The sequence below is a fragment of the Pelosinus sp. IPA-1 genome (assembly GCF_030269905.1).
Lineage (GTDB): Bacteria > Bacillota > Negativicutes > DSM-13327 > DSM-13327 > Pelosinus.
In genome coordinates this window covers 115,343-173,013 of record NZ_BSVC01000007.1, presented here as the reverse complement: position 1 = coordinate 173,013, position 57,671 = coordinate 115,343, and the positions used below count along the sequence as shown (strand labels likewise).

At 38.9% G+C, this 57,671-nt stretch carries 49 protein-coding genes, 1 riboswitch and 1 other annotated feature (1 of these 51 cut by a window edge); of the genes, 16 read left to right on the top strand and 33 right to left on the bottom strand.

Annotation, left to right across the window (positions count from 1 at the left end):
* The 7 genes from QSJ81_RS17855 to sdaAB all read right to left on the bottom strand — a co-directional run.
* Positions 1-765, bottom strand: the 5' portion of a protein-coding gene (locus QSJ81_RS17855) for an NADH-quinone oxidoreductase subunit D-related protein (RefSeq protein WP_285718702.1). The gene continues 741 nt to the left of window position 1, outside the view; only the first 765 of its 1,506 coding nucleotides appear in the window; it begins with the start codon at positions 763-765; the stop codon falls past the left edge of the window.
* 2 nt (positions 766-767) lie between these two features.
* Positions 768-2,237 (bottom strand): hydrogenase 4 subunit F, encoded by a 1,470-nt coding sequence (locus tag QSJ81_RS17850; protein ID WP_285718701.1) that lies wholly within the window; start codon positions 2,235-2,237, stop codon positions 768-770.
* A 4-nt stretch (positions 2,238-2,241) separates the two neighbouring features.
* Positions 2,242-2,868, bottom strand: a complete 627-nt coding sequence (locus QSJ81_RS17845; protein ID WP_285718700.1) for a hydrogenase — start codon at positions 2,866-2,868, stop codon at positions 2,242-2,244.
* A 77-nt stretch (positions 2,869-2,945) separates the two neighbouring features.
* Positions 2,946-3,839: a respiratory chain complex I subunit 1 family protein gene (locus QSJ81_RS17840; RefSeq protein WP_285718699.1), complete on the bottom strand. Its 894-nt coding sequence runs from the start codon at positions 3,837-3,839 to the stop codon at positions 2,946-2,948.
* A gap of 3 nt (positions 3,840-3,842) precedes the next feature.
* Positions 3,843-5,864, bottom strand: coding sequence for a hydrogenase 4 subunit B (hyfB, locus tag QSJ81_RS17835; RefSeq protein WP_285718698.1), 2,022 nt, complete (start codon positions 5,862-5,864; stop codon positions 3,843-3,845).
* 186 nt (positions 5,865-6,050) lie between these two features.
* Positions 6,051-6,932, bottom strand: a complete 882-nt coding sequence (gene sdaAA / locus QSJ81_RS17830; RefSeq protein ID WP_285718697.1) for an L-serine ammonia-lyase, iron-sulfur-dependent, subunit alpha — start codon at positions 6,930-6,932, stop codon at positions 6,051-6,053.
* Between the two features lie 45 nt (positions 6,933-6,977).
* On the bottom strand, positions 6,978-7,640 hold the full coding sequence (gene sdaAB / locus QSJ81_RS17825) for an L-serine ammonia-lyase, iron-sulfur-dependent subunit beta (RefSeq protein WP_285718696.1): 663 nt from the start codon (positions 7,638-7,640) through the stop codon (positions 6,978-6,980).
* A gap of 260 nt (positions 7,641-7,900) precedes the next feature.
* On the opposite strand from sdaAB, the gene QSJ81_RS17820 reads away from it, so the two are divergent.
* The 3 genes from QSJ81_RS17820 (at position 7,901) to QSJ81_RS17810 (ending at position 11,467) form a co-directional block, all read left to right on the top strand.
* On the top strand, positions 7,901-8,560 hold the full coding sequence (locus QSJ81_RS17820) for a response regulator (protein ID WP_285718880.1): 660 nt from the start codon (positions 7,901-7,903) through the stop codon (positions 8,558-8,560).
* A gap of 203 nt (positions 8,561-8,763) precedes the next feature.
* Entirely contained in the window at positions 8,764-10,146 is a 1,383-nt protein-coding gene (locus QSJ81_RS17815; RefSeq protein ID WP_285718695.1) for an FAD-binding oxidoreductase, read from the top strand.
* 1 nt (position 10,147) lies between these two features.
* Positions 10,148-11,467: a (Fe-S)-binding protein gene (locus tag QSJ81_RS17810; RefSeq protein WP_285718694.1), complete on the top strand. Its 1,320-nt coding sequence runs from the start codon at positions 10,148-10,150 to the stop codon at positions 11,465-11,467.
* 123 nt (positions 11,468-11,590) lie between these two features.
* Here QSJ81_RS17810 and QSJ81_RS17805 read toward each other — a convergent pair whose 3' ends face one another.
* The 4 genes from QSJ81_RS17805 to QSJ81_RS17790 form a co-directional block, all read right to left on the bottom strand.
* Complete coding sequence (locus QSJ81_RS17805) at positions 11,591-12,292, bottom strand: TerC family protein (protein WP_285718693.1); 702 nt, start codon at positions 12,290-12,292, stop codon at positions 11,591-11,593.
* Between the two features lie 302 nt (positions 12,293-12,594).
* Complete coding sequence (cooS, locus tag QSJ81_RS17800) at positions 12,595-14,721, bottom strand: anaerobic carbon-monoxide dehydrogenase catalytic subunit (RefSeq protein WP_502929666.1); 2,127 nt, start codon at positions 14,719-14,721, stop codon at positions 12,595-12,597.
* A 212-nt stretch (positions 14,722-14,933) separates the two neighbouring features.
* Positions 14,934-16,607: a ribonuclease J gene (locus QSJ81_RS17795; protein WP_285718691.1), complete on the bottom strand. Its 1,674-nt coding sequence runs from the start codon at positions 16,605-16,607 to the stop codon at positions 14,934-14,936.
* A 182-nt stretch (positions 16,608-16,789) separates the two neighbouring features.
* Positions 16,790-17,881: a sugar diacid recognition domain-containing protein gene (locus tag QSJ81_RS17790; protein WP_285718690.1), complete on the bottom strand. Its 1,092-nt coding sequence runs from the start codon at positions 17,879-17,881 to the stop codon at positions 16,790-16,792.
* Between the two features lie 149 nt (positions 17,882-18,030).
* A riboswitch (Lysine riboswitch) is annotated at positions 18,031-18,205 on the top strand.
* An 82-nt stretch (positions 18,206-18,287) separates the two neighbouring features.
* Here QSJ81_RS17790 and QSJ81_RS17785 point away from each other — a divergent pair.
* From QSJ81_RS17785 to pgaD, 7 genes are all read left to right on the top strand, one after another.
* Complete coding sequence (locus QSJ81_RS17785) at positions 18,288-19,709, top strand: amino acid permease (RefSeq protein ID WP_285718689.1); 1,422 nt, start codon at positions 18,288-18,290, stop codon at positions 19,707-19,709.
* A gap of 227 nt (positions 19,710-19,936) precedes the next feature.
* Positions 19,937-20,893, top strand: a complete 957-nt coding sequence (locus QSJ81_RS17780; protein WP_285718688.1) for a metal-dependent hydrolase — start codon at positions 19,937-19,939, stop codon at positions 20,891-20,893.
* Positions 20,894-21,062: 169 nt separating this feature from the next.
* A complete protein-coding gene (locus tag QSJ81_RS17775) occupies positions 21,063-21,932 on the top strand; it encodes a hypothetical protein (RefSeq protein ID WP_285718687.1) in 870 nt (289 codons plus the stop codon).
* A 12-nt stretch (positions 21,933-21,944) separates the two neighbouring features.
* Positions 21,945-24,239 carry a tetratricopeptide repeat protein gene (locus tag QSJ81_RS17770; protein ID WP_285718686.1) on the top strand — a complete coding sequence of 765 codons (2,295 nt, stop codon included), beginning with the start codon at positions 21,945-21,947 and terminating at the stop codon, positions 24,237-24,239.
* Positions 24,240-24,273: 34 nt separating this feature from the next.
* Positions 24,274-26,124, top strand: a complete 1,851-nt coding sequence (gene pgaB / locus QSJ81_RS17765) for a poly-beta-1,6-N-acetyl-D-glucosamine N-deacetylase PgaB (RefSeq protein WP_285718685.1) — start codon at positions 24,274-24,276, stop codon at positions 26,122-26,124.
* A gap of 31 nt (positions 26,125-26,155) precedes the next feature.
* Positions 26,156-27,400, top strand: coding sequence for a poly-beta-1,6-N-acetyl-D-glucosamine synthase (gene pgaC / locus QSJ81_RS17760; protein ID WP_285718684.1), 1,245 nt, complete (start codon positions 26,156-26,158; stop codon positions 27,398-27,400).
* A gap of 27 nt (positions 27,401-27,427) precedes the next feature.
* Positions 27,428-28,024, top strand: a complete 597-nt coding sequence (gene pgaD / locus QSJ81_RS25745; protein ID WP_352230914.1) for a poly-beta-1,6-N-acetyl-D-glucosamine biosynthesis protein PgaD — start codon at positions 27,428-27,430, stop codon at positions 28,022-28,024.
* A gap of 73 nt (positions 28,025-28,097) precedes the next feature.
* Here pgaD and QSJ81_RS17755 read toward each other — a convergent pair whose 3' ends face one another.
* The gene (locus QSJ81_RS17755) at positions 28,098-28,517 is read right to left on the bottom strand and encodes a bacteriohemerythrin (RefSeq protein ID WP_285718683.1); all 420 of its coding nucleotides are present in this window, start codon (positions 28,515-28,517) and stop codon (positions 28,098-28,100) included.
* Positions 28,518-28,905: 388 nt separating this feature from the next.
* Here QSJ81_RS17755 and QSJ81_RS17750 point away from each other — a divergent pair, with 388 nt between their 5' ends.
* Together QSJ81_RS17750 and QSJ81_RS17745 are read left to right on the top strand one after the other, a co-directional pair.
* A complete protein-coding gene (locus QSJ81_RS17750; RefSeq protein WP_038671713.1) occupies positions 28,906-29,118 on the top strand; it encodes a hypothetical protein in 213 nt (70 codons plus the stop codon).
* A 486-nt stretch (positions 29,119-29,604) separates the two neighbouring features.
* Positions 29,605-29,898 carry a zinc-ribbon domain containing protein gene (locus tag QSJ81_RS17745; protein WP_038671716.1) on the top strand — a complete coding sequence of 98 codons (294 nt, stop codon included), beginning with the start codon at positions 29,605-29,607 and terminating at the stop codon, positions 29,896-29,898.
* 427 nt (positions 29,899-30,325) lie between these two features.
* On the opposite strand, the gene QSJ81_RS17740 is transcribed toward QSJ81_RS17745, so the two are convergent.
* On the bottom strand, positions 30,326-31,537 hold the full coding sequence (locus QSJ81_RS17740; RefSeq protein ID WP_285718682.1) for an MFS transporter: 1,212 nt from the start codon (positions 31,535-31,537) through the stop codon (positions 30,326-30,328).
* Positions 31,538-31,729: 192 nt separating this feature from the next.
* On the opposite strand from QSJ81_RS17740, the gene QSJ81_RS17735 reads away from it, so the two are divergent.
* The gene (locus QSJ81_RS17735) at positions 31,730-32,605 is read left to right on the top strand and encodes a LysR family transcriptional regulator (RefSeq protein ID WP_285718681.1); all 876 of its coding nucleotides are present in this window, start codon (positions 31,730-31,732) and stop codon (positions 32,603-32,605) included.
* Between the two features lie 233 nt (positions 32,606-32,838).
* On the opposite strand, the gene QSJ81_RS17730 is transcribed toward QSJ81_RS17735, so the two are convergent.
* The 9 genes from QSJ81_RS17730 to trpD form a co-directional block, all read right to left on the bottom strand.
* Positions 32,839-33,600 (bottom strand): DUF4931 domain-containing protein, encoded by a 762-nt coding sequence (locus tag QSJ81_RS17730; protein WP_285718680.1) that lies wholly within the window; start codon positions 33,598-33,600, stop codon positions 32,839-32,841.
* 158 nt (positions 33,601-33,758) lie between these two features.
* Positions 33,759-34,634, bottom strand: a complete 876-nt coding sequence (gene pheA / locus QSJ81_RS17725; protein ID WP_285718679.1) for a prephenate dehydratase — start codon at positions 34,632-34,634, stop codon at positions 33,759-33,761.
* Between the two features lie 15 nt (positions 34,635-34,649).
* Positions 34,650-35,228 carry an anthranilate synthase component II gene (locus tag QSJ81_RS17720; protein ID WP_285718678.1) on the bottom strand — a complete coding sequence of 193 codons (579 nt, stop codon included), beginning with the start codon at positions 35,226-35,228 and terminating at the stop codon, positions 34,650-34,652.
* Positions 35,212-36,711, bottom strand: coding sequence for an anthranilate synthase component I (gene trpE / locus QSJ81_RS17715; RefSeq protein ID WP_285718677.1), 1,500 nt, complete (start codon positions 36,709-36,711; stop codon positions 35,212-35,214). The genes QSJ81_RS17720 and trpE overlap by 17 nt, the downstream gene beginning before the upstream one ends.
* The gene (gene trpA, locus QSJ81_RS17710) at positions 36,686-37,507 is read right to left on the bottom strand and encodes a tryptophan synthase subunit alpha (protein ID WP_285718676.1); all 822 of its coding nucleotides are present in this window, start codon (positions 37,505-37,507) and stop codon (positions 36,686-36,688) included. The genes trpE and trpA overlap by 26 nt, the downstream gene beginning before the upstream one ends.
* Complete coding sequence (trpB, locus tag QSJ81_RS17705) at positions 37,504-38,685, bottom strand: tryptophan synthase subunit beta (RefSeq protein ID WP_285718675.1); 1,182 nt, start codon at positions 38,683-38,685, stop codon at positions 37,504-37,506. Before trpB ends, trpA begins: the two co-directional genes overlap by 4 nt.
* A 39-nt stretch (positions 38,686-38,724) precedes the next feature.
* Positions 38,725-39,489 carry an indole-3-glycerol phosphate synthase TrpC gene (trpC, locus tag QSJ81_RS17700; protein ID WP_285718674.1) on the bottom strand — a complete coding sequence of 255 codons (765 nt, stop codon included), beginning with the start codon at positions 39,487-39,489 and terminating at the stop codon, positions 38,725-38,727.
* Positions 39,483-40,109, bottom strand: a complete 627-nt coding sequence (locus tag QSJ81_RS17695; RefSeq protein ID WP_285718673.1) for a phosphoribosylanthranilate isomerase — start codon at positions 40,107-40,109, stop codon at positions 39,483-39,485. The genes trpC and QSJ81_RS17695 overlap by 7 nt, the downstream gene beginning before the upstream one ends.
* Positions 40,106-41,137 (bottom strand): anthranilate phosphoribosyltransferase, encoded by a 1,032-nt coding sequence (gene trpD, locus QSJ81_RS17690; protein WP_285718672.1) that lies wholly within the window; start codon positions 41,135-41,137, stop codon positions 40,106-40,108. Before trpD ends, QSJ81_RS17695 begins: the two co-directional genes overlap by 4 nt.
* 87 nt (positions 41,138-41,224) lie before the next feature.
* Positions 41,225-41,485, bottom strand: a binding site (T-box leader).
* Between the two features lie 497 nt (positions 41,486-41,982).
* On the opposite strand from trpD, the gene aroF reads away from it, so the two are divergent.
* Genes aroF through QSJ81_RS17675 form a run of 3 tightly spaced genes read left to right on the top strand, consistent with a single transcriptional unit; the run spans position 41,983 to position 44,630 of the window.
* Positions 41,983-42,996, top strand: a complete 1,014-nt coding sequence (aroF, locus tag QSJ81_RS17685) for a 3-deoxy-7-phosphoheptulonate synthase (RefSeq protein WP_285718671.1) — start codon at positions 41,983-41,985, stop codon at positions 42,994-42,996.
* A gap of 56 nt (positions 42,997-43,052) precedes the next feature.
* Positions 43,053-44,120, top strand: coding sequence for a chorismate synthase (aroC, locus tag QSJ81_RS17680; protein WP_285718670.1), 1,068 nt, complete (start codon positions 43,053-43,055; stop codon positions 44,118-44,120).
* A gap of 12 nt (positions 44,121-44,132) precedes the next feature.
* On the top strand, positions 44,133-44,630 hold the full coding sequence (locus QSJ81_RS17675; protein WP_285718669.1) for a shikimate kinase: 498 nt from the start codon (positions 44,133-44,135) through the stop codon (positions 44,628-44,630).
* A gap of 63 nt (positions 44,631-44,693) precedes the next feature.
* Here QSJ81_RS17675 and QSJ81_RS17670 read toward each other — a convergent pair whose 3' ends face one another.
* From QSJ81_RS17670 to QSJ81_RS17620, 11 genes are all read right to left on the bottom strand, one after another.
* Positions 44,694-45,704 (bottom strand): TRAP transporter substrate-binding protein, encoded by a 1,011-nt coding sequence (locus QSJ81_RS17670; RefSeq protein WP_285718668.1) that lies wholly within the window; start codon positions 45,702-45,704, stop codon positions 44,694-44,696.
* A gap of 73 nt (positions 45,705-45,777) precedes the next feature.
* On the bottom strand, positions 45,778-47,466 hold the full coding sequence (locus tag QSJ81_RS17665; protein ID WP_285718667.1) for a methyl-accepting chemotaxis protein: 1,689 nt from the start codon (positions 47,464-47,466) through the stop codon (positions 45,778-45,780).
* A 429-nt stretch (positions 47,467-47,895) separates the two neighbouring features.
* The gene (locus tag QSJ81_RS17660; protein ID WP_285718666.1) at positions 47,896-49,197 is read right to left on the bottom strand and encodes an amidohydrolase; all 1,302 of its coding nucleotides are present in this window, start codon (positions 49,195-49,197) and stop codon (positions 47,896-47,898) included.
* A gap of 181 nt (positions 49,198-49,378) precedes the next feature.
* Entirely contained in the window at positions 49,379-50,629 is a 1,251-nt protein-coding gene (locus tag QSJ81_RS17655) for a M20 family metallo-hydrolase (protein ID WP_285718665.1), read from the bottom strand.
* Between the two features lie 186 nt (positions 50,630-50,815).
* Positions 50,816-51,583, bottom strand: coding sequence for a formate/nitrite transporter family protein (locus QSJ81_RS17650; protein WP_285718664.1), 768 nt, complete (start codon positions 51,581-51,583; stop codon positions 50,816-50,818).
* Positions 51,584-51,934: 351 nt separating this feature from the next.
* A complete protein-coding gene (locus QSJ81_RS17645) occupies positions 51,935-52,135 on the bottom strand; it encodes a hypothetical protein (protein WP_285718663.1) in 201 nt (66 codons plus the stop codon).
* A gap of 593 nt (positions 52,136-52,728) precedes the next feature.
* On the bottom strand, positions 52,729-53,619 hold the full coding sequence (locus tag QSJ81_RS17640; RefSeq protein WP_285718662.1) for a LysR family transcriptional regulator: 891 nt from the start codon (positions 53,617-53,619) through the stop codon (positions 52,729-52,731).
* 248 nt (positions 53,620-53,867) lie between these two features.
* Positions 53,868-54,626, bottom strand: a complete 759-nt coding sequence (locus QSJ81_RS17635) for an amino acid ABC transporter ATP-binding protein (protein WP_285718661.1) — start codon at positions 54,624-54,626, stop codon at positions 53,868-53,870.
* Positions 54,627-54,638: 12 nt separating this feature from the next.
* Positions 54,639-55,292, bottom strand: a complete 654-nt coding sequence (locus QSJ81_RS17630; RefSeq protein WP_285718660.1) for an amino acid ABC transporter permease — start codon at positions 55,290-55,292, stop codon at positions 54,639-54,641.
* A 71-nt stretch (positions 55,293-55,363) separates the two neighbouring features.
* On the bottom strand, positions 55,364-56,146 hold the full coding sequence (locus QSJ81_RS17625; RefSeq protein WP_285718659.1) for an amino acid ABC transporter substrate-binding protein: 783 nt from the start codon (positions 56,144-56,146) through the stop codon (positions 55,364-55,366).
* Positions 56,147-56,423: 277 nt separating this feature from the next.
* Positions 56,424-57,458 (bottom strand): threonine aldolase family protein, encoded by a 1,035-nt coding sequence (locus QSJ81_RS17620; protein WP_285718658.1) that lies wholly within the window; start codon positions 57,456-57,458, stop codon positions 56,424-56,426.
* Positions 57,459-57,671 lie beyond the last annotated feature (213 nt).

Here is a 57,671-nt window from a genome sequence, read left to right as displayed (position 1 = left end):
AGCACACAAATTACCAATATCGCCTACATGATTGTACAGACGTTCTAACTCTGCTACTACTACCCTTATTACTTCTGCACGTTCAGGGATTTTTATATTGGCTATAGATTCGATGCTTTGGGCATAGGACAAGGCATGGGATACACTGCAAGCGCCACAGATCCGTTCTGCCGCGAAGGCAGCCATCTCTATAGGCAAGCCTTCTACTGACTTTTCAATGCCTCGATGAGTAAAGAATAATTTTGCATCTAAATGAACAACCTGTTCACCCGATTGGCTAAACCGAAAGTGTCCTGGCTCAATAATACCTGCATGAATGGGTCCTACAGGCACTTCAAACACACCTTCCCCCTCTACTCCCACCATGTCGTACTTTTTATGTGCTTCAGGTACATGAAGATTTGTTGGAAAATCCTTACGCATAGGATAAAGGCCATTTGGCCAATTCTCATGCAATACTAGAGGACGCAGATCCGGATGTCCCATTGGCAGAATACCAAACAAATCATGTATTTCTCTTTCAAACCATGCAGCTGTTGAAAAAAAAAGTGTCAGGGAAGGGAATTCTAGTTTTTCCCCTTGTTTTAATACACCCTTAATTGCCTTAATCTGGCCCGCCCCAATAAAAATACAATAGATAGCAAAGCTTCCATGAATCATACGCTCATCATTGGCAAACATAGCAGTAAGCCCATACTCTCCCGTCCGGCATATGCTTCTTGCTTCTTTTACAAGATTAGAAGCAGCTACTTCTTGATACTCCATATCTATTCTCCCCCCATAATAACAGATGCAGCCTTAATTAATAGGGTATGCAACCAGAATGGAACATATAAACCTGTCACTATCATTAACCCTATAGAAAAGAAAATCGACCAAAGAGCTGGCTTGCCAACCTTTCCAACAGAAATATTGTGCCCTGGGTTACCAAAAACCATTTCTAAGCAGTAATACATCATACCTGCAAAAATACCCGCCAGTAAGAATAATACTCCTGCCCCTAACCAAAACCGTCCATCATTAAAAGACGCCCAAATAATAGTGAATTTACTTATAAAAAGGCTAAAAGGAGGAGTACCTGTAATGGCCAAGATACTTATGATAAATAAGGTTCCTACTAACGGCATAGTGCGAATGAGCCCTCGAATACGCATAATATGTTTTGTTTTGTACTCCTGCGTAATTATCCCAGCTAGGTAAAACAAAGTAGATTTAGCAATCGCATGATTGATCACGTGGAGCAGAGCTCCATAAATTGCCAGAGGAGTAGAAATGCCGATACCGAGTAAAACAATCCCCATATGTTCTACGCTCGAATAGGCCAATAGTCGCTTTATATCATGCTGAACTAAGATAAAGGGAATAGCAATCCCAATGGAAAACAAGGCTAAACCAATTAATAGGTATTGTAAAAATTCATGATTCAAAACAGCTTGCACCACGATTAGGTTACGCACAATAGCATATATTGCACAACTTAAAAGCGCTCCTGATAATAAGCCGCTAATCGGCGATGGGGCTTGGCTGTGGGCATCAGGCAGCCAGGTATGCATTGGCGCTAACCCAGCTTTCGTCCCATATCCAATTAGTATAAAAATAAAGGCCAATTTTGTAATCGTTGGATCAAGCTTAGAGGCAATCGTTTTTAATTCTAACCAACTTAAAGCTTGCACATTTATACCTACCACATTAACCTGGGCGTAATACAAAAGAATGGTCCCAAGTAGTGCCAAACAAATCCCAACCGTACATACCATAACGTACTTCCAGGCTGCTTCTAAAGCCGATTGGTTAAAATAAAAGGCAACTAACAATGCGGATGCCAAGGTTGTAGCTTCCACTGCTACCCACATTAAGCCTAAATTTTCTACAACCAATACACTAATCATGGTAAAAATAAATACATTAAACAATCCATAGTACCGCTGGAGCATTTTAATCGTAATATGACCTTCCACTAATTCCTTTTCCATATAGGATAGGGAAAACACCATGGAAGTAAGCCCTAATGCTGCCACCACAGTTAGTAACACAGCACTTAGAGAATCAACATATAACAGCCCATTCAAAAATGCGCCTTGTGTACTAATACGAAAAACAATAACTGCTAATACGGAACTTGTCATGCTACTACCAACTAGATTTAAACTTTTTATTGTGACTACTTTATTCTGGAACATAGACAGTAATCCCGTTATCAACGGGAAAAACAAGGCCAATAGCAGTAACTCCCCCACAATATCATCCCTTTAATTTTTTTAATCTACTAATATCTGTCGACATACCTGACAACTTGAGTCGGTGTGTCAAAATTACCAGTACCACTACTGCTACTAATACATCAAAAAAAATACCCATTTCGATGATTAAAGGCAATCCTTTTGTGGCCGATAATCCCACCAAATAGATACCATTTTCCATCGTAATCAGTCCTACAATTTGCATAATCGCTTGCCTTCTCGTCATAATGATTAATAAACCAATTAAAGTCATAGCCAAGGCAGTGGCTAATGCATCACGACTATTTGCACCAGGTAAGGCTTGATCAATTAAGCCATAGGCTAACACAATAGCAATACAAGCCGTCACTGAAGAGGAGTTTACGTTTAAAATTGGATGATCCTCCCGCTCATACTGCAGCTTTTCAACAATATTCAACAAAGCATAGGGAATGAGGCCTACCTTTATAACTGCAGTGAGTATTGCAGCAACATACATATGAACTGCCCCTGCTTCTAGCCCATCTATCCCGCAGGCTAAAGCTACCATAAAAGACTGGATTAAAATAATAGTAACCGCTGTTTTTAGTCTAGATACACGGGTTAACAGCAACGATGTAACTAACAATATTATAATTAAAAAATTCACAGGCTCCTCCTTTCTCTTATACGAATAGAAGAATCAAAGAGTCTTAAACGTACGTTATCTCAAAAATAGCTGTTTTTTTATTGCGCTACTAAAGCTAATAGGGATAGTAAACAAGATACAGCTAAAAAATTCGGTACTTTAAATAAACGCATCTTATTTGTACTGATTTCAGCAAAGGCAATCCCTATCGATACTAACAATATTTTTCCTATTAACCCAATAACGCTAGCAGCACCTACTATATTCCATGGTAGAAATAAGATGACAAAAAGTAATATCATAATCATTTGTTTTATCGCTGCCGCCCAATGAATCAAAGCCAGCCTCCGGCCCGAATATTCTAATACCATACCTTCATGAATCATAGTTAATTCTAAATGAGTATCTGGGTTATCAACTGGAATACGTCCTGTTTCTGCAATAAGTACAATAAAAAAAGCAATTGCAGCAAAAATATAAGCCAAGGAAAAAGGATTATTTGCTGCACTACTTGACAATGCACCGAGACTGCTGGAATGGGCTTTGAAAGCTATAGTGCATATAGAAAGTAACATGGCTGGCTCAACCAGCACGGCAATAAACATTTCTCGCGCTCCGCCCATGCCACCAAAAGCACTACCTGCATCTAGTGATGCCAGTACTAAAAAAAACCGCCCCAATGCTAATAGATAGAGTAATGTAAATATATCACCAAAACCCCTGCCGGAAAAAATAAAGAGAGGCACTAAGGAACTAGCTGCCAGTACACCGGCAAAATAAATATAGGGTGCCCCTTTGAAGATCCAAGAAACAGTTGGCGATATTACACTATCTTTCTGAAGTAATTTCGCTATATCAAAGTAGGTCTGTAGAACTTTCGGACCACGTCTATTTTGCAACCTTGCTTTTATTTTTTTTATAATCCCTGCCAGCAAAGGTGCACATACTAAAATCCCCACAGATTGCAGTACACTAAAGAAAAAATCCATCATTTTTCACCACCTTGTACTCCAGATCAACACTACCACTGTTACGAACATAATATAGCCCACATACAACTGGACACTCCCCGTCTGAATGTTCTTCATAAAGGTTGCAGTTTTGATTATTCCTTCATTTATTGGTCGATAAACTAAAGATACAAAAACATATTGTATGCGTACCTGATATGACAATTCACGTCCATAATATTGACTACTGCTTCGATTTACCAAAGTCTCATCGTAAGAATGAACAATATTTTTAAATACCAGTCGTATTGATTTTGAAAAACCAGTAGCTGTATATTCCATACGGGGATTAGGCACAATTCCGCAGGTCCATGTCTCACTACCCGAAATCTTTTCTCGTTCCCAATTGCGATACAATACGTAGGCCAATAAACCTCCACCAGCTAAAATCAAACCAATCAGAGCTGTTGATATTCCCTCTCCTGCCCCTCTCTGTGCTAAAGGAATTTGATACCACACTTGATTACCTAGCATTGTCACATCTAAACTCGAAAAGGTTTGCAATGTTTTATGAAGTAACAGAAGCATGACTTGAGGCCATATCCCTAACAAGATGCATAAAACAGCTAACAATCCCATAGCGATCAACATAGTGGGTGCAGCCTCAACAGCTTCTTCCGCTTTTTTACTACGTGGTTTTGCCAAAAAAGTAATTCCGAAAGTTTGGACAAAACAAGCTGCAGCTAATGCTCCTGTCAAACCTAATAGGGCAATCAATGAAGCGCTACCTACTTTGCCAATAATACCTGTCAAGGCAAGTGGCAAACATAGCAAAGCCTGAAATGTCAGCCACTCACTGACAAAGCCATTTAATGGCGGCAACGCCGAAATAGCCACTGCAGCAACTAGAAAAAATCCTGCAGTATAAGGCATCCTCTTAATTAATCCGCCTAATTGTTCCATATTTTTAGTATGAGCTGATTGCAGCACTGCTCCAGCCCCCATAAAGGCGAGTGACTTAAATAAAGCATGGTTAACAACATGATACAATGCAGCGGTAAAAGCTAATCCAGCTAAAACAGGCTCATAGGAACTGATAAATACCATACCAGCACCCATTCCTAATAAAATAATCCCTATATTTTCAACACTGCTATAGGCCAACAATCTTTTCATGTCATGCTCAATAAAAGCATAAAGCACGCCTAAGACTGCCGTAATGCTGGCAATAACAAGAATAACTACGCCCCACCATACAGGTCCTATACCTAAGAAATCTAGAAAAAAACGGCACATACCATAAATTGCAGTTTTTAGCATAGCTCCAGACATTAATGCAGAAACATGACTAGGTGCCGCTGGATGAGCTCTTGGCAGCCAAATATGTAAAGGGACCATTCCTGCCTTCGTACCAAAACCGATAAGTACACAAATGAATACGATATTTTTCATAAAAGCATTTACTGAGTTGCCACTTAAATGCTCAAAATTCATACTGCCAGCCGCCACAGCTAATAATAAAAATGCCGTAATAATAAAAACCGTGCCAATATGAGTCATTAATATATAAATATAAGCCGACCTTGTATTCACTTTTTTTTCATATTCATGATTGACCAAGAAAAAGGATACTATGCTCATCAATTCCCAAGCAATTATAAAAGCAGCTACATGCTGGACTGTTAATACTAATACAATGGATAATAAAAATGCATTGTACAAACCTGCCATCAGCGGCAACCGGCACTCTTCATATTCACGACTATACCCGTAGGCATATAAGCTCGTAGCTACTCCAACCACTCCAACAACGAATAGAAAAAATGCTGACAAACCATCCACCTTGATTATCATTTCGCCAAAGGGCAGCAACACAGGCAAAGTAAATTTAAATTCCCCCTGAACAAAAACAAAAATTGCACATAGTATAGCCATGGCACACCCCATGAGCGCTATACTATGTGCAATATAATTTGTGTATTTCACATTCCTTCTAGTGAAAAAAGCCGACAATATGCCTGTGCTAAACAATAACAGCATTATAAGATACAAATCTCCTGCAATCATTAGCTCACCACCTTATCATACTAAGCTATAATAAGTATAGTATAACATAAAAAATGATTAAAGAAGTTAGAATAATCTGTATAATATATTTTTTTACGAAATAAGAAATTATAACAACTTTCTTATCTCATTATGAGTCTTTTGCTAATGCTTTTATGCAAGTAGACTTTGCTTTCCCTCCAGCTGCTACTTAGCAAACAGCTTCTCAGCCCACGCTAAGCCTGTCGGTGATACAGCCAATCCGCCTTGCGCCGTTTCTTTTAATGAACAAGACATACTATTACCAACTGACGCCATCGCATCAATCACTTCATCCACGGGTATTACACTCTCGACACCTGCTAATGCCATTTCAGCAGCTACCATTGCTTGCGCTGCCGCACCTGCATTGCGCTTTACACAAGGTACTTCCACTAAACCTGCTACAGGGTCACAGACCAATCCCAACATATTTTTTAACGTCATGGCCACTGCTTGCCCAACTTGATTCGGAGTACCACCATATAATTCTACCGCGGCACCAGCCGCCATAGCCGCTGCCGATCCACACTCAGCTTGACAGCCCCCCTCTGCTCCTGATAAAGAAGCTCGTGAAGCAATTACCATACCAATCGCTCCTGCTACAACTAAAGCCTTGGCAAGCTCTGCCATACTAAAATTTCGGGCTTCAGCCAAAGAAAAGAGCACCGCGGGCAAAGTACCACTAGCACCAGCAGTTGGTACGGCAACAATACGCCCCATGGAAGCATTTGCCTCTCCTACAGCCAAAGCGATCATAATGGCCTTAGACATCGCACTACCTACAATACTCTTATCCGCAAATGCCTCGCGATAAGATTCTATCTTTTTTCCATTACCGCCAACCAAGCCTCCCATAGATTTTACCCCTGTCAACCCCATCTCGATGGATTGTTGCATAACCTGTAACATTTCTTCCATACGCCCCATCAATACTGCTTCTTCTATTTCTAACTGTTTAACTTGAGCTGCTATGCAAAAATCACCGAAACTCTGATGATCTTGTGTTGCTAATTTAATCCATTCCTGCAAGGATAATTTCTCTTCCACTTTATTTCACCTCTACCATTTTAAAATTTATTACATCTACAGTTATTATACCAATTGGATGCGTCGCACCGATTGAATATGAGGTAATTTGCCAATCCCTTCATAAGTCCTATCATCAATGGGTTGATCTGTTTCCACAATCATCGCTGCCAAACCACCCTTTTCTTTCCGGAACACCTTCATCTGCGCAACATTTACACCTTGCGTAGATAAAATACTGGTCACTATAGCAATGGCACCAGGGCGATCGTAGTGCATTGTTAAAATAGTAGGGAAATCTCCACTAAATTCTACGGGAAAATCGTCTATACTCGTAATAACAACACGCCCCCCGCCAATTGACTTTCCTGTCACTACACACTGGTTCCCTCTAACACCCGTTAACCAAAATCGAACGGAATTGGGATGAGCAAAGTCACCTAACTGAATGGTTTTAAAAGAAATGGCAATACCTGCATCCTTTGCAACCTCAAATGATTTTGGAATACGTTCATCATCTGTCGCCCATCCTTGCAGTCCAGCTACCAAAGCCACGTCAGTACCGTGACCTCGATAGGTTTGGGCAAAGGAACCGTGTAAGCCAATCACAGCCTCTTTTACATCTTCCCCTAAAATTGATAATGCCAAATTCCCTAAACGAACTGCACCTGCAGTATGAGAACTAGAGGGGCCAATCATAACTGGACCTATTACATCAAAAATATTCATATTATATCTGTCTCCTTTAAGATGCCATCTATAATTATAAAACCACGAAATTCCATAGAAATTTACCTATTATTATAGTAGCATGTTTCCTCTCAGTGGACAATAACTCAAAACGTTTATATTTCCATTATATGCTATAATTTTATTCTTTTAATCGTTGGAAACAGAGCAATTACAATAAGTTAATAGGTTTACTCCGATATATATATATGTTACAGTATTAGAAAAACTTTCTACTCTGATAATAAGGAGGGAGTGTTATTATAAATAAGATCCGTATTATCTTAGCCGATGATCATGCCGTTTTACGTTCAGGACTAAAAGCACTACTAAATAGTTCTTCCCAATTTGAAGTGGTCGGAGAAGCAGAAAATGGTCTTGAAGCAATTGAATTAGTAGAAACTCTTATTCCTGATGTGTTAATTCTTGACTTATCTATGCCCGACATGAATGGTATTGACTGTATAAAAGAAATTAGATCTCGTGGTCTAACTTGTCCCATTCTTGTGCTAACCATGTATGATGATGAAGAATATATCAAAGAAGTCATGCGTTCAGGAGCTAATAGTTATGTATTAAAAAAATCCGCAGACACAGAATTGATGGAGAGTATCATTAAGATTCACAAGGGCAAACGTTACTTAAGTGAAAATCTCTCCCAATCCTTACTGAATAGCCTGCTTTATGATGACGAGACTGCACCTGATAATCAAAGTCCTTACCGGGTTTTGAGTGTACGAGAACGGGAAGTACTTCGCTATTTAGCTCATGGCCATACCAACAGCGAAATTGCTGATATGCTTACTCTTAGCCCCAAGACTATCGATACCTATCGTTCTCGTATTATGAACAAGCTAAATATCCATAAAAAATCGGACCTAGTTAATTATGCCATTCAATATAAGCTAATCACCATTTAACTTATACACCGTTGTAGGACTGCATCCTACAACGGTGTAAGGGACAACCCTACACCGCTTTACTGTATCTGCCTTATTTACATTTTTCTATATTTGAGTGAAAATAAAAATAGTCTATATTTTTTGTATATGCTGAAAATATAGATATATTTTTCTATTTCAGTCCAAACTTTTCAAAGTAAAAGATAAAGGGGTTAAAAAAAATGGAAAAACACCACATCAATGCGTTAAAAGAGATTGTTGGAGAAGAAAATGTATTGACAAGCGCCGAGGACTTATACTGTTATTCCTATGATGCAACGCCTGGTCATTCTCATATGCCTGATGCCGTTGTATCACCAGCTAATACTATGGAAACTTCACAAATTTTGAAACTGGCGAATGACAATTGCATTCCAGTTTACACACGAGGATCAGGCACCAATCTTAGTGCCGGTTGTGTTCCTACGAAAGGCGGCATTGTCTTACTAATGACTCGCCTAAACAAAATTCTTGAAGTTGACTTAGAAAATCTAGTAGCAGTAGCCGAACCTGGTGTTATTGTGGCCGACTTAAATAAAGAAATCGCAACTCTTGGACTTATTTATCCACCAGACCCGGGTACTGTAGCAACTGCGACTTTAGGTGGCACTGTTGCGGAAAATGCTGGTGGCCTTAGAGGTCTCAAGTATGGCGTTTCCAAACATTATATTATGGGCCTAGAAGTTGTCTTAGCAAACGGTGATATCATGAATACTGGCGGTAAAAATGTAAAAGATGTGTCTGGTTATGATATGACTAAACTCTTTACTGGATCAGAAGGTACTTTATGTGTTATCACCAAAATTATTACAAAACTTGTTCCTGCCCCGGAAGCAAAAAAAGCTATGATGGCGATATTCAAAGACTTGGATAACGCAGGTAAAGCAGTTTCTGCTATCATTGCAGCTAAAATTATTCCAGCCACGTTAGAAATTATGGATAATGCTACAATACGCACGGTAGAAGATTATGCAAAAGTAGGCCTGCCATTAGATGCACAAGCTGTGCTTTTAATTGAAGTTGACGGCAATCCTATCGTTGTTGAAAAAGAAGCAGAAAAAGTTATGGAAGCATTAAAAGCAAACCATGCTGATTTTGTTCAAATCGCGAAAGATGATGCAGAAAGAGACAAATTGTGGGCTGCTCGCCGCGCTGCTCTGCCTGCACTAGCAAAACTTCGCCCTACTACTTATGTAGAAGATGCTACTGTACCTCGTAACAAAGTACCTGATTTCCTTCGTGCTGTAAGTAGCATTGCAAAAGCGAATAACGTAACCATTGGTACTTTCGGCCATGCAGGTGATGGCAATATGCATCCTACCATCGTATGCGATATTCGTCAGCCAGAAGAAATGAAACGTGTATACAAAGCTATGGATGAAATGTTTTCGGCTGCCATAGAACTTGGCGGCACCTTAAGTGGCGAACACGGCATTGGTCTTGGCAAACTTCCGTGGATGGAACAACAACATGGTCCTGTAACAATGAACGCCATGAAATCCATCAAACGCGCACTTGATCCTAACTTGATCCTAAACCCAGGAAAACTAGTGGGAGAGTGTTAATATGACTGATAAAATTACTGCAAAGGATATTAATGAACAAGACAAAACCTTGTTAGCAGACCTTCAGGATGCTCTTGCCAATTGTATGAAATGCGGCAACTGTATGGAAGTCTGCCCTGTATATAAAGAAGTAGGAAAAGAAGCAGCCGTGGCTCGCGGGAAACTTTCCTTAATGGAAGGGGTACTTAAAGGTGCCATTCCACTGTCTGCCGCTTTTGATACTGCTATGTCGAAATGTGTTTCTTGCAAAGCCTGTACAGCGAAATGCCCATGTGGTGTACCCGCTGACGAGCTTATCCTTCGCGGACGTCAAGCCGCTGTGAAAGCAAGAGGCTTACACCCTATTAAGAAGAAAGTATTCGCCTTACTAAAAAATAGACAGTTATTTGATTTTTCTCTACGGATGGCTGGTATTTTTGGACCTCTAAATTTCAAAAAACTCCCTGGCAAAATGGCATCGTTAGCTCGTTTCCCTATGCCTGGGATGGACTACAAAAGGGTAACAGCCCCTTTTGCTTCCACACCTCTTAGAAACCAGTACCCTGAAGTAATCAAAGTGGACAAACCTAAAATGAGAGTGGGCTTCTTTACGGGCTGCACCATCAACTATATGTATACAGATGTTGGACAATCCGTTCTTAATGTATTAAAAGAAAACAATATCGAAGTGACGATGCCGAGCCTTCAGCATTGCTGCGGTACACCTGTCTATATGTCAGGGGACGTAGACTCTGCCAAGATATTAGCAAAACACAATATTGAAGTATTTGATGAGTACAACTTTGACTATATTGTATCTGCTTGCGGTTCCTGTACAGAAGCTTTCCGTATCGAATTTCCTCATCTCTTTCACGATGAGCCAAGGATGAAGGAAATGACGGAAAGATTAGCTAAAAAAACCTATGAAATTAGTGAGTTTCTTATCGATGTGGTCAAAATTGATAAATCAAAACTCGGTCCAGTAAATACTACTGTGACATTACACGATCCATGCCACATGGCGAGAGGCATTAAGGTAACAAAACAACCTCGTGAGGTTTTAAAATCCATACCTGGATTAAAATTTGTAGAAATGAAACAGCCTGATCGTTGCTGTGGTTCAGGTGGTTCTTTCAGCCTCGGTAATTATGAACTGTCCCGTAAAATCAATGATAAAAAAATTGCGGATATTGCATCCACCAATGCTGATCTTGTTGCTACTAGTTGTGGAACTTGCCGCATGCATTTGATGGATGGCTTACACCAAAACAAGCTGGATAAAAATGCTTTACACGTCATTCAATTATTAGATCAGTCTTATCAGGCAGGTCACAAAAAGTAAGGTATAATCGCAAACTAATAAAGACCCTTTACCATATGGTAAAGGGTCTTTATTAATTTATGTTACTCGCCTTTTCGTTTTCGCTAACAACATACTAGCATCCTTCATGCTAGCGTGTGCTCTTTATTTGTCTGAAGTTGGCACTAGGGCTTGTCCCCTTTTCATTAAATAACCAAACGTGACTACACCCGTTGTTAATAGCATTTTTATCCATAATTTATACTGACTAATGTATACGCTCACTGATCGATCGCTTACGATCATTTCAGCAGCAGCATATGCTAGAATACCAGCGCCAATATAAATAATAACAGGAAATCTATCCATTAATTTTACTAATATTTGTGCACCAGAAACAACAATCGGTATACTTGTCGCTAGCCCAACTACAATGAGAGAATATTTATTATCGGGTACTGTTTGGGCAATGGCTGCAAGGGCTAATACATTGTCTAAGCTCATGATTAAATCAGCAAATAGAATGGTTTTAATAGCAGCTCGCAGGGAGGTCGCTTCAGTACTAGTATCAGGATTATCCTTTTTATTTAGTAAATTAATCGCAATCCACAACAGCGCTATACCACCTAAAAATTGCAGGAAAGGTACATCTAAGAGTGAAGCTGCAATAAAAGTAAGGATGACCCGGAGAACGACTGCGCCGAAACTCCCCCAAAGGATTGCTTTTATTCGCTGCTTTGCGGGGAGATTCTTACTTGCCATGGCAATAATAACAGCATTATCCCCACTAAGAATAAGGTTTAAAAACAGGATGCTTCCTAAGGCAACAAACCACTCTGGACCCACTATAGAAAATAAATCATGCATTATAAAGACCTCCTCCAAAATTACATCAAAAATAGACCTCGTCTCCTAGGAGACAAGGTCTTGCATCAATAATATTATTGACAGTACAGCCGGGGGATATACCCGTGATGACGACATGTACTATAAAGCTACTCCCCTTGTTGGAAATAAGAAATATTTTATTTTCTTGTTTATTATACCATAAAAGAACAGCTTGGCAAATGTCGTTTTTTTAAGTAAGACAAATACAAGGATTTTCCCTGTGGTAAGAGCCTAGTTATTTTTACCCTAAATCGCAAAACAGCAACATACTGTATTTTCACCTATATTCCAAGCTCTTTACGTTTCTTTTCAATATGATCTACATAAATTTGAATTGTTTTCTCTGCACTTGTTTCCACTGTTAATTTGCCTAAACCTAATGTTTCCGTAGTTTCTGTTAGTGTTTTTACAACTAAATCACTACCTGTTACAGAAGGAACGGGGGCGACATGTACTAACCATCCAAGGGCAATTGCAGTACAAGCATCAGCAACAGCCTTTTGCTCCAAATATTCTGGGGCACCGATAACAATTGGCAACATGTTTGTATCTACATCTAAAGTATCCGCAATCTCCATAGCCGTCTGCGTCATCTTTCCAATGTCCACACATGCACCATAAGAAAGAACCGGAGGAATTCCCAGTGATTTACAAACCGCTTTTAAACCGGCTCCAGCCTCATCTGCTGCTTTTGGGTCAGCCAGTCCAGTATATTGCATAACCGAAGAAGTACACCCTCCTGATAACACAAGAATATCTTTCTCAATCAATCCTTTTGTAATCTTAAAGATATTACTACCACCTTGACCATAACGAGCCGTAGTACAACCAACTATCGTTGCAATACCACGAATCTTCCCTTCTACAATTGCATCAATAAGAGGTTTCCAAGAGCCGCCTAACGCTGCTTTAACTGATTCTGTACTAAAGCCAATCATGCAATCTGACACATGTGGTGGAATGTAGACTTCTCTATTCTCTGCCTTACGTTTTGCATAAGCTGCAATGGCCATATCCAGAATTTTTTCTGCTTGTTTGCGCATTTCTTCAGGTTTAAATTCTACGACTTCTGTATCAGGCATACGGATGACTTCGTGAGTGCTTACCATGGTAGTACCAAAGCGTTTCGCATAAAGGGGCAAGGTCGGAATGGTACAGTTATAATCAAACATGAATAAATCTACAGCACCTGTGGCTAGTAAATATTCCTCTGACAACCATTCTCCTTCTTGGCCAGCATAAGCAGACATTTTTCCAGTATCTTCATAATTTAATAATTGTTGCCCTTCACAAACATGTCCTAATACCTGAAGACCTGTTGCGCCAGCCTTTTTTGCCTTTTCTTGCCACTCAGGAGAAGAGGCAAGTTCAATAACAATATGAGCTGCAAGTGGCATATGACCATTTGTAATAATATTAACCTTTTCCTTATTTAACAAACCCATATTTTGTTTTGCTGTTCTTATCTTTTGTGTACCCATTAATATTTCTTGTAATATATCTAATGCAAATAAACCTTGGTATTCATTGGCAATCCCTAAGCGTACCGAGGTTAATAGAAAATCGACCGGATCAGCATTTAAGTTTGTCATACATTTTGTTTGTGCAAACGCAACCTCACTAAAGCCGCCACCAGGGAATAACTTTAATTTACGCCACAGCTCTTGACGTTTAGGAGGAGCAAATACTTTAGTCATTGCTGACTCTTCCCAATAAGGCCGGCTAATATCTTCCAGAACCCAGTTTGCGAAATTTACAGCCACTTTTTTTACATCTTCATGACTATCTAATCCGGCCATTTCAGCATATTTGAGTAATTTATCTTTATCACGAATTTTTAAACCACTATCTGGATTTTCTGCTGCTGCCTTTAAAGTACGGGCCACCTGCTGGGCATGAAAAATATTAGCGGAAGTTCCAATCGTCACATGACGATATACAAAATTTCTTGATACCATTACATCCGCATCCACGCCACAAGCTCCCCGTGGTACTTTGGCATTTATACGACAAGGACCATTGGCGCATAACTGACATGACAATCCTTGTACACAAAAAGTACAACGAATCTTTTCCTGTTGATCAAATCGATCAAATACATTTGTAAGCCCTTGCGCATGAACATGTTGGTACATTTCACGCATAGCTGGATCTACAATAACATTAAGAGGAAATCCCTCTTTCCCTTGATCCGTACCCTGAATATGTTTACGCTGCCATTTATGTACCTCTTCCATAGAAGGAGATTTCTCAATATCATAGTATTTTTTTGCGTTTTGATGCACGTCAAAATGTCGATTTGGATCATTTGTACCACTGGCATCACCTTTTCCTGAAACAGATTCCACGTCACCTCGACTGGTTTGATCTGTACTTTTAATTAATGTCTCATTTCCTTGATCTGACAACTGCATTACCTCCTTTTATTATAGCTTTTGCTATTTTTTTAGAGGCTATTCATCTATATACCAAATTTCACTATAGCCAAAATTGTAGCTATGAGAAAATGAAGAAATATTATTTAAAATACTATACTCTAAAAAGAAAAGAAGCCTGCCTAAAGGCAAACCTCTTCTCTTACTTATAGATATAACGTAATCTAATTATATAATCGAAGGTTCTAAACCTCCATAATAATAGGTAAAATCATTGGACTACGGCGAGTCTTCTCATAAACAAATTTACTTAAGGCATCTCGAACATTACCTTTGATTGCAGCCCATTCAGTTACTTTATTTGCCTCACAATTAGCAAGGACCTGCTTTACTTTTTGTTTCGCTTCAACCATTAAGTGTCCAGATTCTCTAACATAGACAAAACCACGGGAAACTAAATCGGGACCCGCTACAACTGAGCCACTGGCCTTATCTATAGTGATAACTACAATGAGAACTCCATCTTGAGACAATTTGCTGCGATCACGCATAACAATATTTCCTACGTCACCTACTCCTAAACCATCAACAAAAACCTTACCTGACGTGACTTTCCCTGATACCTTCCCACTAACAACACCAGCTTCTTTGGAAAACTCAAAGACCTGTCCGTTACTACCTATAAAAATATTTTCCTTTGCAACGCCCAATTCTTGAGCTATCTTTCCATGGCTTATTAACATCCGATACTCGCCATGTACGGGAATAAAGTATTGAGGACGAACCAAGGTTAACATTAATTTTAATTCTTCCTGGCTGGCATGCCCTGAAACGTGAATACCAGCAGAACGTTCATGTATCACTTCTGCTCCTAATCGTAATAAGGCATCAATCGTCTTTGATACGGATTTCTCATTACCTGGAATCGGTGTCGCAGAAATAATAACAGTATCACTAGGACTAATCTCAATTTTTCGGTGATCGTTCATTGCCATTCTCGTTAAGGCAGACATAGGTTCCCCTTGGCTACCAGTCGATAAAATCAATATTTGGTTTCCTGGATAGTTTTTAATCTCATCAATGTCAATTATGACACCTTCGGGAACCGTTAAATACCCAAGTTCTGTAGCAATATTTACAACGTTAATCATACTGCGTCCGATAATTGCCACCTTGCGGCCATATTTACAAGCAGAGGTAATCGCCTGCTGTACACGTAATACGTTGGATGCAAAGGTAGCTAAAAGAATTCGCCCCTTCGCATTGTAAAATGCTTCATCCAAAGCAATGCCGACCTGTCTTTCTGATTTCGTAAAACCCGGTCGTTCCGCATTCGTGCTGTCAGACATCAAGACGAGTACACCTTCGTCACCTAATTCGGCGAATTTATGAATATCCATTGCTTTACCATCAACTGGTGTATAATCAATTTTAAAATCACCCGTATGGACAATTGTCCCAACCGGAGTCTTGAAATACATTCCTACGGCATCAGGGATGGAATGACATACGCGAATGAACCCTACTTGAATTGTACCAAATGATATTTGATCGCCTGGGTTCACTGGAACCAGCTTGTAGTTTGCCACGCCATTTTCTTTTAATCGGCACTCGGCTAACCCTAATGCAAGGCGCGTACCATAGACGGGTACGTCAATTTGCTTTAATAGATAAGATAAAGAACCAATATGGTCTTCGTGGCCATGAGTAATAACAACCGCCCTTATCTTATCCTGATTTTCAAGAAGATAGGAGATATCAGGTATAACTAAGTCAATCCCTAACATATCATCTTCTGGAAATGCTAAACCAGAATCAAGAATGATAATATCATCTTCGTAACGAATTACGGTCATATTCTTGCCGATTTCGCCTAACCCACCAAGTGGAATAATGGCTAATTTATTTTGTTTTTCCAAGAAAAATACCTCCAATATTTGAGTTTGTACATTTAAGTTTTTTTCACCAATAGACGTTCCGTAAACCAACCGTTCCCGTTTTAGATTGGTTTCATCCAAATGTTCATAAATGAAAATACCCGCTCAAAACCCATTACTTTCTATTGTACTTCAAGTTGCTTCAATATACAAGTTTTGGCGTGTTAAACAATACTTTTATCACAATTTTTGCCCGTTAATGGGATTTCCACAAAAATTTTTGTGCCTTGACCTAAGGCTGATTTAATAATAAATTTTCCTTCCACCAAAGCAACACGTTCTCTCATTCCATAAATCCCCAAACAAGTATGACTATGGGAATTTCTAACGATTTCTGTATCAAAACCTACACCGTCATCATCAACCAACAAAATAAGTTTATCCTGTTTCTTATTTAAGGATACCCAAACCTGTTTTGCTTTTCCATGTTTGACTATATTCGTTAATGCTTCCTGTAAAATACGATATAATGTGATTTCTACTTCAGGAGAAAATCGTTCTCTTGATAAGTTATTAAAATCAACATACATAGATATTCCATATTGCTTAGTATAGTTTTCTATATATTTTTTAGCCGCAGCCACTAACCCTAAGTCATCTAATAATACAGGGCGTAATTCAACTGCCATATGATGCACCGCTTCTAAGGTCGTAACCGCAAGGTCACGCATTTCTAGTATCTTTTCTTGCTCCTCTCTACTTTGCACTTGCTCTGCGAGGACACGTAGACCAACAATGATGGACGTTAAGGACTGGCTTGTTTCATCATGGAGCTCCCGTGATATCCTTTTACGCTCATCTTCTTGTATTGTAATTATTTTATTTAAAAATATGGACTGAAGTTCTTCTTTTTCTGTTAATGCCCCTACTAACCTTTCCTGCCTAGCATTTGATTGAAGATTGGCTTCTACGAAACGTGCAGCTAACCTAGCATAAGGCTCAGCAGTTTTCTGATCACCAGTTACGCCAATTAAGCCAATACATTGCTCCTCAAACATAATAGGAACATTAAAGCCATTGCGGGTACCAGGCATATCTATTTCATCTTCTTCACTAACATAAAACTCCTTCACAACTCCATTCTGCAGCATCTTTGCCCCGGCTTCATGAATTTGTCCAATGCGTTCTCTACTAAAAGACGCAATAATTACTCCATGTTCATCAAGTATATTTACATTCTTATTTAATTCAACAGCTACAGTATCTACTAAAGACTGCGCAAATTTCGCATCTAATCGTCTATGCTCATTTTCCACTTGGAAACCTCCAAAAATATTCTTGCGTATCTTATTTCTTCAGACACTTTGCATAATCCTATATTTTTAAAAATTTCAATAAATATATTTTAATTATTGATTGACAAGTAATCCTAGTTTTAATAAAATAAGCAAAGAATTGAATAGGTTGTGATTATAGAGGTGCAAGTATTATGAGTAAGTATAGTGAGCCGGAAGCAATGAGCTATACAGAAAGGAATAGTTGCCGAAACAAAAAAATTCCTACTTTTTTTGTTGGGCTTGTATTGAATAAATGCAAGACTGTCACCAAAAGCTTCTTTTGGGTGGAGTGCTATCTCACACAAGCGGTAATTTATCTTTGTATAAATTTTTTGGTTGTGAGATAGCTCACAACCATTTTATTTTGTAAATTAGGAGGTAAATTATGTCAATTCCTACGGTAAATCTGAAAGACTTATGTCCAGAAAAAGTAGGCCTCAAGCGTGACATGAAATCACGCCACCTTATGATGATTTCTATCGGTGGTACCATTGGTACTGGACTCTTTCTAGGATCAGGCCAAACTCTTAGTCAAGCAGGTCCTCTTGGTGCTGTTCTTGCCTACCTAACAGGCGGTTTTATCATGTATATGGTTCTCTTATGCTTAGGTGAACTAACGGCAGCCATGCCTGTTTCTGGCTCGTTTCAAAGCTATGCCTCTCGTTTCATATCCCCTGGAGCTGGTTTCACCACCGGCTGGTTATACTGGATAAATTGGGCAATTTGTATTGCTGCTGACTTTACCGCTGCAGGCATTATTATGAATAATTGGTTTCCACAGCTGGCAATCTGGATGTGGTGTGGAATCTTTGCTGTGATGTTAGCCTTATTAAACATCATCTCGGTAAAAGCCTATGGTGAAGCAGAATTCTGGTTTGCTGGTATCAAAGTAACTGCAATTTTAGCTTTTATTGTCGCTGGTGCAGGTCTGTTGTTTGGTTTCTCGAGTCATTCTCTCCCTATTGTTGGGCTCTCCAATTTTAACACTGGCTCTGGTCTTTTTCCAAATGGCTTTGAAGCAGTACTTTTAACTATGATCGCTGTAGTATACTCTTTCCAAGGTGCTGAGCTTGTAGGGATTGCTGCAGGTGAATGCGAAGACCCAAGTAAAAATGTCCCTCGCGTTATTAAAGGGATTACTTTCCGCATTATTATATTTTATGTGTTAGCCATGGTTGTACTCGCAGGTATTATTCCGTGGCAAGAAGCCAGTGTCTTAGAAAGTCCTTTTGCGCATGTATTTGGTATGTTAGGATTCCCTTTAGCAAAAGATATTATGAGTTTTGTTGTTATGACCTCCGCCTTATCTGCAGGTAATTCCGCTTTATATGCCTGCTCTCGTCTCCTCTGGTCTATGTCCAAAGAAGGATTAGCCCCTAATTTTCTAGGCAAATTAAACTCTCGTGGTGTTCCTATCAATGGTGTTTATTTGACTCTAGTATTAGCTTGCATGTCTTTACTTACCAGTGAGTATGCTGCCGATACCGTATATTTGTGGCTTATGTCTAGTACAGGGCTTACAGGTTGTCTAATTTGGGTTATTATTGCTTGGTGCCAGATAAACTTCCGTAGAGAATTTGCTCGCCTAGGTGGTAAATTGGAACAACTCAAATTTCGCACACCGTTCTACCCTTTTGTACCTGCACTTGCTTTGGTATTAAACATTGGTGTTATTTTCAGTTTATATTTCGATGAATCACAACGTATTGTTCTTTACACTGGTATTCCTGTACTGCTTGCTATCTATTTATATTATGTAATATTTTTAGATAAAAAAATCACAGGATCGAAAGCCCAAAGTCTGTAAATATAAGAAAAGACTAAGGCTTGTGCCAAGTCCTTGGACGCAGGCAGAAACCTTAGTCGTTCTTACTTGGAATCAAGAAATTGTTATACTTTCTGATTCCGTAAAAAATGGTGGCCTCTTAAAATGAGGCCACTATTTTTTATTTACAGGCAAAACTTACTATAAAACACATACCTCTTACTTATGTTATAATGTTATGTAAATTTAAATAGGTAGGAGGCATCATTATGGATTCCTTATCCCATGCACTAATTGGCATGGCTGTTGCTGGTTTATCTGGACATCCTTTATCCTTACATGATCCTATTTATCTCGCGACGGTTATTGGCGCGCAAGCACCTGATTTTGATATTATCGCTCAAGTCAAAGGAAATTTTTCTTACCTTAGACAGCATCGTTCTTTTTCTCATTCCATCCCTGGTTTATGCATGTGGGCAGCTATGATTAGCGTAAGTCTTTATGTTTTTATGCCGGAAACCAATCTTTTTTCCTTATTTGGCTGGGCCTTTGCTGGTTGTTTGTCACACAGTATCATTGATTATTTTAATACTCATGGCGTGGCAATTTTATGGCCTTTTCGTAAGGAACGCAAAAGTTTACAACTTTTAAATGTATTTGACCCTATACTCCTATTGCTCATGACGAGTATCTATACCTTACCCATCACTATGTTTACCTTATCTTGTCTTACTTTTTTTACCATTGTGTCATATATTAGCCTTCGCATACTCCTCCGCAAAAAGGCAAGAAGGCAAATACATGAGATATTTTCCAATGAAGATATTGTACAACTCTCAATTATGCCTTCCTTACAGCGTATATTATTTTGGGATTTTGTCTTAGAAACAAAACAATCTTATACAGTTGGACAACTAGGAGCCATTTATCCCGTATTAGAAACCAATGCCAACTTAACAAAACAAAAAGCTGTTTCCCCTTTTACCTTGCAAGCCCAAAAAACAATACTTGGTGATTTTTTCACTACCTTTACCCCCTTTATTTATTTTGAAGAGGAAAAAAGCCTTCATTCCAGCTGTGTAAATATTTATGACCTTCGTTATATCGCAAATAAAGAATTTCTACACCGAGGGACGATCATTTTTGATAGTAATCAGCTTCCAACAGCGTCTTATCTTTATTCCTATGGAAACACAATGAAAATTCCATGTAACCAGCTAAGTTAACACAAACAGAAAAGAATTCTCCTGAGGATTTTTTTCTGTTTCTTTTTTTCTAAAATATTTGAATTCATCTAGCACTGGCCCTTACAACATTTACCTCTTCTTTTCGGAAAGGGCTTTCAGAATTTTTGGCGAATCTCTCTAACATTATGTAAACAAGAGAGGTTTTTCTATGTCTAAATGGATACAAGCTTTTTTATCGCTTACGTTAACATTTGTAACCACTACAACCTTTGCATCCTCTGACTCTTTCTCAATTGGAACCTGGCATACTTCTGGATTACAAAGCTGGCAGACTACATTTCCCTTACATACAAAGGTAATTGATGGTGCCTCCGAATTGAATTACCCGCACGAAGACAACTATCTCGTAGCAAATTTTGGCAAGAAACTAGCAAAAAACCAATCTCTACAGCTTGAAGTTGGCATGACGACCAGTCCTACTACCAAGCTTGGCACTGATTCCGACTGGGACTATTCAAAAAATAATAATTTATGGTATTTTGGCACTTTTGACACACAAAATAAAGGTCTTTTTGTTACAGCCGACTGGAAAAAAAGTCTTACAAAACGCACTGATTTCTTAGCTGGGTATCAGTATAATCGAAACCTTTACTCTATGAAAAATGGCTTTTACTCAATAGAAGATTATTCAAACGTAAATGTCCCCCTCGTCAGTTTAAATTCAAGCTATCTTATGATTTATCAAGGTCCACATTTCGGAGTACAGCATACAATTCCCTTAACGAGTACAACTGCACTTATTGGCTCTTTCCTATATTCCCCCTTACTGCTAGCCCAAGGTCAAGGTTGGTGGAATCTACGTGATTTGTCATTTGCTCATACTGGTACGGCAAGAATGTTCGATACAAAAATTGGTTTACAATTTGCTATAAACTCGGCCTCAGTATTTTCTTTAGGTTATTGGTATCAAAATTTTAGCCTTTATAACGGACGAGAAAATACAAACCCAGACATTATATGGAATAAGGCGGTTAATGTTCAAAAGGGCTATTATATGACTGGAACTAGGTCGTTTTAGAGGAGCTTTTCTATGGATATTCCTAAATACACACTCGCCTTCGCTATTACAGCATTACTTAGCACCAATTATTTTATTCCTTTTGCCTGGGCTAACGATATACACCTGCCGGCCTTACAAAGCGCCTATGAACAAAACCCTGCTAATGAGCAAGCGGCTTACAACTATGCCTTAGCCCTGGCCCGCAATGAGCAATTCTCTTTGTCATTGAACCTATTTAAACAGCTGTCTGATAGCAGTACGAATCCGAATATACTCTATGACTATGCCACCGTGTTAGCATGGTCCGGAGATAACATGGGTGCAATCTCACTATATGAAGACCAAATACTTCACCGTGAAATCATACCCATCTATGTTAAAAAAAATATAGCTGGTGCCTACTACAAGTTGGCTAAATTCAAAGAAGCATACCAACTCTATCATGAAGTTGGTGCTACTGGGGATCGTCAGGCTAGACGCTGGGAAGCGGAAACCTTGATGCACATGAATGATATTGCCTTAGGAAATAACGTCTACGATCAGCTTTTATTGGAAGATCCAAATGATATTGAAACTTATGTCAGCCGAGGGTCAATGTTGATTTTAGCTGGGGACCCAGTAACCGCTGCCATTGATGTAACGAGAGCACTCCAGTTAATACCTGCTGGTCAGGGAGGTAACCCAGAGCGTCAATTACGCAATGAGATGTCTATTGCTTTTATACAACATGGTGATTACAGCAGGGGTATCCTGCTACTACAACCAACAATAATCGATGGTTCTGCTAGTATTAAAATGCAATCAAATTATATTTATGCCCTACGATTAAACAATGATTATAAGCTAGCAATTCAGGAAGCAACCAAACTTTGGACAGACCTCAGCCTAGTACCAGATTTCGGTTTGCAAGCTCTAGCCGATTCCTATCTTCGCTCAGCACAACCGCAAAAAGCGCTATCAATATACGATGTAATTCTTCAGCGAGGCAATGAGAGAACCAATTTAAAGTCTGTAAAATTAAGTTTAGCTTATGCCTATGTAAAATCTGGCAACCGAAGCAAAGGGTTGTCTCTCTATGATGAAATACTCTCTGCCTATCCTGACTTGGCCTATATAGTAGCCGAAGACGCTGCTTCTTTTATAAGAAGTAACGAATTTCTCACAGGTAAAATGTTATATAAAAAACTAATTGCTATTTTCCCAAATGATGTATTGTATCGAAAACAATTCGCTTATGCTTTATCCGAAAAGTATATGCCCCGAGAGTCCTATGAGCAATATAATGCCTTAAGTACATTGAAAGATGGTAAGCTTGCTGGATTATCAGGTATCGTTAGTACAGCTCTAGCAGTAGGCGATTATAGAGCAGCAGATACAGCACTTGACTCTCTAGAAGAAAGCTATTCCTATAGTCCTCTTACAGAGCAAGCAAGTAAACGGTATGAGGCTCGCCCCAAAGGCAGTATTGAATATAATTACCAGGTAGAAAGTGATTCTAAAAACAACGACACAATAATAGCGGAACTTACAGCCAAGCTCTATATAAGGGGACAGTTTTCTCTATTAGCAGAGTCTAATAGGAATATCATGAACAACGGAGTAAACTCTGCTACTTTACAAACTAAATCTTTTGGTCTCAAATACCAAGACACCAGGCAAGATGCTACCTTTTGGCTAGACAATTATCATTTTACTAACCTATTTACCGGTTATCGCTTCTTTGCCAATCACTATTTTAACGACAATTCTGTAGTAGGGTTAAAAATAGAACGAACTCCCGTAAAAGATCTAAAATCACTACTGTTGCCTATTATGTTTACCAATTATCAAGTAAACTTCCATCGCCAATTAGATCTTAAAGATCAGTATAACGTTGTTTTCGCCTCTTCCAATTACAGTGACAGCAATGATTCGAAAACCTATGGAGTAAATTTTGAACATACTATGTTTTCAAATGAGGAAAAAACGCTAACCTGGTTTACATCTTTTGACCGAATGAATTACAAATACCAGGAAATAAACGGCCAACCTTTGACCTATGAGCCTCCGACTGTTCGAGAAGCCTATGTTATAGGATTTAAAGAGCACTGGGCCCTCGAAAAGAACTCTTGGGATGCAAATCTTAGAGCTGTTTGGGATCGAGATCGTCCTGAAGTATTTGCCTTTTCACCGAGCGTTGGTATAGAGTATAGCCACCAATTTTCGCCGAACAAAGTACTCGTTGCAGGACTTGAGTATGGCTTTCATAATACCTTATCTACAAATATAAACAATCTAGGCCTTGGGTATAAACAATCTTACCTTTATTACCGAGTGAATTGGTAATTCACTGCCCCCCCGTCTAGAAAGGAGAACAGATATGGTTCCTAATATCTTGCTTACCACAGCTTTATCCTTACTGCTTTTTCTATCCTTTATAAGCCCAGTGATTGCAGCAGAGGAAAAGGGTGTTATGATTCTTTGTTATCATGATGTTGTGGAACACCCCTACAACACCTTTACGATTACTCCCAATACATTAAAAGAACACTTTGAATTTCTCAAAAAGAATGGCTATCATCCTATATCATTAGATCAATACATTGAGGCCTCTACCCAGGGTACCCCTTTACCCGATAAGCCTCTTTTGCTTACGTTTGATGATGGTTATCTATCATTTTACACCAAGGTATATCCACTACTTAAAGAATATAATTACCCTGCAGTCTCAGCCATTGTCACCTCTTGGGCAGACTATGCTCCACCGGATGTAGGAAAGGTAGTCACATGGGAACAAATCCGGGAAATGGAAAAGTCAGGATTGGTTTCTTTTGCTTCTCATTCTCACCAATCTCATCGCTCCGTCACGACGAACCCCCAAGGTGATAGCGGAAAGATGGCGGAATCCTTGCAATATATTCACGGACAATATGAATCCATTGCTATCTATCGCCAACGAATACAAAGTGATTTAAAGCAAAGCCAGGCCGTCTTTGAAAAGGAACTCGGACACAAGGCAAAAGCGATTGCTTGGCCTTATGGCAGTTACACAAAATCTGCAATTGACATTGCCCAGAAAGAAGGTTTCACCTTGTTTTTAGGGCTAGATGGTGATTTTAACGCTTTAACTCCCTCCAGCATGGCAAATGCCCGCCGAGGAATTATAGAAACAAATTTGACAGGAGACAAATTTGCTAATTTTCTAAAATCAGGTACTCATACATCTAAGCAAATGAAGGCTGCGCAACTTGACATTGATCTTATTTATGATCCACTAAATGCTAGCCAAACGGAAAACAATCTTGCCCTAGCAATTGAATCTTTGCGTGCTGCCGAAATAAATACAATCTTCTTACAAGCATTTAGTGATATAAATGGGAATGGAAACATCGAAAGTGTTTATTTTTATACGAAAGAAGCTCCTGTTCGCGCTGACATTTTCAGTCATATCGCTGCAAAACTCCGTAAAGAAGGATTTACAGTTTATGCTTGGATGCCTACCTTGGCCTGCCAATGGCTGTTAAAAGATCGACCAGAAGATACAGTTATTTCCTACTCTGAGAAAGGGCAGGGTTGGTACAATCGAGCAACACCATTTAGTCCAGAGGTACAAACACATTTAGAAGCACTATTTAGCGACCTAGCAGCTTATAGTTACATTGACGGTATCTTATTTCAAGATGATTTATATCTTAACGACTATGAGGATTTTTCACCAGCAGCAAAGAAATCCTTTTATAATGCTACAGGTCTAGCATTAACTCCTGAAATCTTACAAGACAGTGGCACCCAAGCCCAATGGACACAAATCAAAACAAAGGCTTTAACAGATTTAACTAAAAAACTGATCCTAGCGATGAAGCAGTATCGCCCTTATCTAGCAACAGCACGTAACTTATACCCTACCATTATAACTGAGCCTCAATCTGAATTTTGGTTGGCCCAAAATTATGATCAATACCTCACCACTTACGATTACACCATTGTGATGGCTTACCCCTATATGGAAAAGCAGTATGATAAGCCCTTTGTCTGGTTGGGCCAACTTGCAGATACAGCTTTAAAAAATAAAGTCAATGCCTCTAAAGTAGTCTTTAAGTTACAAACCTACGACTGGAATAAAAAACAATGGCTTAATATCAGAGAATTACAACAGCAAGTTGCTACTTTAAAAAGCAAACATGCCATTCATTTTGCTTTTTACCCTGAAAATATATTTTCATCTCCATAATCCACCCTACCCAATGAAAAAGGAGCTTCTTATGCTTACTAGCACAATATTTACTTTTTTTATAAACTTTCTTTTCTACTACCCTTTCGCTATGAGCATACTTTGGACATTGGGTGCATTGTTCTTTTATTTTCGGCGTGAACATAACAAAAGCCGTGAAGCACCCATATTTGATCAATATCCTTTTGTATCTGTTCTTATTCCTACCCACAATGAAGAAATCTCAATTTCTAGTACGATTCTTAGTATCTTATCATCGAATTACCCAAATTTTGAGGTGATTGTCGTAGATGATGGCAGTATTGATAAAACACCTGCTATATTGGAAGAAATGGTAGACCGTTACCCCAAACTGCGCTTCCTACGGCTACAAGAAAATAAAGGAAAACCCACTGCACTACGTTATGGAACCTTAGCAAGTCGTGGAGATATTATTCTTACCATCGATGCAGATGCCCATCTTGATGCTGATGCAATCCATTGGATGGTTGGTCACTTTTTAAGCGGTCCTAGGGTCGGCGCGGTTACAGGAAACCCTAGAGTACGAAACCGCACTACCTTACTAGCGAAAATTCAAGTAGGTGAATACTCTTCTATTATTGGTATGATTAAACGAACTCAGCGAATCTTAGGCAAGGTATTAACTGTCTCAGGTGTCATCGTTGCTTTTCGTAAGCAAGCCCTCTTGGATGTAGATCTTTGGGACATTGATATGATTACTGATGATATCAATATTACTTGGAAGCTAGAAAAACGTTTTTGGGATATTCGCTATGAACCGAATGCCCTGTGTTGGATTTTAGTGCCAGAAAGTTTATCAGGTCTATGGAAGCAACGCGTTCGCTGGGCCCAAGGAGGCGGTGAAGTCATAAGGCGTCATATTAACATTTGGAAAGATTGGCGCCAGCGCCGTATGTGGCCTGTATATCTTGAATATGTAACATCAGTCATGTGGTCCTACACCTATGTTACTTTTCTGTCCCTATGGATTCTAAGCTTTCTATTTCCATTTATGAATCTTCATGCTATGAGTTTACTTCCTGGTTGGAAGGGATCTCTATTAGTTTTGATCTCAGTTATACAATTTAGTGTGGCACTTTATATCGATAAACGTTATGAAAAAGGTCTTTTTAAATATGTATTTTGGGTAATATGGTATCCTTGGGTTTACTGGATACTTACTGCATTCGCAACAGTCAAGGCTACACCGACTGCCCTTTTTCGTAAAATGGGGGCCCCTGCAACATGGGTGAGCCCAGATCGAGGTTTATCCTAAAATATTTTTTGAGGAGCTAAGGCCAGTATTGCTAGCATCTTCGGGGGTGATAAAATAGGTAATCACTTACTAATCAATAAACCACAACTAAAGAGTTTCTTACTACGTATCTTAGAAACTTTTTTTTCCGCATTATTTTGGATATTCTTTCTTTATTTTTTTTATCCATTACTAATTGCTACTTTTCCCATATTCATGGACCATTGGCTTATCTTAGACTTTTCTCCCTATTCATCGCCCAAATCCACTCTAGAAATGATGCTGTATACCTTTATCTTTGCTCTACTTATTCTTATCTCATTAATAAGCTGGTCATCATGGAACTATTTGTGTTATGGCGGCTTAGACCGTCGCAAACCCCCTGCTACGATTCCGAGCTCCACATTAGCCCTAGCTTTTAATGTACCAGTAGAAACTATTATCAATGCCCATGACGCCAAATATGCGTTGATTGCACCAACGCAGTTTAGTTTTACCCTTACCCTGCTAAAAAGATTGTCATCAACCTCTCCCTGTTTATACTTGGAAAGAGTAAGTCCCTTGCCCTGGAAGAAGCTAACTGATGCTTCACTTAAAACAAAAACAATCTATTTCCCTACACTTCACAGAAAGCTGATAGAATAGAAAAAACTACCTTATGTTTATCACGTAAGATAGTTTTTTTCTATTGCTATTCAAATTTTCCTTCGACAGTTTTTTAGTTTATGCCGTTATCATTAAAGAACTTTCCATAACTTTTATCGCGAACCATAATATGTTTCGTAATCCACTCTTTAAGAAACATAAAGGTAGGAAAAGACAGAGCGACTACTCCTTCATTGTGCTGTTCTAAAAATTTATTTACTTCTTGTATATAATACTCATGTTCCTTTTTATGTTCTACATATTGAGGAAAATTAAACTTTATCATTAATTCTTCTTCTGCTGTAAAATGATATTTCACATATTCTAACAATTCCACTAATGTCTGATGTGTTAAAGCCCTCTCCTCTTCCAAGTCTTCACACTCAAATACTTGCTTATAAACCCCATTAAATAAGTCAATTAATTTCTTATGGTCATTGTCAAATTCTTGCACATTTGTAGAATATGCTTCATCCCATTTAAAAAATGCCATCTTTATTCCTCCTTTCCACCATGCTTTCTTTCTCTCTCTCATTCGCCTGAAAATCCTTAGTTCCCTGCTTGACCACTTTATTTTATGCCTAAAATTTTAATGATACATCTAGTTATATCATTAGAAATAATACAGTATTATTTTAGTAATAACCACATGTAATTCAACCGTTGCTATTTGACGTAAAAAAAGCAAGCCTGATAATTCCCTATTATCCTAATTTATTAAAGCAACAATAGGGCAATACGGCTTTCTAGTTTGATTTTATAATAAAAGACTCTTTTACTTAAATCGTTTCGGCTAAGTATTATATGAAGAAAAGTTTTTGAAGACTTTTCATATATCTTTTGGACATAATAAAAGTAAGATCTAAAGAAGGAGGTGCTATATGACTAAGAGACATATTAAAGAATGGTCAGAAATTAACCAAATCGTCCCAAAACTACCCGATGATAAACGGCAAATTTTGTACCAAGAATTGAAACGTTCCGGACAAGTTGAAAACCCCATTAATTATACCGAAACGCATCTCGAGGGCGGTGATGCAGACGATGAATACAGACGAACAGACAGACAGACAGGCAAGCCAGATCTAGAGTAAGCTTTGGGTTAAGAACGCTTTAGAAGTAAAAAGGGAACAGCCAGTAACGCACTGCCAATACGTTGCTGGCTTTTTTCTGTAGCAGATCCAATACTACTGACGCACTTTTGAAATGCTTAAGATTTAGTTCTAAGGAAAATAAAGAATATCTTTGATTGAGTAGCACTTATTTGCTATCTTAAGTCGTTGGGCAGGAGTTTTATTAAGCCGTCATGAAAATCCTTGATTAAGAAACTTTTACTCAGAAATGTAGAGAAACCTTTTCTCCATGATACATTAAAATAAAACCTTTTTACAAAAAAATAATTTTTTTCAATTTTTAAAAAGAAATCTCTTTACTTTTTTCCTAATTTGGCGTATAGTTTAGAAGCACTCAAATAGATCGATTGGGGCTGACATCCGTCCTTGTTAAAGGTTACTTTAATAAGAGACAATGAAATTCTCATTACCTATTTTAGTAACAGATTTTAGGAGGCTATACAAAACATGACTCAAGACAAAACTTTAACTTGCCGCGATTGCGCAGACCAATTCGTATTCTCAGCTTCAGAACAAGATTTCTTCGCTGAAAAAGGTTTCACCAACGAACCAGGACGTTGCCCTTCATGTAGAGCAGCTCACAAACAAAGAAATGGTAACGGTGGCCGTAACAGCAACTACCAACAACGCGAAATGCATGACGCTACTTGCGCTTCATGTGGTGTTGAAACACAAGTTCCTTTCCGTCCAAGCGGCGACCGTCCTGTATATTGCAGAGATTGCTTTAGCCAGAACCGCTAGGATGTCAGAAAGTCCCTGTCTTATGACAGGGGCTTTTTTTATTTATCCACTCTTCCTTGCCAATTTATTTTAATAGCGTTCTCCTTTCTTCCACTATAAAAAATCTCTTTACTCCCTTTCCATTTCGCATTAAAATAAACGTAATTAAATTAAATTTCTAAATAGGATGGAGGTCACTTATGGCTGGATGTAACGAACAAAACTGCACCTGTCCAAAAACAGATTGCGAACGGCACGGTAAATGTTGTCAATGTATAAATTTTCATCGTGAAAAAGAGAATCTTGTCTATTGCTTACGGAAAATTGCCAACAAGAACTAGTATCCTTTTAAGGAGCAATGTAGAAAGACCTTACCTAAATTGGTAAGGTCTTTTCCATTATTCGAACCACGTCATTATTTTTGTTAATAATATTAGTCAATGCCACTCTACACCCGGATTAGTTCTTCTTTATAACGTGCTTCTTTAACCAAAAGAAAGGCGGCAATCAGTAAGGCAAGCATAAGAGATATGCCAATTAAAAGTACTACCCCTTCCCATCCATACCAGCTGAGAAATTGCCCTCCCATTGTTCCAATTAGACTCGCGCCTACGTAGTAAAAAAGTAGATATAAAGAAGCAGCCTGCGCTTTATCAGAATGAGCACACTTCCCTACCCAGCTGCTAGCCACCGAGTGACTGCCAAAGAAACCATACGTAAAAATGGCAACGCCTATAATTTTTATATACAAATTAGCATGTAAGGTAATCAGACAACCTAGCAGCATAATACCTACAGACAAACATAAAATTTTAGAACTGCCACTATTGTCAGCAAGTTTTCCCATATAGGTGGAGCTAAAGGTACCAATTAGATATACTCCAAAAATACAACCAACAACAGTCTGACTTAAGTTATAAGGCGGAGACATTAATGAATAACCAATATAATTGTACAAGGTAACAAAGCTTCCCATAATTAAAAAGCCCGTCATATAGAGCAGAAATAACTCTGTATTTTTTAACTTTCTAGCCAAAGCAGGAACTACTTCTTTTATTGCTATGGTTTTAGGTGAAAAATTACATGAATCTGGTAAGCTAGCCCAGAACCATATGCTGACTAAAAGGCTGATCAGACCAATACCGACCAGGGCGATATGCCATGAAAAATAATCTGTCAAAGTACTGACAATAATACGTCCAGTTAAACCACCAACAGAATTGCCACTAATATAGATCCCCATAACCAAACCTGCAATACTTGGATCAAACTCCTCATTTATATAAGCCATTGCAATCGCAGGATATCCCGCCAGCATAATCCCCTGCAAAGCCCGCAAGGCTAATAATATTTCAAAGTTCTGACAGAAAGAAATAATGACAGCTAACACGGAAGAACTCAGCAAAGCTATACCCATTACTATTTTTCGCCCTCTTGCATCCGATAACCATGACATAGCTAACATAAACAATGCTAACAACCCTGTAACAAAGGATATAGAGAGACTCGCATAAGAAGGTGCTACTTTAAACTCTTGTGAAAAAACAGGAATCAAGGGCTGTGTACAATAAAGCAAAGCAAAGGTAACAAAACTACCTAAAAATAATGCGGATATTCCCCGCCAATACAAAGGATCACCCTTTTTTATATTTCCCCTCATAACATCCAATCCTTCTTCTTTTCTTTAACTTTCCTCTTCATTCTAAACTTGGATGAATCATATGTCCAATGCATCATTTTTATATAATCAATGTTATATGATTATATATCATCAGTTTGACATTTTAACTTCTCCTCGTTATGATTTAACAAAAGAGTTCTGATTATATAGCAGGAAAAGGTGGTTTGTTTCATGGAATGGCATCAACTTGAATACTTTAAGCTAGTGGCGGAGTTACAGCATGTTACTCATGCCGCTGAACAACTATCTATTTCTCAACCAGCCCTTAGCCGTTCCATTGCTAAATTAGAGGAAGAACTGGGCTTTCCCTTATTTGAACGCCGTGGAAAAAACGTTGTACTTAATCGTTATGGAGAAATCTTTCTCCAGTATGTTGAAAAGTCGATGCAGGAAATTACCGCAGGAAAACAAGCCATTCATGATTTAATTCATCCCGATCACGGCAGCGTATCCTTATCCTTTCTCCATTCCCTAGGATCAAATCTTGTGCCAGGTTTATTAAGTAAATTCCGCCTAACATGCCCTAATATACAATTTAAGCTTTATCAAAATACTACTACCCTCTTATTGGACCAACTGGAAAGTGGTGAAATTGATTTATGCCTCTGCTCTCCTGTAGCAACAAGAGAGCACGTGGAATGGGAACCTCTCTTTGCTGAAGAGTTATTTGTTGTTATCCCTCATGGTCATTCCCTAGATAAGCGTGACTCTATTGAACTTAAAGAAATTGCGGCGGAACCCATTATTACCTTCAAAAAAGATTATGGCCTCCGCATTCTAACAGATCAATTCTTTAAAGAGGCAAAAATCGATCCATATATCACCTTTGAAGGGGAAGAAATTATGACAGTTGCTGGACTAGTCGAAGCCAAACTTGGTGTTGCTTTAATTCCACATGTATTTGGCTTAGATAAAGCGAAGATTTCTTTCTTACCTATCTCTAAGCCCTTATGCCAGCGCACTATTGGTATCGCTTGGATAAAAGAACGTTATCTGTCTCCTGCTGCTCAAAAATTCAGGAATTTTGTCATTCAGTCATTCCAATAAAAATACTTTGCGTCCTTTTAGTCTACAGATCAAGCGACGGGTCCATGTTATTATAAGCGTAAGTCAAGTAACACGGTGAAGCGTTAATAATATGGACTCGAAGCGACCTATAAACAACAAAACTTATACTTTCTAGTACTAAAAACAATAAGACTTCTTCCCTTTACGGAAGAAGTCTTATTATTTTTGTGATACCTTAATGATTGTAAACTTCGGCATTATGAGAAGCAATATCAAAAATATAGTTTCTGTATCTCTTCTATAACTTCCTCCCCACGGCTTGACACCTGTGGAATAGAATAGCCGATAAAAATAGGGGAAGTAACAAGCCGTGGCATAATCTTGGCAGAAATTTGCCCCTCCAACTGGTAGAAAAATATATTATAACTATTACATCTTTTATGAAAATGGTTTAATAAATAGTGAGCAATGATTTGTACATAGTCAGCCATTTGATTCAACGCTTTTTCATCGTACAGTCTTACATTAAATTCACAAAACCCGACTCTTGGCTGTTTTGCTAGGTTTAACTCTGCACCACGACTTCTATGAATAACAGTTCCTTCTAAACTATTCGCCGTTATCCTTGTGGTATAATCTATATTTTTCAAACCAACAATTTGCATATGAGGATGCCTTATCGTGCCACCTGAACAGGGACCATGATTTTTATAAAAAAGCACAGAAGAAAATTCTTTGCTTTGTATCATTTCTTGCCATTTTTCCACGCTAAAATGAAATAAACGGTATAGATGTTCCTTTGAATACAGTGATAATTCAGAATGGCAATCCTCTGTTTCAATAATTAGAGTTTGAAAGGTATCCCTTAATACTGGGTATTTATTTTTTAATAAAAGGATGGGGCCATCTTCTGCGATCACACCCTCTAACTTTTCCCTACAGCAAAATGGACACTTCACTTCCGTATTTACAATATTCTCTGGTTTAAAACTACCAATCGTAGAGTCAAAAATTAAATGATTCGTTTCCGCCATACTATATCTCCCCTATAATCTTGAAATGATTCTTACCTATATAATAACCATTTCAAGATTATAGATAAATCTCCTTTAATAAATAAAAAAAACGCTTACGCGTTTTTTTCGAAATCGAAAGCATATAATTTCAACATAGCCCCAGTCTTGACTGATAACTAAAGAGTATTATCCTGCAAGGTACAAAGAGGATAAGAGCCAAAACTTTTAAACCATAAACTTTTTGTTTTTACTGCTTCTACAGCACTACGAACATTACTTTCTTCCATGCTGCCATCTAAATCGAAGAAAAAAATATAACTGCCGAGACCCGTACGTGCAGGTCTTGACTCTATTCTTGTAAGATTTACATCTCTCTTGGCAAATTCCTGAAGAATTTCACATAAACTACCTGGACGTGTACCATCAATTTGGCAAACCAAGGAAGTTTTATATTTACCTTGAGAAGAAGGATTAGCGGGGTGATTTCCTAATACAATAAACCGAGTACAATTCGTAGAACTATCCTGAATATCCCTAGACATAACCTGCAAATCATAAATACCAGCAGCACCGAGACTGCCAACTGCTGCATAATTTTCTAAACCGCTAGCAACTAAAGTGGCAGCATCTGCAGTACTGTTCATCGTCCGTAGCTCAGCTTCAGGATACAATTTTCTCAAATTCCGCCGACACTGGGCTAAAGCTTGGGGATGAGAGACGATCACCTTAATTGAATCCGTCTTTTCTTTAACTAACAGATTGTGCCTTACTGGCCAAATCACTTCCTTGATAATATACAATGTAGTTTCGTGGGCTAAGATATCTAAGGTGACATTCACTGAACCTTCTAGAGAATTCTCTACCGGCACAATACATTCCGCTACTTCTTTGGATTCTACTGCCTTAATCGCCATATCAATACTTGAGTAGGTTTTAAAATCTACTCGAGTATCTTGGTATAGGCAGAATGCCACTTCCTCGCTATAGGTGCCATGTGGCCCAAGATAACCTACTATTTTTTCTTTATAGGGCCTACTCCTAGTGAGAGTCATCCTTAGTACCTCCTATTACGTATAAGTAGTGCTATTTTGCAAAAAATTATTAAATAATTTCATGCCTTCAGGCGTTAATACAGACTCAGGATGAAATTGCACCCCCTCTACTGTATATTCCCGGTGCTTAAGCCCCATAATCAAACCATCTTCTGTTCGAGACGTTACTTCCAAACAAGCGGGCACACTTTCTGCCTCTACTAGTAGAGAGTGATAACGACCTGCAACAAAGGGCTGGGGTAGGCCTTGATAAATTCCAGTTCCACTATGGTGTACAAAGGATACCTTACCATGTACAGGCTTTGGCGCACGCACAACCCGCCCGCCAAATACTTCGGCAATTGACTGATGCCCAAGACAAATACCTAAAATAGGTACTTGCCCAGCAAATTTTGCAATTACTTCTTTGCTGATTCCTGCATCATCAGGAGTCCCAGGGCCTGGTGAAATAATAATAGCCGAATAATTTTTTGCGGCAATTTCCTCTACCGTGGTTTGATCATTGCGAACAACTTCTACGACATACCCTAAACTAGCAATGTATTGATACACATTATACGTAAAGGAATCATAATTATCAATAATTAAAATCATAATTCTCATCCTCCCCGATAACCTTAAATAGCACTTTCGCCTTATTTATAATTTCTTGGTATTCCATTTCAGGTACAGAATCAGCAACAATTCCAGCTCCCGTTTGAATTCCTACCTGTTCTCCATCAATCACCATGGTACGTATGGTTATGCAAGTATCCATATTTTTTCTAAAATCGAAATATCCTACAGCTCCCCCATAAGGTCCACGAGGTGCTTGCTCCAATTCATGTATAATCTCCATGGCCCGCACTTTAGGCGCACCACTTAGCGTTCCCGCTGGGAAACAAGCAGACAATACATCAATGGGCGAATATTTCGGATCAAGTACACCAGATACTTCAGAAACCAAATGCATCACATGAGAGAAGTATTCTACCTCCATCATGCGACGAACCTTTACTGTACCTGGCACACTCACTCGACCAACATCATTACGGCCTAAATCGACTAGCATACAGTGCTCCGCTCTTTCCTTTTCATCAGCTAACAATTCGGCTGCTAGAACTTCGTCCTCCTCCGAATTTTTACCTCTGGGTCTCGTGCCTGCTATCGGACAAGTAAAAATATCCCCCCCTTCTAATTTAACAAGGGTTTCGGGAGAAGCACCCACGATCTGACGATGACCTACATTAATATAAAACATATAAGGAGATGGATTAACTTGGCGTAAGCGTCGATACAAGGCAAAAGGTGTCTTAGTCAGTTTTTTATAAAAGGGCTTAGATAACACGACTTGAAATATATCTCCTGCTGCGATATATTCCTTCGCCTTCTTTACCATCTCTATATAATTCTCTTTGATAGAAGATTCATCGTCTTCAAATTTTGTTTTCATCCCTGATTCTTCTGTCCTACTACCTAAATTACCGGGTAGTACCACTGGTTGCTGCAACTTATCCATTAAATGTTTAAGCTGTTGTATCGCTTTTTCATATATCTTTTCGATGTCTTCCTGCAAATTTACACTCGCCAAATAAAGCAGCTTCGCAGAATGGGTCAAATGATCCAATACAACTATGACACGGCAAAACATAAACTCTCCTAACACTTCTTCATCATTAATCGTTAGCCCCCTAATACGTTCCCATGTCCCCACGGTTTCATAATTAAAGTACCCTACAGCACCGCCACTAAATGGTGGTAGGCCAGCGATATCAGGAAAGGAAAATCGTTCTAAGACTTGTTTTAGCGCAATGAGGGGCGGTTCATCAATGAGTTGCGTCTCTTCTTCCATGGTAACCTGTGATTGCTTGCTTTTCCCGGTAACTGTGACAAAAGGTTGTGCGCCAATAAAAGAATATCTACCAAAAGCTTTACTCGTATCAGCGCTTTCTAAAATAAAGCCAGGATCATTACCAGTAATTTTAGAATAAATGGAAACAGGAGTCTCTAGATCAGCAGAAATATCGATATAAACAGGAATCAAATTATGCTCTTTTGCCAAATGGCAAAAGTCACTTTGACTTGGAACTATCTTCACAATAGCCACTCTCCTCATCTAACCTTTTACGAATAGAGCGAACTAAGGTGCGAACCCCTGTAACACCTTCCGTGGTAAGTTTCTCTAGTATAGCACTACCAACAATCACTGCATCTGCGTACTGAGCAGCCCCAGCAGCCCCTTCTGGAGACCCAATACCAAAACCAATTGCCATGGGAATCTCCGTAGCCTGGCGAGCCGTAGCTATAACAGAGCCTATTTGACTATAATCAATATTTCGTACTCCAGTAACACCTGTATTAGAAACACAGTACAAGAAACCCTGCGCTTTCTGACTAATGTTATGAATTCGATTTGTTGTCGAGGTGGGGGCAATGAGCTGAATTAGAGAAACACCTTCCTTATTGCAAATATTCTCTAATAGAGGGGATTCTTCAATAGGTAGATCAGGTACAATTAGACCATTGATTCCTGCTTCAGCAAAAGCAGCAATAAACTTCTCCATCCCATAACCTATTATGCTATTTACATAGGTCATCACTACTAACGGTATCGCCGACTGTTTCCGTATTTCTTTTATTAATTGTATGGATTTTATTGTTGTAGCACCAGCTTTTAAAGCCAAGGTCGCTGCCTTTTGAATGACAGGGCCATCAGCAATAGGATCAGAAAAAGGAATACCAATTTCAACAACATCAGCGCCCTCTTTCTCCATTGCAAGAACTGCCTCTAATGTTGCCCTATAATCAGGATAACCAGCCGTTATATATACAATAAGCCCCTTTTTCCCAGAAGCCTTTAATCCTTGTAACTTCTCCTCCAAGTTCACCATCATAATCCCCCCATTACTTTTACTGCCATATCCACATCTTTATCACCACGACCAGAAAGGCAAACGATAACCGCCTCATCAGACTCTGTCTTAGGCATAATTTCTTCTAAGTAAGCCAAAGCATGGGAACTTTCAAGAGCAGGAATTATCCCCTCTACACGAGCTAAACGTTGAAAAGCTCCCAATGCTTCGTCATCAGTCACCGCTTTGTACTCTACAATCCCACTATCTTTAAAAAAGGAATGTTCTGGGCCCACTCCTGGATAATCAAGGCCTGCAGAAATGGAGTAAGGTTCTATAATTTGACCATCCTCATCTTGTAATAAATAACTAAAGGCTCCATGAAGTACACCTGGCCGCCCCTTTGTTAAGGATGCTGCATGTTCCGTTGTACTAACGCCTTTCCCTGCTGCTTCCACACCAATCTTAATGACTTCTTTATCATTACGAAAAGCATAAAATATCCCCATCGCATTACTGCCGCCACCTACGCAGGCTACCATATATTTTAGCTTTCCTATGGCTTGGTTTTTCATTTCTTCTTTCACTTCTTCGCCGATCACTTTTTGAAAATCCCGGACAATCATGGGATAAGGATGAGGCCCAACCACAGAACCAATAATGTAATGAGTATCCTCTACATTAGTAACCCAGTAACGAATGGCTTCGCTTGTGGCATCTTTTAACGTGCCCGTTCCACTAGTTACAGGTACTACTTCTGTACCTAAAAGACGCATACGAAAAACATTAAGGGCTTGCCTTTCAATATCTTCTTTTCCCATATAGACCCGGCATTCTAAGCCAAAAAGTGCAGCAACCGTAGCACAAGCTACTCCATGTTGACCAGCACCCGTCTCAGCAACAATTTTCTTTTTTCCCATCCGCCGAGCGAGTATAGCCTGCCCGATGGCATTATTGATTTTATGAGCGCCAGTATGAAGTAAATCTTCTCGTTTTAAATAAATTTTTCCCCGTCCATAATGTTCTGTCAAATTTTTGGCAAAATACAATTTCGTAGGACGACCAGCATATTCCCTTAGATAAAAACTCAACTCTGCCTTAAAAGAGTCCTCATCTTTTAATTTCCCATAACTCTCTTCTAATTGAAGCAAGGCTGGCATCACCGTCTCAGGCACAAATCGTCCTCCAAAATCTCCAAATCGTCCGTTTTTATCAGGCATGTAGAATTCCTCCTTGTTTTATATCCGTCATTTATCACGTTATTTTCGTAAAGCCATTTCTTGGGTCATACCACTAATGTCCTGCGCTCGAACCAATCCTTCCCCAACGAGTATTCCTTTGACTCCTGCCTGCTCTAGCCTTCTTGCATCTTCTCCTGTTTTAATGCCGCTTTCACTAATTAACAATACGTCGCTAGAACAATGAGGCAATAAGGAAAATGTATTGCTAATATCTGTCTTAAAGGTCTTCAAATCCCGATTATTAATTCCCACTAAGTTAGCCGAAGTTTTTTGTACTCGAAGAAGTTCTTCCAAGGTGTGAACTTCTACTAAACAATCTAGCCCTATTTCCTTGGCAACCCCTAAGTATTCTTCTATTTCTGCATCCGTTAACACAGCGGCAATCAACAAAATGGCATCTGCTCCTACCAGCCTAGACTCATACACCTGATAAACATCAATAATAAAATCTTTACGTAATATAGGTAAACTCGTAACGGCCCTTACCGCTGCTATATTTTCTAACTCTCCATTAAAGTGCAAATCGGTGTGAACAGAAAGAGCCGTTGCTCCATTTGCCGTATATAATTCTGCTAATTGAGTTTCTGTATAGTTAGTGCATAGTTGGCCTTTCACAGGAGAGGCTAGCTTACATTCTGCAATTAATGCCCAGGGAGCTTCTCTAATGGCCTTATAGAAAGAAAAGCAGCCTTTTTCTATACTATCTCGAAAACTAGACAGGGGCTGTTGCTCCTTGCGCCCTTCTACCTCAAGACGTTTTTTCATCACAATCTGATTCAGCATGTTACATTCCCTCTTTCTGCCTTACGAGCGGCAATAATAAACTGTTGGATTTTATCAAGATCCTTATTACCATTTGTTTCCACCCCTCCTGAAACATCAATCCCTTTAGGAGTCATTGTCTGAATTGCTAATGCAATATTCTCAGGCGTAAGACCGCCAGCTACCATTACCGGAAGTGTAACTTGACGGGAAAGACTCTTCATAGACTGCCAATCAAAGGTTTTTCCTGTTCCACCATATTGACCGGGCGAAAAACTATCTAATAACATCCAACTAACAGGATATTCCTTACACCTTTCAATAACAAACTCGGGACCTACTCGAAAAGCCTTTATAATAGGACGACCAACTAACCGGCAATACTCAGGGCTCTCTTCCCCATGAAGTTGGACAAAATCCAATTTACAACACTGAGCAATTTCTTGTACCTCTTGCAGAGATTTATTAACAAAGACGCCAACCTTACCAATGCCTTTTACTTGCTGCCCAATCTTTATCGCCTCTTTTACTGGGATCTGACGCTTACTCTCAGCAAATACAAAACCCAGTAAATCAGCCCCTGCTTCCTTAGCTGCCTGGGCTACCGCAATAGAGGTAATGCCACAAATCTTGATGATCATATTTTGCTTTCCTTATACCCTTGACTGAAATTTTTCAGTTCCTGCATTTTAGCTAAGGCAGCACCGCTGTCAATACTCTTGGCGGCAATTAGGATACCTTCCTTTATGTTTTCAGCCTTGCCTGCAACAACAAAGGCAGCTCCTGCATTTAGTAATACAATATCGCGTTTCGGACCGGATAAATTTCCTCGGAAAATATCCGAAATAATGCTAGCATTGTCTTCCGGCGTTCCGCCACGATATGCGTCTAAACCACTACCACTAAAGCCAAACTCAGTAGGATCAATCATATAAGTTCGGGTCGTTTTTCCGTTGACTTCTGTCACCTGGGTGGGTGCCGTTGTTGAAATCTCATCTAAACCATCCAAACCATGTACTACCATCGCTCTCTTTACTCCTAACATCCCTAAGGCTTCTGCCAGCTTATGAGTTAAAGAACGTTCATACACACCAATTAATTGATAGTTAGCTCCAGCAGGATTGGTTAAGGGTCCTAGCATATTGAATACAGTACGAAACCCTAACTCTTTACGGGGTTTGGCAGCATACTTCATAGCCTTATGAAAAGAAGGAGCATATAAAAAGCCCAATTTAATGGCAGCTACCGACTGGATTATACCTTCTGTGGGTAAGTCCACACGAACACCTAAAGCCGTCAGTACATCGGCACTACCACAAGAACTAGATAATCCATGGTTACCATGTTTGGCAACAACAACACCGCTACCTGCCAAGACAAAGGCTACCGCTGTGGATACATTAAAGGTGCCTGTTTTGTCACCTCCCGTGCCACAGGTATCAATCATATCTTTACTACCACATTCTATTTTCAAGGAATGGCTACGCATGGTTTCAGCAAAACCAGTAATCTCTTCAATGGTTTCTCCTTTCATCCGTAATGCCGTAATAAAAGCACCAATTTGTGCCTCACTCCCTTGCCCGGACATAATCATATCCATAGACTGCTGTGCACCTTGACGTGATAAATTTTCACCCGCGATCACCTGTGCTAAAAACTCCTTAAACATAGCCATTCCTCCTTACAAATTAACCTAATACCAGCACCCTAGATAACCCAAATGTTAAAAATGAATATAAAAAAACCACTCCGACCCGAAAGGGGCGAAATGGTTCGCGATACCACCCTAATTTGGAAAGCAAAGCTTTCCCTCTATTCAGGTACGGGATAGAAATCCGATACCCTAGCCCCATAACGGTGGCAACCGGTTCATCCTACTAACACAACGTGTTCGCATGAACAGCTCACAGGTCCATTCCATAACTTCTTTGGGCCGGTCATCACACCTCCAGTTTCCTGGTCACCGACTCGCTGATCCAAAGTTTGATTATCTACTCATCCTGATCATCGCTAATTACAAATTCTATTTACGCACATTCTATTCAAAATTTCCATCCTTGTCAAGAGTTTTTTCTCAATTTGTTCTCCCTTATTGCACAAGTGTTTCTTTCTTCTAACTTATATGTAACATTTATTAATTTTATATTAAAAATAAAACTATTACTTGACACTTTTAAATCTTTTGATATAATGAGAAACAGTTACTGGAAGTTCAGTAACTCAACTAAGCTTTATCGGAGGATGTTCTCATGACACTTCACATGCATAAAGAAATTGAACAACAATATTTTTACTTTTTTGGTTGGAGCTACTTTTTTAGCTTCGACTTTTTCGCTTGGAAAAAAGTAAATGTATGGTTTTTCAATGAGTATTTAGATGCGAATGTCAGGATGACATATACTGGATAATTACAATCCACTCCCTAGCATCTCTACAAGACTCATGTGAGTCTTATTTTTTTTACCTAGAATCAAATTATTCATGATAAAATAAAAAATTAGGAGGCTTTTACTTATGTTTATCGTATTACATCCTTCTGTAACAGCAGAACAAATCAATGAATTGAAAGCAGAATTAGAAAAAGGTGGTTGCAGTGCTTGGCCTACTTATGGAGAATTTCAGACCATTATCGGTGTTGTGGGCAGCACTCACAAACTTGATAAAGATAAGCTAGCTAGTAAAAACTATGTAGAGAAGGTATTATCCGTGCAAGAACCTTATAAAAAAGCCAATCGGCTCTTTCATCCAGAAAACAGTGTCTTTTCCGTTGGAAACCAAACCGTTGGTGGGAATAAATTAACCATCATTGCAGGCCCCTGCTCTGTCGAGAACGAAAACCAAATTGTTACGGTAGCCAATCAAGTAAAAGCAGCTGGTGCCGGCTTCTTGCGTGGTGGTGCCTACAAACCAAGAACATCACCTTATAGTTTCCAGGGTTTAAAAGAAGAGGGACTTGAATTACTCAAAATCGCCAGAAAAGAAACAGGGCTGCCAATCGTATCGGAAATGATGTCAGTTGCAACCTTGGACAAGTTTGTGGAAGATGTTGACATCATACAAATTGGTGCTCGTAACATGCAAAATTTTGATCTTTTAAAGGCGGTAGGTCAAACGAATAAACCGATCTTATTAAAACGAGGATTAAGTGCAACAATTGAAGAATTACTTATGTCAGCAGAGTATATAATGGCAGAAGGCAATGAAAATGTTATTTTATGCGAAAGAGGCATTCGTACCTTTGAAACTTACACACGCAATACTCTTGACTTGAGTGCCGTACTCGCGATAAAAAAACTAAGTCATCTTCCTGTCATCGTGGATCCTAGTCATGCCGCCGGAAAATGGTGGATGGTAGAAGCCCTCTCCAAAGCATCCATTGCAGTTGGTGCTGATGGACTCATTATTGAAGTACACAATGACCCTGCTAATGCTAGCTGCGATGGTCCACAATCCATTACACCGGAGCGCTTTTCCGCCTTGATGGATACCTTAGGCCAGCTTGCAAAAATTGAAAACCGGGCTATTTAATTTTCGCGGTAAAATTCCTCGCAATCGGAGAATTCTTCACTTCAGGAGGTTAACAAATGAGTGGCTCATGGGGTAAAAAAGTTCATTATACTATTTTTGGCGAAAGCCACGGAAAAGGGATTGGCATTACCATTGACGGACTGCCCCCTGGCCTAGAAATTGACTTGCAAGAAGTAACAAGAGAATTAGAACGCCGTGCACCTGGACGAAATCCGTTGTCAACAGCACGTAAGGAAACAGATGCCTTTACCATTTGGAGTGGTTTTTTAAATGGTAAAACCACTGGGAGCCCGCTATGCGCCATTATTGAAAATCGGGATCAGAAGTCCACAGACTATGATTCCCTCGCCTTTACATTTCGTCCTGGCCATGCCGATTATTCTGGTTCCGTAAAGTACAAAGGATACAATGACTTAAGAGGCGGAGGGCATTTTTCTGGCCGCCTCACGGCTCCTCTAGTCTTTGCCGGTGCCATTGCCAAACAGCTCCTTAGGCAGAAAGACATTTTTATCGGTGCCCATATACAGTGCATCGCTTCCACAGCGGAAGCTAACTTTGATGCCGTCACGGTTGACAAGGAAACACTTAACCAATTAGGTTATCAAGCCTTTCCTGTCCTTGACCCCTTGTTAGGTGAAGCAATGCAAGAATGTATTCTTGCTGCTAAATCTCGAGGCGACTCTGTCGGCGGCATCATTGAAGCAGCCGCTATTCACTTACCTGCTGGGCTGGGAGAACCTTTTTTTGACTCTTTAGAAAGTACACTGGCACATCTATTATTCTCTATCCCTGCCGTTAAGGGCGTGGAATTTGGCGCAGGTTTTGCTTTTGCTCAATTAAATGGCAGTCAGGCAAATGATGCCATGTATAACCAAAACAATAACATCATAACTTCTACCAATCACAATGGCGGTATCCTTGGCGGAATTACTAGTGGCATGCCCCTTATTTTCCGTGTAGCAATTAAACCAACTCCTTCTATCGCTCTTGAGCAACATACCATAAACAGCAAAGGGGAAAACGTCTCCATCTCCGTCGGCGGACGTCATGACCCTTGTATTGTACCCCGTGCTGTGCCAGTAGTAGAAGCCGTTACTGCAATGGCCCTATGGGATGTCTTATAGCAGGAGGTCGCAATGAAGAATATTGTACTCATTGGCATGCCCGGATCTGGTAAATCCTCGATTGGCGCTATGGTAAGCGAGAAGCTAAAAACTACCTTTCTTGATATCGACCACTATATTGAAGCAAAAGAACAAAAAAAAATTCCTGAACTTTTCCTATCAGGAGAAGCTTACTTTCGTCAAATAGAAAGTAACGCAGTCAAGGAACTCTATCGTGAAAACTCTCTAGTTATTGCCACTGGTGGCGGTATCGTTACTCGTCCAGAAAACATGGAACTTCTGAGAGAAACAGGTATTATATTTTATATTGAACGCCCCCTTCCAATGATATTAGCATCTTCTGATCTTACCACTCGTCCCTTGTTAGCCAAGGATAATAATAAAATATATACACTTCACCAAGAACGTAAACACCTGTATGAAACCTATTGTCATTTTTGCATTCCAAATCACGGAATTCTAGAAAATGCTGCCGAACAAATAATAGCTATTATGAAAGAGTCTCAATAATTTTAATGAAATATTAGTATAAAAAAGATAAGGCATCACGGCTCTTCCGTGATGCCTTATCTCTTATTTCGTATCTTGAATTTCTTTTATCAAATCTTTATATTCAGGATATTTAGCATAAAGTGGAGCAACTGCTTGCTTAAATAATTCTTTATTAGGAGTAATAATATTGACGCCTTGCTCTTTTAGCTTATCCATGGACTGCTTTGTAAATTCACTCCATAGTTGTTTCTGATACACTGTAGAATCTTTGGTAGCTTGCTGAATCAACTCTTGATCTTGTGGCGAAAGAGAATCCCAAGTTTTCTTACTAATGATAATTGTTTCAGGAACAGCTACATGCTCCGTAATGGTATAGTACTTCGCTAATTCATAATGCTTAGTAGAGTAAAAGCTTGGTGGACTATTTTCTGCCGCATCGAGCGCTCCTGTCTGAAATCCTGGATACACATCTAAAAATGGAGTCGTGAGAGGTTCTCCACCCATAGCGGTAATCATTTCTTTTTGTATTTTAACATCTAGTACTCTTGTCTTCTGCCCTAATAAATCCTGAGGGGATTGGATTGGTTTTTTGGAATAAAAGCTACGTGCACCAGAATCATAGTAACCCAACCCCACAAAACCGTCTTTTTCTAGGCCTTTTAGTAGTTTTTTTCCTATCGGACCATCAAGTACTTTCCACTCATGATCCGCATCGCGAAAAAGAAAAGGTGTCATAAATACATTAAGTTCTGGAGAATAACCCACTAATGAAGAAACGCTTATTCGCCCAATATCTAACGTTCCCGCCTGTGTAGCATCAAGAATATCCTTTCCATCCCCTAAGATAGCACTGCTGTACACTGTCATCTTAATATGTCCATTGCTTCTTTCTTCTAATAATTTTGCCATGTACCTTAACCCTTTAGTTGTGGGATAGTCCTCTGGCTGATTATCTGTAGCTTTTAGTAAAATAACTGATTTTTCTTTGGACACTGTAGTTGCATTTTTCGCATAAAGGCTGAAACCTGCACCAATTATGAATATGATCGCAAATACTATTCCGGCTATTTTATAATATCCTAGTTTTTTCATAATATCGCAGTTAACCGTTCAGCTAAGGAACAATTAACCTACCCCCTTTTTTACTTCAAATAAATGACATACACTATAACTTAAACTGGCTCACTGTTTTTCGCAATTTTTCGGCTAAATTTGTTAAATCAATGCTAGCAGAAGCAATTTCCTCCATTGTTGCCGATTGCTCCTCAGAGGTACTAGAAATCGTCTGGATATTTGTAGAGGTATTATGAGTGATTTCTCTTATATTCGTTACAGAATCAACCATTGTACCACTTGCTACGTTCAATGTATCCGCTGCGGTGCTAATGGACTGAATTTGGCTATTTAAGCCCTCAACTAACATAACTATATTTTTAAATTGGTCCCCTGTATTGGAAATTACAGCAGTTCCTTTATGTACTTCTTGGGTTCCTTGATCCATTATCGTTATTGCATTTAACGTTTCCTTCTGAATATCTTGAATGATTAAAGCGATTTCTTCAGAAGCGCGATGAGATTGCTCTGCTAATTTTCGTACTTCATCAGCAACAACAGCAAAGCCACGCCCAGATTCTCCCGCTCTAGCAGCTTCAATCGCTGCATTAAGAGCTAACAAATTAGTTTGATCAGCGATTTGCCGAATTACACTAATAATTTCCCCAATTCGCGTGGAACTCTGATTTAGTTGTTCGATATTCTGAGCCGATTTTGTTACTACATCATTTATCATTGCCATTTGATTAACGGCTCCTAAAACGGCACTTCCACCTTCTTTTGCAACCTGTGCCGTTTGTGCTGAGTTTGAAGACACAGCCATTACACTATCTACTATATTACCAATTGTCACAGACATCTCTTGGGTTACTTTCGTAGTATGCTGCACACCTTCTTCTTGTTTAAAAGTATCTCCCGCAACATTACTAGCGATTTCAGCAGTATAGGTAACGGACCTAGCAGTTTCCTCGGTACTCGCATTCAGTTGTTGACTTGCTGCTGAAACTTGCTCAGTTGCCATAGCTACCTGCTGAATCAAGTTTCTAAGTTTGCTCACCATTACATTGAAAGAGCCAATTAAATCTCCAATCTCATCATTATATTGGTATTTTACAGATTTTGGTGCTAAATTTCCCTCTGCTATTTCTTCGGCAATTTTAGCTACATTCCCAAATACACTACCAATTTTCTTTCCTAAAATAGTCGCAGAGAATATGAGTATCAAAAAGATACTTATATCAAGCAGCGCAATAATTCTTTGCATTGTAGCAATGGATTCATTTGTTTCATTTACTTTTTCACTAATTTCTTGATTAGTGAAAACTATAAAGTCATCCATGATTTTTACCACTGCATCTGCTCTTTGCCCTGTTGAATCCATGTATTTAATCGTATCTTGAATTCCTACTTTATCCCGAACTTTCAGCCCTTGTTCTAATGTTTGATTATAGGTCTTAACAGCCATTTTTAAGACGGCAACTTCCTTTACTGCTTGAGGAGAAGTCATCTTTTTCTCTAATCTTTCTAGGGTATCTGCCGTCTTTTGTTTGGAATTTTGGTATAATTGAGCATAGTTTTGGTTTCCAGTAAGTATGTACCCTCTAATTTGCGTGTTTTGATACCATAGCTCTGTATTTACATCCTTAACATCTTGGATTTCAGGCGTTACTTCAGTAATAAGATAACTATACTTGTCCTTGGTTTGGTTAATTTGATAGAAGGTATAAATATTAATGCTAACAAATAATGATAATAAAATAATAGCCGCTAAAATAATCTTCCTGCCGATGGTAATTCGCATAGACCGAGCCTTTTGAAAGTAAAGAATATTCTCACTTTCAAAAAACTATTTCACCTACCTTTCTAATCTTTTTTACAAATGAATGGTAAATTTGAATCATACCATTTACTTATTTCTTACTTTTTTAATTAAATTAAGTTTAACATATTGTTAACAAAATTGTAACTAATAAAAGCAAAAAATTACTAAAAATCCCAGACGTTGCTTATATAAAGTCGATATTTAGATCACTGCCACCGCCCTTTACCAGCACGCTTTCCGTAAGGAACAATTCCACTATGCAAATTATAACATTTTTCGTCATAGTTCCCCGTTTTTTTTAACTATTCAATTCAATTTTTATAAAAAATAAAAAATGCCTTATTGTAACGTAAAACACATTACAATAGGGCATCCAACATTTACTTTCTAAAAAATTTTAATAAGTTATTACTTCAAGAGCTCCGCAGCCATCTCTCCTAATAATGCCGTAGATGAAACAAGGGCTTCTTCATTAAAGTCAAAGCGAGAATCATGATGCCCTGCCATTAATTCCGTTCCTACAATTAAGTAAGTTGCCTGTCCGCCTTTTTGCTGGACGCGTTCCATGAAGTAAGTACAATCCTCGCTGCCTCCAAGGTTGACAGAAGGTATGACTTCATCGAATAAACCACTATTTACGGCTACTTGCTGAAGTCTAGCTACCAATTCCGGATTACTTTCACATCCAACAGCGCCGCCCATTTCTGTAAGTTCTACTGTGACATCATACATAGCAGCTGCAGCTTTTAGAATTCGTACCGCTTCTTTATACATATATTCGTTAATTTCACTACTAGTACCCCTAGTTTCTAATTTCAAGACTGCATTCGCTGGCACTACATTTCGGCCTGTTCCAGCCTGTATAAATCCTACATTAATCCGCGATGCTCCTTTACTATGGCGTGAAATAGCATGAAGGTTCAAAGCCGCCGCCGACACAGCAAGTAACGCGTTACGCCCCACTTCTGGTGCGGCACCTGCATGAGCAGGAACACCAGTGAAAACTGCGTCTATCTTCGTAGTTGCTAAGAATCCCTCAGTATGACAAGTCACGGAATTGCTCTTTTTTAAAGCAAAACCTAAATGCATACCAATTAGATAATCTACATCATCTACCACACCACGAGTTACCATCGCTTTCGCTCCCCGAACCCCTTCCTCTGCTGGCTGGAATATGAGCTTTACTGTTCCTTTTAATACATTTTTTAAGCCAACCAATACTTCAGCTAGAGCTAAGCCTACTGCTGTATGGCCATCATGACCACAAGCATGCATAGCTCCTTTATTGACAGAAGAAAAACCTTCTTTATAAGGCCTATGTCCCTCTACTTCAGCCTCTACCACATCATTGGCATCCATGTCAAAACGAAAAGCTACTGTAGGACCGGGCTGAGAAAAATGCATAATACCAACCACCCCAGTCTTACCGCCTCTCATTTTTGCTAACCATGCTGGATTAGCCCCTTGTTCTAAAGCTCTTTTTTCCTGTTCTGCCAATTCTTTTGTTGATGGCACCCCCATCATTGCTTCTTGATTAATAACTTCTTCCCCAGTAAGTACTTGATAACCAAGGCCCGTTAAGGCATCTGCTACAATGGAAGCCGTCCGAAACTCAGTCCATGCAACTTCCGCATAATTGTGAAAGTCTCTGCGACGAGTGATAATTTTTTCGCTCTGCGTCTTAGCTAATTCCAAAATCTTTGAATTCATTTCCAATCTCCTTTATCTTTACTAAATCACTATTATCCTTTCCATTAACCAAACATAGCGGTTATTAAAGTGAGAACCATATTTCAGTTTTGAAATGAACACTAATACACTTAACGTGTTTTAGTCCACTCTTCCGTGGCTGCAATAATAGAATAAATGCTAGCTGACATAAAAAAATTCTTTATTTTTTCCAAGAAAATCCTTTTCTAGTAATTTTCCGGATTGCGGATAATAGTATTTCTGTTCCAGCTACCACATCATCTATACTAGCAAATTCCGCAGGATTATGACTGATTCCTTCTTTGCATGGTATAAATACAATACCTGTAGGAGCAAAAGACGCTAAGTGCATAGCATCATGTCCCGCACCACTCGGCATCAACATGCTTTGATAGGGGAGTTCGCTACATACCTCCTGTAACACTGCTGTCATTTCTTTTGATAACTGTACAGGCACTTCATCGGTAATGGTAATAATCTCAATACCTACATTTCTCTGTTTCTTCATTCTATCCATCGCCGCTAAAAGCTCACTCACTACCCACTGCTTGCTATCTAGAGAAATACTGCGTATATCAATTCCTAGCTCTACTCTTCCTGGAATTACATTGATTGCGCCTGGATCTGCCTTAATAACTCCTGTTGTCCCCACCACGCCTTGGTTTCCAACCGAGCTTGCCAACTGTTCCACCTGTAAAATAACTTCGGCGGCAGCCGTTAATGCATCTTGCCGCATATGCATTGGAGTGGCTCCTGAATGGTCTGCCTGCCCCGTAATAATTACCTTTAAACGGGTAGGTGCTGCTATGCCAGTAACAATTCCAATTTGTTTTCTCGTTGTCTCTAACACTTTCCCTTGCTCAATATGTAACTCCAAAAATGCCTTAATCGGGTCCCCATACTGGGCTTTGTTAATGTTCTCTGGCACAAGCCCTCTTTGCCTAATTGCTTGACTTAAGGAAATGCCATCCTTATCCTTATATTGCTCTAACTTTTCAAAAGAGAGCTTACCACAAAAGGCTTTGCTGCCCAAGGTAGCAACCCCAAAACGACTCGATTCCTCCGCCATAAACACAACGACTTCAATTGGATGATCATTTATTTCCTGTGTATCCTCTAAACATTGCAATGCTTCTATTGCCCCTAGTACACCAACAACTCCATCATAATTCCCCCCATTAGGGACACTATCAATATGAGAACCTAACATTACTACGGGCTCATTAGGACATACACCATTTCTTCGGCCAATAAGATTACCAAACCCATCAACTCGAACTGTAAGTCCCGCTTGCTTCATAAGTTCTATGATTACTTCACGTGCTTCCCAATCTTTGTCACTAAAGGCCAGTCGTGTAATGCCCCCTCCTTCCTGATTTCCTATCATTGCTAGGCGTTGAAAATTTTGTTCTAGTCGCTTATAACTAACCATGCAATCATCTCACTTTTTCAAATTTTAGTACCATGCAACCCCTATACAAAGTAAAAATAAACACCTAGGTCTATAGACCTAGGCGCCATTGCCACTGTTGAAAACTTCCATTTAAGTGTAAACCTTTTATTTCACAATGTCAATATAATACCTTTTATTGTAAAAAGTGACAAAGTATTCGCAAATTTATTCTTGCTGTGATATATACCAATATGGTAAGCCAACAAAAAGTGCACCACCAATAAAGTTCCCGATGGTTACAAAACTAATGTTATACAAAAATCCTGTTACAGTAATGCCTTCCAGAGTAGGCATGATAAGTACCGTAGATAATAAAGTCATATTCGCTACACTATGCTCAAATCCCGTTGTAATAAAGGCAAATAAGCACCAAAAAACCATAATCAGCTTTCCCGTCTCCTCCTTCATTTTGAAAGAGCACCAAATTGCAAGGCAGACCAGTATATTACACAATATTCCTCTTACGAACAGTTCACTCCATGGTAATGTCACCTTGGTATGAGCAACCTTAGCCATAAAAATAGCTGTACTTCCTTGCGCAAGCCCTGATAAAACAAATAAGTAGGATATTAAAACCGAGCCTAATAAATTACCGATAAAACTAATAAGGTATATATTCATTGACTCACGGATTGTCACTTTCTTTTCCATGTTGCCAATTGTCATAACCATATTATTACCTGTAAAAAGCTCAGATCCTGCCATAATGACTAGGCTTAAGGCAATACCAAAAGAAATTCCCATAATAATTCGTACTGCCGAAGAATCAGCCTGGGATAATAAACCACCGATACTAAAAATAAGCAAAATGCCAAACCCTACGTACATTCCTGCAAGAACTGCTGAAAGTAAATACTTCAAAGGACTTTTTTTGAGAAACTTACTCTTTCCCTGAGCAGCAGTTGAAAGTTTGTTAATCTCTTCGTAGTACATATAAACCTCCAAAACCTAATGACTATTCTAAGTAGCTAACATCATCTTATCTCATAAAAATAATATGGTCTGTGATTAATATCACCAAGTTGTGCCGCCATCCAGAAAAACAAGTCAATAGCGCTCACATAAGAACTTAGAGATAACCATCATAATTAAAAAGCTACTGGAACATTCCAGTAGCTTTTAAAAAGAGCCCGTAATGATCTACGCTACAGCCAATACCGATCATTACATACCTATACGCAATCTTTCGACTACCCACAAGCATTACACAACCGATACTGACCTTTGCTCGACTGCCACAGATACCTACCGAACCGGTCGCAATCTCCCGACAACGGCCGACCCCTATACTTCAGCACCCATGACAGTCTTAGCTCGACCGTTACACATCCCTTTTGACCATACGACAACAGTTGGGCTGCCGCACAGCCTTACAAGACATATAACGATCTGCCCGCCGACTACTGCCGAACCTTTCGACCCGACAATAATCTTTGGCCGACCAATACCGAACCCTATTAAGATCCGGCACCAGTCTTGGCTCAACCATTACGAACCCTTTACACTACATAGTATGGTTTAATTACAAAATAGAATACGTGGTATTTTATTCCAATTAAATATTTTTTTGCAGGAAAACACATACATATATAGAAATTAGTAACAATATAACTAGTAAGGAGGCGTGCTATGACAATTGAATTTACCTGTTTGTCCTGCACTCGAACTTTTGCTATTCCACTCACTGACATACCAAAAACCGATTACCTTTCCTGTATATGCTGCGGAAAACCTGTCCCAGTTGACTTAATACATTCACTTCAACGAGTGTGTGGAAGCTTTTCCTTAAACTCGGAAAGCCAAAAAAATGATTCCCACTGGTTTATCCGATTTATGCAAAAGGATTAAAAAGTACCACTACCTACAAATATGCTCAATAACAAAGAGTAAGCAGGCAAACGCCTGCTTACTCTTTTCCATTTCAATTTACTTTTGTCTACATTACGTAAAAATTTTCAAAATAGAAATTACAAGCCCGAGGAGTACAACACTAAAAGCTCCCATGACTAACGCGGTCTTATCGCTTTGTGCAAAAATATTGTTAGTGTCCATTCTTATTTCCTCCTTTTTTCATAAAATTATTTCGCTATACCAAACATCTTAAAGATGTATTCCAACCAAGCCCTCGAAGCGTAGCTAAGATAGGTGTTGCTTTTCCATGCAATAGCCAAATGCCATGGTTTAATTTGATTTTTCAAAGGCAAATAGGTAATTGATTGAAGATCTAATTTGGCACATATGGTTTGAGGAAGAAAAGCGATTGCTAATTTTGACGCCACAATATCAACCATAAAATCCCATTGAGAAGTTTCACAAACAACTTTAGGAGTAAACCCAAGTTCTTTACATTTATCTAGAATATGATCATGCAAGGCAAAGTCATCTCTATATAATACAAAAGATTCATCACGCAGCTCACTAATATCAACAATGGATCTATTGGCTAGGGGATGACTTGAATTTACAATCAGCATTAACGGATCTTCTAGAAAAGGAACCGTTTCTAATTCCGCCTTCGTTTTTGTTGGTAATACAACAATACCAACATCAAGGGTACCCTCTTGAATTTTCTTCTCAATCTTTATCGACCCAACTTCCATTAAGTCGATAGTAATTTGAGGATAAAGAGAACTAAACTCAGCTATCGCTTTTGGAAACAGGGTTTGCACCATTGGAGAAATTCCAATCTTTAAATTACCGCTAGGAGTACCAGCTAAATTATACAATTCCGTATTAATACTATTTAACGTATCTAAAATAATCTTTGCTTTTTCAAATAGCAATACCCCTGCATCGGTAAGAATTACCCGCTTCGGAGCGCGATGAAATAAAGATACGCCCAATTCACTTTCTAAATTTTTGATTAATTTACTTATAGTAGATTGAGAAACGAATAATACCTCAGATGCTTTTGTAAAACTTTCTTGACGCGCCACTTCAGTAAAATATACTAGATGAATTATGTCCATATTAAATCACCAAACCAATACCCTTTTACTTTAAATAATAACCATAATTTGTAAAAATGTCTATGTGAATTTTTTCATATATATATATATTACTTATATTCATTCTATTGGAAATAAGTGAGTAAGTAAAGTATCTCCTATCCATACTCTATATGGATATAAGTAATAGGCGCTTCAAATGCGTTGACCCATTCAAAAAAGGACTGCTCCTTTGGAATCATCCTAAGGAGCAGTCCTTTAAAATATTTCTATAGCATACTACTTAAAAACGCCTGGGTACGAGCTTGTGTCGGATTATTAAATAATAGCTCTGGTGTGCCTTGCTCAACAATATCGCCATTATCCATAAAAATAACACGCTGGGCTACTTCACGGGCAAAAGCCATTTCGTGGGTAACTACTAACATAGTCATATGCTCTTGTGCCAACTGACGCATAGCCTTTAATACTTCTCCTGTCAACTCTGGGTCTAAGGCTGACGTCGGTTCATCAAATAACATAATATCAGGTTTCATAGCCAGGGCTCTAGCAATAGCAACCCGCTGTTGCTGGCCTCCAGATAATCGAGATGGATAACTATCTCGCTTGGCAAACAAACCTACTTTGCGCAGTAATTCTTCAGCTTCAGGAATAATAATTTCCTTTTTTATTCCCTTTACAACCATGGGTGCTTCCACAACATTGTCAAGCACCGTCATATGAGGAAATAAATTAAATTGCTGAAACACCATGCCCATCTTATGACAAATCATTCGGGCCTTTTCCTCGCGAACATACTGGCATCGCCCATCTGCACCATCGGCAGCTAGAACTTCTTCTTCGATTTCAATGGTTCCCTGGTCGATAATTTCTAGCCTATTTAAGCATCTGAGAAGTGTACTTTTACCCGAACCTGAAGGTCCAATAATGGCAACGACTTCCCCTTGCATCACTTCTAAGTTAATACCTTTTAGTACTTCAAGACCATTAAAGCTTTTGCGTATATTTTTTAAACGTATCATATTCATAAAAATTCACTCCTACTCATCATATGCTGCATAGCGCTGTTCAAGTTTATTAAACATCCAAGTTAATATAAGTGTCATCGCCAAATAAAATACTGCTGCAATGATAAAGGGGGTCATATCAAATTCCCTCTGTACAATTGTTCTCGCCGTTCTCAAAAGGTCATTCATTGCCAGAACATAAATGAGGGAGGTATCTTTTACAAGTGTAATTGTCTCATTACTAATAGGAGGCAACACACGCTTAATCATCTGGGGCAGAATAATCCGCCTCATTGTCTGTATATAAGTCATACCCAATACCTTACTAGCTTCGTACTGCCCCCGTTCGATGGATTGAATTCCTGCACGAAAAATTTCTGCAAAATATGCTGCATAGTTAAACACAAAAGCGACAATCGCTGCAGAAAAATCTGGCAATTTAATCCCGATATAAGGAATGAGAGGTAAGGCATAATAAACAAATAAGAGCTGAAGCATTAACGGCGTGCCTCGCATTAACCAAACATAGATTTCTACCAAAAAACTTAAAGGTTTATATTTTGATATTCGAGCTAATGCCAAAACTAAGCCTAATGGGATTGACAGAACTAAGGTAATAAAAAACATTTCCAGTGTAACACTGGCTCCGTCTAACATAGGCCCCATCATGGTTATTACATTTTCCATTGTTCTTCTCCTCTTAGCTGATTCCGCAAAATTGAAGGCTAATGGCAAATACCATTAGCCTACTTCTATTACTACTTAACGATGTCTGCACCAAACCATTTTTGTGATATTTTTGCAGAAGTTCCATCTTTTTTCATTTCATCAAGTGCTTTCTGCATTTTATCTCGTAGTTCTTTATCGTCTTTTCTAAATCCGATGCCATAAGTCCCAACCTCGCCCAATGCCTGTTCAATGGCTACGTATTTACCTGCTTCTTTAGACATATAATATCTGCCAAGTATCTCATCTGTAACAACAGCATCTACTCTACCTGTTTTGAGATCCATAAATGCAGCGATACAGTCAGGATATGTTTTAAAATCTTTTAGAGAACTTTTTAGCTTAGTATCTTTAACTACAACTTCTTCACCAACACTAGCTTGTTGTACAGCTACCACTTTCCCACTTAAATCCGCCGCACTTTTAATCGGAGAACCTGCAAGAACGAAGATTAACTGTTTACTTTCCATGTAGGGTTCACTAAACAATACATTCTTTTTGCGTTCTTCAGTAATATTCATGCCATTCCACAAGGCATCAATTCTTTTACCATTTAATTCCGCTTCTTTACTGCTCCAATCGATGGGTTTGAACTCTACTTCCATACCTAATTTTTTCGATGCTTCTTTCGCCATGTCTATATCAAAACCAACGATGTTGTTCTTCTCATCTCTAAAGCCCATAGGAGGGAAGCTATCATCTAAACCAATTACAATCTTTTTCTTTGCTGGTGCTTTTGTATCCGCACTACCACATCCTGCGATTACCATACCGGCCATCATAAGTAACAAAACTAACGTAACTATTTTTTTCATATGTAAATCCTCCACCCAATGTATTTCAACTCATATTGGATATTATACTTTAGTACGGTAAAATTAGAAAGAGTTAAATTAGTGCAATTATAAAATTTAAAAGCATCTTCCTTTCCTTATCTCTTTCAAGCTCCTTATTTTGTTTTATTTCATTTTTAAAATTTTGCAGCTACATTGTCACATGCCACTTCTAGCCATAATGTAGAATATATATAGGATAAAAAAGCGGCATGAACTACAATAGGTAGCCATACCGCTTTGTCAAGTTAGTTGCATATTATTTTTTATTGCATAGACCTTTAAGATCCTCAATAAATTTCCAAACATCATCCTCTTTTGTCGCCCAAGAGGTGACAAGGCGAATGGCAGAGTGCTCCGAATCCACCTGTGACCAAATATAAAAAGAATACTTTTCCTGAAGCTTTGTTATTATTTCATTGGGCAAGATCGGGAAGATTTGATTCGACGGGGAATGAGTTAGGAACAAATAACCTGCCTGACTAATTTCGCCCCTTAGTAAGCTTGCCATCTCATTGGCGTGTGTTGCTAAGTTAAAGTACAAACCGTCTCTGAAAAGCTCTAGAAACTGTATCCCAAGCAACCTCCCCTTGGCAAGGAGTGCTCCTTTTTGCTTCATATGAAAGCGGAAATCCTCTTTAAGAGAATCTCGGCAAATAACAAGGGCTTCCCCCATGAGAGCACCATTCTTGGTTCCCCCTATGTAAAAAGCATCAACTAACATAGCTAGATCAGAAAGTTCCATGTCATTTTCATTAGAACATAGAGCGGAACCTAGCCTTGCCCCATCCACGTATAAAAAAAGTTGATTTTCTCGGCAAAACTGACTTAACTTTTCTAATTCCTTCTTTTTGTAGATTGACCCAATTTCTGTAGGATTTGAAATATAAACCAATTTAGGCTTTACCATATGTTCGTCAGCGTGAGTCTCTAAGACTGTTTTGAGATGTTCTGGCCCTATTTTCCCATCCTGTACTTCAATAGAAATAATTTTGTGTCCTATAGCCTCAATCGCTCCCGTTTCATGGACTAGAATATGACCTGTATTGGCTGCAATTGCCGCTTCATGTGGTCTTAAAAAAGCCGAAAGCGCAGTGAGATTCGTTTGTGTACCACCAGAAAATAAGTGAATATCGATATCTTTTTTCTTAATGTTTTCCTTTAACAGCTCAACGGCCTTACGTGTATAATAATCTTCGCCGTAACCTTCAACTTGCTCTAAGTTCGTTTCGATCAGAGCATGCAATATTTTGGGATGAGCTCCTTCACTATAATCATTCTTGAAACTATACATTCTTCATCTATCCCCTTTGTTAATTAGCTTATATATTATTTCATCAATACTTAGCATTTACCCTTTTCACTTATGTAAAAAATATAAAAGACTTCAACAGAAGATCCGCGAAGTCTTTATAAACCCAATCCCATGTTCCTCCTGATTGCGAAGCAAAGGTTGGTGGAACAATATTTGCTTCGGACTACCCCCATCACTATAGGAAAAACTGTA

Coding starts and splice junctions, on each gene's coding strand:
- aroC (WP_285718670.1), top strand. CDS start 43,053: ATGAGTGGCTCATGGGGTAAAAAAGTTCATTATACTATTTTTGGCGAA.
- QSJ81_RS17720 (WP_285718678.1), bottom strand. CDS start 35,228: ATGATTTTAATTATTGATAATTATGATTCCTTTACGTATAATGTGTAT.
- trpA (WP_285718676.1), bottom strand. CDS start 37,507: ATGATGGTGAACTTGGAGGAGAAGTTACAAGGATTAAAGGCTTCTGGG.
- QSJ81_RS17840 (WP_285718699.1), bottom strand. CDS start 3,839: ATGATGGATTTTTTCTTTAGTGTACTGCAATCTGTGGGGATTTTAGTA.
- hyfB (WP_285718698.1), bottom strand. CDS start 5,864: ATGATTGCAGGAGATTTGTATCTTATAATGCTGTTATTGTTTAGCACA.
- QSJ81_RS17815 (WP_285718695.1), top strand. CDS start 8,764: ATGGAAAAACACCACATCAATGCGTTAAAAGAGATTGTTGGAGAAGAA.
- QSJ81_RS17770 (WP_285718686.1), top strand. CDS start 21,945: ATGGATATTCCTAAATACACACTCGCCTTCGCTATTACAGCATTACTT.
- pgaC (WP_285718684.1), top strand. CDS start 26,156: ATGCTTACTAGCACAATATTTACTTTTTTTATAAACTTTCTTTTCTAC.
- QSJ81_RS17660 (WP_285718666.1), bottom strand. CDS start 49,197: ATGAATTCAAAGATTTTGGAATTAGCTAAGACGCAGAGCGAAAAAATT.
- aroF (WP_285718671.1), top strand. CDS start 41,983: ATGTTTATCGTATTACATCCTTCTGTAACAGCAGAACAAATCAATGAA.
- QSJ81_RS17640 (WP_285718662.1), bottom strand. CDS start 53,619: ATGGACATAATTCATCTAGTATATTTTACTGAAGTGGCGCGTCAAGAA.
- QSJ81_RS17625 (WP_285718659.1), bottom strand. CDS start 56,146: ATGAAAAAAATAGTTACGTTAGTTTTGTTACTTATGATGGCCGGTATG.
- trpB (WP_285718675.1), bottom strand. CDS start 38,685: ATGCCTGATAAAAACGGACGATTTGGAGATTTTGGAGGACGATTTGTG.
- QSJ81_RS17630 (WP_285718660.1), bottom strand. CDS start 55,292: ATGGAAAATGTAATAACCATGATGGGGCCTATGTTAGACGGAGCCAGT.
- QSJ81_RS17695 (WP_285718673.1), bottom strand. CDS start 40,109: ATGATCATCAAGATTTGTGGCATTACCTCTATTGCGGTAGCCCAGGCA.
- QSJ81_RS17805 (WP_285718693.1), bottom strand. CDS start 12,292: ATGCATGATTTATTTTCTATAGTGGGTCCAGAGTGGTTTGTTGCCTTA.
- sdaAB (WP_285718696.1), bottom strand. CDS start 7,640: ATGAATATTTTTGATGTAATAGGTCCAGTTATGATTGGCCCCTCTAGT.
- QSJ81_RS17665 (WP_285718667.1), bottom strand. CDS start 47,466: ATGCGAATTACCATCGGCAGGAAGATTATTTTAGCGGCTATTATTTTA.
- QSJ81_RS17620 (WP_285718658.1), bottom strand. CDS start 57,458: ATGTATAGTTTCAAGAATGATTATAGTGAAGGAGCTCATCCCAAAATA.
- QSJ81_RS17755 (WP_285718683.1), bottom strand. CDS start 28,517: ATGGCATTTTTTAAATGGGATGAAGCATATTCTACAAATGTGCAAGAA.
- QSJ81_RS17675 (WP_285718669.1), top strand. CDS start 44,133: ATGAAGAATATTGTACTCATTGGCATGCCCGGATCTGGTAAATCCTCG.
- QSJ81_RS17670 (WP_285718668.1), bottom strand. CDS start 45,704: ATGAAAAAACTAGGATATTATAAAATAGCCGGAATAGTATTTGCGATC.
- pheA (WP_285718679.1), bottom strand. CDS start 34,634: ATGACTCTCACTAGGAGTAGGCCCTATAAAGAAAAAATAGTAGGTTAT.
- QSJ81_RS17730 (WP_285718680.1), bottom strand. CDS start 33,600: ATGGCGGAAACGAATCATTTAATTTTTGACTCTACGATTGGTAGTTTT.
- QSJ81_RS17650 (WP_285718664.1), bottom strand. CDS start 51,583: ATGTACTACGAAGAGATTAACAAACTTTCAACTGCTGCTCAGGGAAAG.
- QSJ81_RS17775 (WP_285718687.1), top strand. CDS start 21,063: ATGTCTAAATGGATACAAGCTTTTTTATCGCTTACGTTAACATTTGTA.
- QSJ81_RS17780 (WP_285718688.1), top strand. CDS start 19,937: ATGGATTCCTTATCCCATGCACTAATTGGCATGGCTGTTGCTGGTTTA.
- QSJ81_RS17785 (WP_285718689.1), top strand. CDS start 18,288: ATGTCAATTCCTACGGTAAATCTGAAAGACTTATGTCCAGAAAAAGTA.
- pgaB (WP_285718685.1), top strand. CDS start 24,274: ATGGTTCCTAATATCTTGCTTACCACAGCTTTATCCTTACTGCTTTTT.
- QSJ81_RS17655 (WP_285718665.1), bottom strand. CDS start 50,629: ATGGTTAGTTATAAGCGACTAGAACAAAATTTTCAACGCCTAGCAATG.
- QSJ81_RS17740 (WP_285718682.1), bottom strand. CDS start 31,537: ATGAGGGGAAATATAAAAAAGGGTGATCCTTTGTATTGGCGGGGAATA.
- QSJ81_RS17810 (WP_285718694.1), top strand. CDS start 10,148: ATGACTGATAAAATTACTGCAAAGGATATTAATGAACAAGACAAAACC.
- QSJ81_RS17745 (WP_038671716.1), top strand. CDS start 29,605: ATGACTCAAGACAAAACTTTAACTTGCCGCGATTGCGCAGACCAATTC.
- QSJ81_RS17635 (WP_285718661.1), bottom strand. CDS start 54,626: ATGAATATGATACGTTTAAAAAATATACGCAAAAGCTTTAATGGTCTT.
- trpD (WP_285718672.1), bottom strand. CDS start 41,137: ATGTTTAAGGAGTTTTTAGCACAGGTGATCGCGGGTGAAAATTTATCA.
- QSJ81_RS17750 (WP_038671713.1), top strand. CDS start 28,906: ATGACTAAGAGACATATTAAAGAATGGTCAGAAATTAACCAAATCGTC.
- QSJ81_RS17735 (WP_285718681.1), top strand. CDS start 31,730: ATGGAATGGCATCAACTTGAATACTTTAAGCTAGTGGCGGAGTTACAG.
- trpC (WP_285718674.1), bottom strand. CDS start 39,489: ATGCTGAATCAGATTGTGATGAAAAAACGTCTTGAGGTAGAAGGGCGC.